Below are 57,671 nucleotides of genomic sequence, written 5' to 3'. Positions count from 1 at the left end.
CACGACCCCCTGCCGGTTCGTCTTCGACAGCGCGCGGCCCTCGCCGCCCACCGTGCTCTCCACCGACTTCGCCGACGCCGACGCGCTGGACAACGGCTTCGGCAGCGACGGCGAGGACTCGCTGTGGAGCAAGAAGAAGTTCGGCGAGTCGGGCACCTTCCAGTTCAAGGCCGCCCAGACCGACGTGGACTACTACGAGTACGGGTTCAACCAGGGCGCGTACCCCTTCAAGGCGGAGCGCACGGCCGGTGCCGCGACGACCACCCTGACGTCCGTGTCCAACGCGAAGCCGCCGCTGGCCGGCCCCAACGTGCTGTACGTACGGGCCGTCGACGACGCCGGGCACAAGTCGGAGCCGCGCAAGTACCTCTTCTACCTCTCCCCGCGGGACGAGGCGGACGCGCCGGGCGACTTCACCGGTGACAGGCTCCCCGACCTGATGGTCGTGGACGCCAACGGCAACCTGCGGCTGTACCCGTCCGAGCACCAGACGGACCTGGTCAAGGGCACCGGCGACCTCGGGTTCTCCATGGCGGGCGCGTACCGCAACAACCCGGCCAAGGACCCCAACGGCAACGACGGCCTGCCCGCCTTCTCGGGTGCCCCCTCGGGCTACTGGAAGGGCACGCTGATCACGCACCTCGGTGACGTGTACGGCGGCGACGGCCTGCAGGACCTGATCGCCCGCAAGGACGGCAGGCTGTGGGTCTACCCGGGCGACGGGTACGGCGCGGTGAACATCGACAAGCGGCAGCAGATCGTGCTGCCGTCGGACGCCCCGGACCCGGCCTCGTACCGGCAGATCGTCTCCGCGGGCGATGCGACCGGGGACGGCAAGACGGACCTGTTCGTCACCGCCGGATCCGAGATGTGGATGTTCATCGGCTACAACGGCGCCACCGTCGAGGACGCCCGCCGGCTCAGCTCCACGGCCTGGTCGGACCGCGACCTCGTGACCGCCCAGGACGTCGACGACGACGGCGTGACCGACCTGCTGTACCGCAGTGACACCCACGCCAAGATGTTCCTGCGGCTGGGCAAGCCGGCCGCAGGCGGCGGGGTGGACCCGTCCTCACTGGCCGCGGCGGCCGACTCCGCCTCCCCGGGCGGCGTGGACATCTCGTACACCGGCGGCGGCTGGTCCCGGGCGAGCATCCCGCTGCTGACGGGCACTCCGGACGCCAACGGCAACGGGGTGCCGGACGTGTGGACCCTGGCCAAGGACGGGGCGGTGCGGTTCTACGGCGGTGAGACGGGGGTCCTGCCCGGAGCCGGAACGGTGATCATCGCGAACAGCAACGGCGTGGGCTGGACGCAGAAGCTGGCCATCGGCTGACGAGGCCGTAGGGGACGGGGCGGGCCCCGGTGGAACCGAATCGGTTCCACCGGGGCCCGCCCCTTCCGTGTGCCTGCCGGGGTCCGGCCAGGCCTTCGGAGCCGTTCAGAGCCGCCCGATGTCCGTGCGGGGCATGCGGGGGGTGCGGCGGGGCGGGGTGCGGCCCGTGAGGAGGATCAGGCGGGCGGCGCGGTGGCGCTGGCCCGCGTACGGGGCGAGGAGGGAGAGCATCTCGGCGTCGTCGGCGTCGCGGTTGCCGGTGAGGGCGTAGCCGATGATGCCCGGGAGGTGGAGGTCGCCGGTGGTGACGGCGTCGGCGGCGGCCGTGCCGTTGCTGCGCTGGAGGGTTTCGGCGGAGGTCCAGGGGCCGATGCCGGGGATCAGCTCCAGGCGGGCGGTGGCCTCCGGGAGGGCCATGCGGGCGGCCTCTTCGAGGCGGGGGGCCACGCGGGCGGCGCGCACGATCGTGCCGGAGCGCTTCTGGTCGACGCCGGCCTTGTGCCAGTCCCAGGAGGGGATGCGGGTCCAGGTGCGGGGGTCGGGCATGACGTGCAGGGCGGGGAGGCCCGGGAGGGTGCCGGGCGGGCCAGGGGCCGGTTCCCCGTGCTGGAGGAGGAGGCGGCGCCAGGCGCGGTACGCCTCCTCGGTCGTGACCTTCTGCTCCAGGACCACCGGGATCAGGGTCTCGAGGACCAGGCCGGTCCGGGTCAGGCGCAGGCCGGGGCGGCTGCGGTGGCTCGCGTGCACCAGGCGGTGGCGGGGGACGAAGGCGGCGGGGTCGTCGTCCGCGCCGAGGAGGGCGGGGAGGGTGTCGAGGAGCCAGTCCGCTCCCGGGCCCCAGGACTCCGCCCCGATGGTGCCGGTCTGCGCGTCCGCGCGGATGCGGAGGGTGCCGGGGCCCTGCGGGGTGCGGGTGGCGCGCCAGACGGAGCCGTCGGGGGTGGTGGCGAAGGAGGGGTCGGCGGGGCCGCGGCGGAGGGGGCCGAGGGTGAGGCCGAGGTGGGTGGGGCCGGGTGGGGTCCAGGTGCGGGTCCTGGGGGCGGGGGTGGTCGTGGGGGTGGGGGGCCGCGTGGGGGTGGGCACGTCGGTGCGGCCGCCTCGGACGGCGGTACGGGTGAGGGGGGTGCGGGGGGTGAAGCGGGTGGCCACCCTTCGAGGGTAGCCCTGCGGGGCTTTCCCCTACCCGCCCCTTCCCGAACCGGGGCTCCGCCCCGGGCCCCGCGCCTCAAGCGCCGGCGGGGCTGGATTCGGCTGGGGGGCGCGTTCGGGTGGGGAGGCTACTGGTCGGGGGAGAAGCGGATGGTGGCTGGGGGGAGGACTGCTTCGCACCAGATTCGGGCGCCTGCGGTGAGTTCGTTGTCGGCGCCTATGACCGCCGCGTCGCCTACCACCGCGTCCGTCAGGGTGGTGCGGGCGCCGATGCGGGCGGCGGGGCCGATGTACGAGTCGGTGACAACCGCGCCGGGGCCGATGACCGCGCCCGGGAGGACCGCGCTGCCGTGGACGCGGGCGCCGGCGCCGATCTCGGCCTGCTCCGAGACGACCGTACCGCCGGACAGCGTGGCGTCGGCGGACACCCGGGCGCCCGGGAGGACCAGGGATTCGCCGCGGGGACCCGGGACCGCCGGGGAGGGGGCGCGGCCGAGGACCAGGTCGGCCGACCCGCGGACGAAGGACCGCGGGTGGCCCAGGTCCAGCCAGTACGTGGAGTCGACCATGCCCTGGAGGTGCGCGCCGGCGGCGAGCAGCTCGGGGAAGGTCTCGCGCTCCACGGAGACCGGGCGGCCGGCCGGGATGGTGTCGATGACCGAGCGGCGGAAGACGTACGCGCCCGCGTTGACCTGGTCGGTGACGATCTCCTCGGGGGTCTGCGGCTTCTCCAGGAAGGCCGTGACGCGGCCGGTGGCGTCCGTGGGGACCAGGCCGAAGGCCCGGGGGTCCTCGACCTTGGTGAGGTGGAGGGAGACGTCGGCCCCCGAGCTGCGGTGGGTGTCGAGGAGGGCCCTGATGTCCAGGCCGGTGAGGATGTCGCCGTTGAAGATCAGGACGGGGTCGTCGGGGCCGGAGCGCAGCCGGGCGGAGACGTTGCGGATGGCCCCGCCGGTGCCGAGGGGCTCCTCCTCGGTGACGTACTCCAGGTGCAGGCCGAGGGCGGAGCCGTCGCCGAAGTGCGGTTCGAAGACCTCCGCCAGGTAAGAGGTGGCGAGGACGATGTGCTCGACCCCCGCCGCCTTCGCCCGGGCCAGCTGGTGGGTGAGGAACGGCACCCCCGCGGCCGGGACCATCGGCTTGGGGGTGTTCACCGTCAGCGGGCGCAGCCGGGTGCCTCTGCCGCCTACCAGGAGGATCGCTTCGGTCGAACTCAAGGTGGTCTCTCTGCTTCCTGCCGCGCCACGGATGGGTGCGCCAGTGTAGGCAGAGCGTCACCGGCCCTGGAATCGGGCGGATGAGGTCCGGGCCGTACCGAGCTTTCCGTAGAGCTTGCGTCCGGGGCATTCGGTGGCGAATCCGTCGCGGTGCCCGGAGATCACGTTGAGCTTGACCGCCTTGCCCTTGGGGTAGCGGTTGCCGCCCCCGGAGGTGAGGCTGGTCTTGCCGAGGGGGTTGGCGCCGTACAGGCCGAGCTTCCAGGCGGTCAGCTGGGCGACGGACTTCACGGCGGCGGCCGGCGGGCTGGTGTCCGTGTACGAGCCGAGGACGGCCACGCCCATGCTGTTGCCGTTGAAGCCCATGGTGTGGGCGCCGAGCACGGCCTTGGCGACCCCGCCGGCGCGGCCCTCGTAGACGGTGCCGCACTTGTCGACGGCGAAGTTGTAGCCGAGGTCGCGCCAGCCGCTGCTGACCACGTGGTAGCGGTACAGGCTGCGCAGGACGGCGGGGGCCTCGCTGCACTTGTAGTTGTTCCCGGAGGCGCTGTGGTGGACGAAGGCCGCCTTGACGGTCTTCGTGTACGCGAAGCCGGGCTCGCGCAGCGATTCGTTGGCCCCCCAGCCCTTGCGGGTCACGATGCGGGGGCGGGGGCCGACGAAGGGGCGGGCGGGGGCGAGGACGGCCTGGCCCTCCAGGGCGACCATGGCGTCGGCGGTGGAGTCGGCCTTGGTCTGCTCGGCGATCTCGTCGGCGCCGAGGGGGGCGAGGGGCACATTGGCGGAGGAGGCCTCGGCGGCGGCCATGCCGAGGCCCTGCGGGGCGGCGGGCTGCTTCGGCTGGGATGCGGGCTGTTTCGGCTGGGATGCGGCGGGCTGCTGGGGCTGGGTCGCGGGGCGGTTCTGCTGCGGGGTCTTGTCCTCGTCGCCGCCCGGTTTGCCGTCGTCCGCGGCGGGGGCCTCGGCCGTGCCGGGGTCGACCAGTTCGATGCGCATCCCGGAGGGCAGGTGGCCGACCACCAGGCGGTCCGGGGAGTCCGGGGTCCGTGCGGTGCCCGTGGTGCCCGGTTCGGCCTGGACGCGGACCTCGATGCCGTCGGACTCGCCCACCCACAGCGGGGCGGTGCTGCCGCGGACCCGGCCGGAGGCGCGCTCCTCGGTGCCGTAGTCGGCGGCGTGCTCGGTGTTGTGGGTCTCCACGTCCTGCCAGTCGGACCACAGGGCGGTGGCGGCCGAGCGGGTGCGGACCTGGACCCGGCCGTGGAGCTCCGTGGCCGCGTCGTCCCAGACGACGCCGACCAGCGAGAAGGTCCTGACCTCGCGGGCGGCCAGGCCCTGCTCCTGCGGGCCGCGCGGGGCGGCCGACGCCATGCCGGGGACCCGGGTGGCCCGGGGGGCGGCCGGGCCGAGGGGGGCCAGCGGGAGGGACTGGGTGGTGCCGGCCGGGGCCTCGGGGGCCGACGGGACCACAGGGATCGCGGGGGCAGCAGGTGTGGCCGGGGCCACCGGGGCGGCCGCGGCCAGGGAAGAGGTGGGGAGCGCGAGCGGGAGGGCCAGTGCGGCCGCGGTCGCGACGCCGATCGAGGAAGCAAGGAATCCACGCATGGAAGAGATGCTGGGCACACTCCCGGCCGCCCGCCATCCGAAATCTGATGAACCGTCCGGTGACACGCCGTCAGCCGTCCCCCGTACGACGGACCGGTCCGGGGCCGTACGGGCGAGGGGGCCGGCCGGGGCCCGCGTACCCTGTGCCGGGTGAACGCCAACGACCGCACCCCTGCCGACCTGCTGCGATCCGCGCTCGCCGCGGACCCGGCCCGCCCGCTGGTCACCTTCTACGACGACGCCACCGGCGAACGCGTGGAATTGTCCGTGGCCACCTTCGCCAACTGGGTGGCCAAGACGGCCAACCTCCTCCAGGGCGACCTGTCCGCCGGACCCGGCGACCGCCTGGCCCTGCTGCTGCCCGCCCACTGGCAGAGCGCCGTGTGGCTGACCGCCTGCGCCTCGGTCGGGGTCGCGGTGGAGATCGGCGGGGACCCGGCGGACGCGGACCTGGTGGTGAGCGGGCCGGAGACCCTGGAGGAGGCGCGGGCCTGCTCCGGCGAGCGGATGGCGCTGGCCCTGCGCCCGCTGGGCGGCCGCTTCCCGCAGCCGCCGGCCGGTTTCGCGGACTACGCGGTCGAGGTGCCGGGGCAGGGCGACCGGTTCGCCCCCTTCGTCCCGGTGGACCCCGCGGGGGACGGGCTCGCCGTCGGCGGCCTGGAGCTCTCGTACGCGGAACTGGTCGACCGGGCCCGCCGGGACGCGGCCGCCCTGGGCCTGGAGCCCGGCTCCCGGGTGCTGACCGGGCGCGGGTACGGGGACTGGGAGGGCCTGTCGGCCGGGCTGTTCGCGCCGCTGGCGGCGGGCGCCTCGGTGGTGCTGTGCCGCAACCTCGACCAGCTGTCCGCGGAGGGCCTGGCCCAGCGGGTGGAGAGCGAGCGGGTCACCCACACGGTCTGACGGGCACCCCCGCCCGGGTCACCCACACGGTCTGACCGACGCCCCGCCCGGGTCACCCACACCGCCCAACAGCAGAGATATCCCTTTTGTCACTCACATGGCGGAATGGATAGGCTTGCCCCCGAGCCCCTCCCGTACCTCCGATGGATGATCGACGGAGGTCGCAGCGGTACCGGCGGCCCCGCCGACGCGTGAAGGGTGGACGTTTCCGTGACGCAGAGCGCAGGCAGGCCGGACCGGGACGCTCCGGCCGGGGGCATGTCCGGGCCCCCGGTCCGGCGGCGGCGCCGGCTGCTGCGCTGGATCGGGATCGGTACCGCCCTGCTGGTGCTGCTGGGGGCCGGGCTCGGCTGGTGGCTGTACCGCAAGCTCGACGGGAACATCACCGCCGACACCACGGCCGCCTCCGAACTGGAGCGCTACGAGAGCGAGCGCCCGGCGCTGACCGTCCGCGGGGCCCAGAACATCCTGTTGATCGGCTCGGACAGCCGCGCCGGCGCCGCGAACGCCCGCTACGGGCGCGACAAGGGAACCCAGCGCTCCGACACCACGATCCTGCTGCACCTGGCGGCCGACCGGAAGAGCGCGACGGCGGTCTCGATACCCCGGGACCTGATGGCACAGGTCCCGCCCTGCCTGAAGCCCGACGGCACCCGCAGCCCGGCGCAGTTCGCGCAGTTCAACTGGGCCTTCCAGTTCGGCGGCGCGGCCTGCACGATCCGTACGGTCGAGAAGATGACGGGGATCCGGATCGACCACCACATGGTGATCGACTTCGGCGGGTTCAAGAAGATGATCGACGCCATCGGCGGGGTCGAGGTGTGCCTCAAGCAGCCCGTGGACGACGCCGAGGCGAAGCTGAAGCTGCCCGCGGGCCGCCAGACGCTGCGCGGGGAGCAGGCCCTCGGCTTCGTCCGCGCCCGCTACAGCCTGGGCAACGGATCCGACACCGAGCGGATGGACCGCCAGCAGCAGTTCCTCGCCTCGATGGTCGAGAAGGTGCAGAGCAACGGGGTCCTGCTCAATCCCGCCCGCCTCTACCCGCTGCTCGACGCGGCCACCTCCTCGGTGACCACCGACCCCGACCTGGCCTCCCTGCGCGGGCTGTACGAGCTGGTGCGCAGCGTCCGGGACATCCCGACGGAGAAGGTGCAGTTCCTCACGGCGCCCAGGCAGCCGTACGCGGCCAACCCGAACCGGGACGAACTGCTCGAACCGGATGCCGAACGACTGTTCCGGCAGCTGCGGACGGACCAGCCGCTGGCCGTGGTCGAGGCGCCGGACGAACCCGCGCAGGCGGACGGCGGGAGCAGGCGGAGCAGCACGTCCGGGCCTGCGGAGCCCTCCCCCGAACCCTCCGGCCCGGCCCCCACGTTCACGGGGACGACGGCCGGCACCTCCCCCTGCCGGTAAAGCAATCCAAAAAGCCCGACGTCTCACGGAGCAGGATGGGCGGATTGCCCAGTTATAAGGCAAGTGGAGTTTGTCACCAGCATGGTTTGAAGCTCAACAGGGCGGATAGGGTGAGCGGTCCGGTGCCCCGGCCGCCACAGACCTGGCCGTGCACTGCCGGATCGCGATTACCGAAGCGCCTGGGGGGAGGCGCCTCGTGTGGCACCGACGGAGGACCGAACGACCGTGGATGCGCAAGGCCGTGGGCGGGCAGAGGAAATCGACCCCGCAGACCAGTGGGTCCTCAACCCCAGCACCGGCAACTACGAACTGCGACTGGACCGCTCCGGAGGGCAGCAGCCGGCCCCGCCGGCCGCCCCCCGCGCCCGTACCCGTACGCGTACGCAGCCGGCGCCGCCCGCACAGCCCGGCGTGCCCGGGCCGCGGCGCGGCGACGGACCGCCGCCCGGCGGCCGCCGCGGGGCCCGCAAGCGCAAGCAGGAGAAGCCGCGCGGCAGGAAGATACTGGCGATCACCGGGGGCTCCGTCGCGTTCGTGCTGGTCGCGGGCTCGGTCGGCGGGTACCTGTACTACCGGCACCTGAACGCGAACCTGAACACGACGGACATCGGGAACGCGGGCAGCGGCGGGTTCAAGAAGGACCAGCCGATCAACATCCTGGTCATCGGCACCGACAAGCGCACCGGCTCGGGCAACGAGGGCTACGGGGACAAGAACAGCAAAGGCCACGCGGACACCACGATCCTGTTCCACGTCTCCAAGGACCGGACGAACGCCACCGCGCTGTCCATCCCGCGCGACCTGATCACGGACATCCCGGACTGCCCGACCAAGCAGGAGGACGGGTCCACGAAGACGATCCCGGGCGAGACCGGGGTGCGCTTCAACACCAGCCTCGGCCAGTCGGGCCGGGACCCGGGCTGCACCATGCGCACGGTCTCGCAGCTCGCGGGCGTGGAGATCGACCACTTCATGATGGCCGACTTCAACGCGGTCAAGACGCTCAGCTCGGCCGTGGGCGGGGTGCCCGTCTGCGTGGCCAAGGACGTGGACGACAAGAAGTCGAAGCTGAAGCTGACCAAGGGCGAGCACCGGCTGGAGGGCGAGCAGGCCCTCGCCTTCGTGCGCACCCGGCACGCCTTCGGCAACGAGAGCGACCTGGACCGCATCAAGACCCAGCAGGCCTTCCTCGGGTCGATGATCCGGGAGATGAAGTCCGGGCAGACCCTGACGAACCCGAAGAAGCTCTTCTCCCTGGCGGAGGCGGCCACGTCGGCGCTCAGCGTGGACACCGGCATCGGCAGCATCGGCCGGCTCACGGAGCTCGCCAAGGAGCTGGCGGACGTCAACCCCAAGAACATCACCTTCACCACGCTGCCCGTGGACGACAACCCGGCCGAGAAGATCAAGGCCACCGTGGTGGTCAAGAAGGCCAAGGCCGAGCCGCTGTTCGCGATGATCCGCTCGGACACCTCGCTGACCGAGGTCAAGCGGCAGCAGAAGGAGGCCAAGGACGCCAAGGCGGCCGCCCAGGAGGCCCTGCTCGAAGGCGAGCGGGCCCCGGCCTCCGAGGTCCGGGTGGACGTCTACAACGGCGGCGGCCCGCAGGGCTCGGCCTCCACCACCCTGACCTGGCTCCAGACCTCCCAGGGCGTGCTGAAGTCCACCAACCTCGGCAACGCGCCCGAGAAGCGCAAGAAGACCCAGTTGGAGTTCGCCCCGAACCAGGCCGCCCAGGCCCGGGCGCTCGCCGACATGATGGGGCTGCCCGCCACCGCCCTGAAGCAGGGCACGGCCGAGGCCGGACCGCGCACGCCGATGGTCCTGACCCTCGGCGCGGACTTCACGGAGGCGGGCGTCCCGATCGCGCCGCCGGACAAGGCCCCCGAGGGCATCCAGCGGGTGGAGGCCGACAAGCAGGTCTGCGCCGAGTAGGCGCAGCAGTACGGCAGTACGGCCGTACCGCCGTCCCGCAGCGCCGCGGGGCGGCGGCGGTGCTGCGGGACGGTACGGCCCGGCGGACCAGGATGACCACAGGGGGAAACGCGTGAGGCAGAGCAGCGTGCGGGGGGAGGGTGCGCCCACCGGGGCGTCCGAAGGCATACCGGACTCCGACGGCGAGGGCACCCCCGGGTCGATACCGGGCCCCCGGGACCGGAGCGGCGGCGGCCGTCGCACCCGTAGAACCCAACAGGCCCGGAAGGCACAGAAGGCACAGAAGGCCCGGCCGCACCGCCGCCGCGGGGGGCGGCGCGTGCTCCGCCGGCTCGCGATGGGCCTGGCCCTGCTCATCCTGGTCACGGCCGGCGCCGGCTACCTGTACTACCGGGACCTCAACGGCAACATCCAGGCGGAGGCCCTCAACCTGGGCGACGCCAAGATGGGCGGCTCGAAGCCCAACGCCTTCGGGCAGGTCCCGCTGAACATCCTGCTCATCGGCTCCGACGCCCGGAACAACGAGGCGAACCAGGCCCTCGGCGGCGCGCGCGACACCTTCGACGGGCCCCCGCTGGCCGATGTGCAGATGCTGCTGCACCTGTCCGCGGACCGCAGCAACATGTCGGTGGTGAGCATGCCGCGCGACACCCTCCTCAAGATGCCGAAGTGCACCGCCACCGACGGCACGGTCTACGAGGCGAGCAAGGGGGTCGTGCCCACCAACGAGAGCCTCAGCCGGGGCGGACCGGGCTGCACGGTCGCCGCCTGGCACCAGCTCACCGGCATCCCCATCGACCACTTCATGATGATCGACTTCGCGGGCGTGGTCTCCATGGCCGACGCCATCGGGGGCGTGCCCGTCTGCGTCCAGGAGAACGTCCACTCGCGCACCCGCGACGGCAAGGGCTCCGGGCTGAAACTCCCCAAGGGCGAGAGCTACATCAAGGGCGAGACCGCCCTCCAGTGGCTGCGCACGCGGTACGGCTTCGGGGACGGCACCGACGTGGCGCGCACCCGCGCCCAGCACATGTACATGAACTCCCTGGCCCGCGAGTTCCGCAAGAACGCCAACCTGGGCAGCCCGCTCAAGCTCAACAGCCTGGCGCAGGCGGCCACGAAGGCCACCGTCGTGGACACCGGGCTCGACCGGATCGACAAGCTCTTCGACCTGGCGATGGAGCTCAAGAAGATCCCCACCAGCCGGATCACCATGACCACCATGCCGTGGGTGTACTCCCAGCGGCCGGGGCTGCGCGCGAAGGTGGAGCCCAAGGAGGGCGACGCGCAGGCGCTGTTCGCGATGGTCCGCGACGACGTGCCGCTGGACGGCAAGGGCTCGGCGAAGTCCGGCACCCCGTCGGCGGGGGCCTCCACGGGACCCGCCACGGGCCCCTCCCCGGGTGCCTCCGCCCCCTCGGCCGCGGCGACCACCGCGGTCACCGACCCCGCGGCCCCCGCCGCCGAGATCCCCGTGATGGTCCGCAACGCCACCGGCGGCAAGGACGGCAGTGCGGGCAAGGTGCAGGGCCGCGCGAGCGAGGTGGTCAAGCTGCTGCACGGCAAGGGCTTCACCCGGGCGGCGGCCGACGGCCAGACCGCGGGCGAGGACACCACCCTGATCCGGTACGCCGGTCTCGACCAGGCCGGCGACGCCATGGCCGTCGCCACCGCCCTCGGGCTGCCCGCGAGCGCCGTACAGCGCTCCACGGACGTCTCCGGGGTCACCCTGTTCGTCGGCGCCGACTGGCGCGAGGACGCGGGTACGGGCACCACCGCGCCGGCCGCCGTGCCGACCAAGGCGCCCGAGTCCGCCAACGCCCTCAACGGCGACGACGAATCGGCCTGCATGCCGGTCCAGCCGGGCTTCACCTGGTAGGGCGCACCCCGCCCGCCCCGCGGGCCGCTCGGACGTCTCCCCTCCCCCGTACAACCATTGGCCCCGCTGCGGCGTCAAACTCCCGATCGACATAGGGAGTTCAGTTCGAGCACCACGCTCGACGGGGGAAGGAATCCGATCCATGGGCAAGCGCGCCCGTTCGCACCGCAGCCTGGCCGCCGCCGTGGCCACCGCCGCGCTCTTCGTCTCCGGCGGCGCCGTCGTGCCGCTGCTCACCGCGGGGACGGCTGCCGCCGCCCCGCTGCCCCCGTGGGGGAAGACGGTCGACGTCGCCAAGACCGAGTCCGGTTTCCTGCGGGTGCTCACGGCGGCCGACGGCTCCGCCGTGGCCGCCTGGTGGGAGCAGGACGGCATGGGCAACTTCCTCCGGACGGCCGTCCGGCCCGCCGGGTCCGACTACTGGGGCACGCCGCACAAGCTGGCCTCCGTGGAGCTCAACAGCCGCGGCCACAGGGAGCTCCAGCTGGTCGAGGGCACCGACGGCAGGGTCACGGTCATCTGGGCCGACTACCCCGGGGACCAGGGCGAGGACACCCCGCCGATGCCCTCCCGCCTGCTGACCGCCGTCCTTTCGCAGGGCGCCTGGTCCCAGCCAACGGCCATCGTCGACACCGACGCCGACGCCTTCATCGGGCCCCTGGAGCTCGCCGCCGGGCCGAACGGCACCGCCACCGCCGTCTGGTCCTCGCGCCCCTCCGAGACCGACGAGTGGACGCTCAGCAGCGCCGACCGGGCCGTGGACGGCACCTGGTCCAAGCCGGTGACGGTGGCCTCCGGCGCCGTCGGCGGCGGCACCGTCAGCGGGGCCGACATCGCCGTGGACCCGCAGGGCGCGGCCGTGATCGCCTTCCGGCGCACCACCGTCCCGGGTCCGACCGGCCGCGAGTCCGACTCCGTGTCCGCGCCCGAGACCGTGACCCGGCCCGCCCCCGGCGCGGCCTGGGGCGCGCCGGTCGCGCACGCCCCCCAGACGGCCGGCATCCACACCCCGCGGATCGGCGCCGGTCCGACCGGGGAGCTGGCCCTGTCCTGGACCAGGGCCGACCCCGCCACGGGCGCCGCCGTGGACCTCAGCGTCGCGCGCCGCCCGAGCGCCGCGGCCGGCTGGGGCGCCCCGGCCGTGCTGGCGACCCCGGCAGCGGGCTCCATCGCCAGCCCCGAGCCGCTCGTGGCCCCCGACGGCGACGTCTCGATGGTCTGGTCGACGTACACCGGTGGGAACAGCGGCTACTCCAACACCTCCGGCACCCTCCTGTCCGGGGGCGGCTGGCAGACGGGCACCCTGTCGGGCGGCGGCACCTGGCCGGCCCCCGCCGAGGCGGCGATCGGCCCCGACGGGACCGTGCGCGTGGTGTGGACCGAGAGGCAGGCGGACAGGTCCCAGCAGCTGGTGCAGGCCGCCCGCACCACCTCCGACGACGCGTGGACCGCGCCCGCCGCGGTGCCCGGCAGCACGTGGACCCCGGGCCGCGCAGCGGTCTCGGCCGGTCCGGACGGCTCGGCCGACATCTTCGCGGACGCCGTGAACGGCTCCGTGGACAGGTACCTCCGCTCCACCCGGGCCACCGGCGCACCGCCCCTCGGCGTGGGCTCCGCCACCGTGCCCGCCACCGCCCCGCTCGCCGGGAGCAACGGCTCGACCACCGTCTGGGCCCCCGTCTGGAACCTCACCCGGCCCGTCGGCTCCTGGTCCCTGGCCCTCACCGACCCCGCGGGCAGGACCGTGGCCGTCCTCGCCGGCACCGGCCCCACCCAGAAGGCCGCGCCCGCCTGGAAGGGCCGCACCGACACCGGTGCGCTGCCCGTCAACGGCCCCCTGACCTGGACCCTCAAGGGCACCGCCGTCAACGCCCCGGCGCCGGTCGTCCTGGCATCCGGCACCGTGCGGATCACCGGCGGCGCCCCCGCCGCGCACGACCTCGGCAGCCGCGCGGGCGCCCCCGACGGCCTCGGCGACGTGTTCCAGCACAGCGCCACGTCCCTGCGCACCGCGTACGGGTCCACCGGTACGGGGAACTTCAGCGGCAGCGCCACCACCACGGGCTGGCCCAAGGGCTTCCGCCCGGTCCCGTTCGGCGACACCAACGGCGACCGCTGCAACGACACCCTGGTCCGCCTGGCCACCGGCGAGATGCGCCTCTACACGCCCGCGTGCGGCGAGGCCCTGAAGCCCACGTCGAAGCACAAGGTCCTGGGCAAGGGCTGGAACGCGTACGACGTCCTCACCTCCCCCGGCGACGTGACCAAGGACGGCCGCCCCGACCTCATCGCCCGCGACCCGAAGACCGGCGGGCTCTACCTCTACACCACCACCGCGTCCGGGATCCTCTCCCCGCGCATCGGCCTGAGCTACAACTTCAAGGCCTACAAGAAGATCACCGGCACCGGGGACATCAACGGCGACGGCATCGGGGACCTCCTGCTCCAGGACGACTCCGACGAGCTGTGGCGCAGCTACGGCCTGGGCAACGGCACGTTCGGCTCCCGGACCCTGCTCGCCACCAACTGGGGGAACTCGTACAACGCCCTCGTCGGTACGGGCGACCTGACCGGCGACGGCCGGGCCGACCTGATCGCCCGGGACACCGCGGGGGCCGTCTGGCGCTACGTGGGCACCGGCAAGGGCACCTTCTCCAAGCGGACGAGGATCGCCACGGGCTGGCAGGTGTACACGGGCGTCCAGTAGCCCGTACGCGCCCCCGCCGACCCGTACGCGTCTGCGCGCGGGACGGCGGGGGCGCGGCGCCCGGTGGCGCAGGGGCCCGGCGGATCCGGTCCGCCGGGCCCCTGCGACGGTTGCGGAGCACCCCGGGAACAGTTCCCCTGCCCGTGCAACCATCGGCCGCCCCCGAAGGTCAAACCCCCCGATACACCTGAGCACTTCAGTACGAGCACGATGCTCGACGGAGGAAGGAACGCACTCCATGGGCAAGCCCGCCCGCCCGCACCGCAGCCTGGCGGCCGCCGTGGCCACCGCGGCACTCGTCGTCTCCGGCGGCGCCGTCACCCCGCTCGTCGCCGCGGGCACGGCCGCAGCCGCCGCCCCGCTGCCCTCCTGGTCCGACCCGGTCAAGGTGGGCTCGACGGGCAGGACCGTCAACGTCGAGGCGGCCACGGCCTCGGACGGGACCGCGGTCGCCGCCTGGTGGCGGTCCCACGAAGGCGGCTACGAGCTCGTGGCGGCCGTCCGGCCGACCGGAACCCCGTACTGGGGCAAGCCGCGCATCCTCGGCAGCGCGCCGACGGTGCGCAGCACCTACTCCCTCCAGCTGGTCGCAGGGGCGGGCGGCAGGGTCACCGCACTCTGGCGGGAGCTGCCCGCCGACAAGCCCTCGGACCGGCCCTGGGAGCAGCCGCCCACGGCCACCCTGCTGAAGACCGCCACGGTCTCCGGCGGGACCTGGTCCGCGAGCAAGGTGCTCCTCGACCTCGCGGCGGACCGGTACGTCGACTCCGCGAACATCGCCGAGGGCCCCGACGGCACCGCCACCGCCGTCTGGTCCTCCCGCCCCGTCGGCAAGGCCGAGTGGACGCTCAGCGCCGCCGACCGGGCCGCCGACGGCACCTGGTCCGCGCCCGCCACCCTGGTCTCCGGGGCCGTCAAGGGCGCCGACGTGGCCGTGGACCACAAGGGCACGGCGGTCGTCGGCTACCTGGGCGTCACCGACCCGAAGGAGCCCCACGAGTGGGACGACGAGGCGGTGGTCCGAACGCTCACGCGCACCGCTCCCGGAGCGGCCTGGGGCGCGCCCCAGGACCACACCCCGCCGGCCCAGGACATCCGCGCGCCCAGGATCGGCGTGAGCAGCAGCACCGGGATCATGGCCCTGAGCTGGACGCACAGCAACGACGGCAACGACTCGAACCAGTCCGTCAACGTCTCCCTCCGCCCGTCGGCCGCAGCCGGCTGGGGCGCCCCGGCCAAGACCACCGCCTCCTCCGAGGGCGCGGTGAACTCGCCCGAGCCGCTCGTGGGCCCCGACGGGGACGTGACCGTGCTCTGGTCGGAGGTCAGCGACAGCGGCTTCGGACTCGTCTCGGCCGACTCGGCCGAGACCCTCAGCGCCGCCACCGGGACCTGGCAGCCCGCGACCCTGTGGAAGGGCGGCAGGGACGCCGGGTCCGCCACGGCCGCCATCGGGCCCGACGGCACCGTGCGCATCGTGTGGGCCGAGAAGGACGCGGGGGTCACCTCCCTGCTGCACGTCTCCCGGTCCCCCGCCGACGACGCCTGGACCGAGCCCGAGGAGGTCCCCGGCACCGCGAACCGCGACGGCCTCCCCGCGTACGCCGTGGCGGCCGGCGGGGGCGGCTCCGCCACGCTGCTGGCCGAGAAGGCCTACCGGCTCGGGGACGGCGCCCTCGTCTCCTCCAGGGCCACCGCCGAGGAGCCGCTCGGCGTCGCCTCGTCCAAGGTGCCCGCCACCGCCCCGCTCGCCGGGAGCACCGGGGCGAACACCGTCTGGGCCCCGTCCTGGAAGCTCACCCAGCCCGTCAGCTCCTGGTCGGTGACCCTCACCGACGGCGCCGGCAAGCCGGTGGCCACCATGACCGGCACCGGCTCGCCCACGACCAAGCAGGTCGCCGCCGCGTGGAAGGGCCGTACGAAGACCGGCGCGCTGCCCGTCAACGGCACCCTGACCTGGACCCTCAAGGGCACCGCAGTCAACGCCCCCGACGCCTCCGGCCTCGACACCGGCACCCTCACCGTCACCGGCGGCGCCCCCGCCCCCCGCGACCTCGGCAGCCGCGCCGGCCGCCCCGACGGCCTGGGCGACCTGCTCCAGACCAGGGGCACGAGCCTGCGCACCGCGTACGGGTACACCGGCGCGGGCCACTTCAGCGGGAGCGCGACCACCGACGGCTGGCCGAAGGGCTTCCGCCCGGTCCCGCTCGGCGACACCAACGGCGACCGCTGCAACGACACCCTCGTGCGCCTCGCCGACGGCGCGATGCGGCTGTACACCCCCGCGTGCGGCGAGGCCCTGAAGCCCGCGTCGAAGTACCAGGTGCTGGGCAAGGGCTGGAACGCGTACGACGTCCTCACCGGCGTCGGTGACGTCACCAAGGACGGCCGCCCGGACCTGATCGCCCGCGACCCCAAGACCGGCGGCCTGTACCTCTACACGGCCACCGCGTCCGGGAAGCTCGCCCCGCGCATCGGCCTCAGCTACGGATTCAAGGCCTACAAGAAGATCGTCGGCGCCGGGGACCTCAACGGCGACGGCATCGGCGACCTGCTCCTGCAGGACACCGGCAACGAGCTGTGGCGCATGTACGGCCTCGGCAACGGCAGGTTCGGCGCCCGCGCCCTCGTCGTCAAGGACTGGGGGGCCTCGTACAACGCCGTCGTGGGCCCCGGCGACCTCACCGGGGACGGCCGCGCCGACCTGATCGCCCGCGACACCTCCGGGAACACCTGGCACTGGACCGGCACCGGCAAGGGCACCTTCTCCGGCGGCAAGAGGATCGGCACCGGCTGGCAGGTGTACTCCGGCATCCACTAGGGCGGTCTGCGGCGCGACGCCGACAGGCGCGTTACCGCGTACGGGGGACACCGGTGCGCGCCGCGGCGGCGGGTCCCGGGGCGGCCGGTCGTATCGCCGTACTGTTCAGACGAATCTCCCTGCCAGCCTCCGGCCGTCCTGCCGCCGTCTCCTGCCGCCCGCGGAGGTGTCCCCGTGCCCCAGCCGCCCCGCTCCCCCCGTCGCCGGCCCGCGCGGCCCCCTGCGCGCACGGGCCGGGCCCGCCGCGGCGGGCCCGGCGGCGGGTACGGCGGGGGCCCCCGGCGGCCCCGCTGGGGGGTCCGGCTGGCGGGTGCGCTGGCCGTGCTCGTCCTGGGCTCGGGGGCGGTCGGGCACGCGGTGATGACCGGGCTGGACACCGGGATCGACCGGGTGGACCCGTTCAAGGACATGAAGAACCGGCCCCAGGCGGGGCACGGCCTGAACTTCCTGCTGGTCGGCACCGACGGCCGGGACAAGATCACGGGCGAGGACAAGCGGGAGTACCGGCTCGGCGGGGCGCCCTGCCGCTGTACGGACACGATCATGCTGGTCCACGTATCGGCGGACCGGGAGCGGGCCAGCGTCATCAGCCTGCCCCGGGACAGCTACGCCGAGGTGCCCGCGCACACCGACCAGTCCAGCGGCAAGCGGCACGGCCCGCACCCGGTGAAGCTGAACGCCGCCTACGCCGAGGGCGGGCCGAACCTGACCGTGCGGACCGTCGAGAACATGACCCGCGTCAAGATCGACCACTACCTGGAGGTCGACTTCACGAGCTTCATGAAGACGGTCGACGCGATGGGCGGGGTGGAGATCTGCACCGCCAAGCGGATGCGGGACTCCGCCACGGGCCTGGACCTGCTGCCGGGCACGCACCGGCTGGACGGCGGCCAGGCCCTCCAGTACGTGCGCTCGCGCCATGTGGACGGGGCCGCGGACCTGGGGCGGATGCAGCGCCAGCAGCGGTTCCTCGCGGCCCTGGTCAAGCGGGCCACCACGAGCGGGGTACTGCTGAACCCGGTCAAGTTCAAGCAGGTCAGCTCGACGCTGCTGGGCTCGGTGCGGGCGGACCGGGGCTTCGGTTCGCAGCAGATGCTGGCCCTGGGGCAGGCCATGCGGGACTTCACCCCGTCCTCTTCCGAGTTCGCGTCCGTGCCGATCTCGGAGGGCGGGTCCCCGGTGCGGGGGCTGGGCTCGGTGGTGCGCTGGGACGAGCCGAAGGCGGCCAAGCTGTTCCAGGCCCTGCGCGACGACAAGCCGCTGGCGCCGGCCCGGCCGAAGAAGCCGGAGACGGCGGCGCTGGTGGACGTGGCCCCGCAGGGGATCCGGGTGCACGTGGAGAACGGCACCCGCATCGACGGGCTCGGCGGCCGGGTGGACCGGGACCTGCGGGCCACCGGCTTCAACACCACCCAGGCCCCCAGCACCGGGGCCGGCCGCGACGTCCGGCGCACCGTGGTCTCGTACGACCCGCGCTGGGACCGCTCGGCGCGGACCCTGGCCACGGCCCTGCCGGGCAGCGAACTGCGGGCGGTGGCGGGGCTGGGGCCGACCCTGCGGGTCACGGCGGGCTCGGAGTACCGGCGGGTGACCCCGGTGCAGGGCGAGGACCCGTACCAGGGCGAGTTCGGGGTGGTCACGGGCGACCAGGTCTCCTGCCGCTGAGGCGTCGTACGGGCGCCCGGCCCCGCCCGGCCGTCAGTCGTCCAGGCCCTCGGCGGCGCGGCGCTCGCGCAGCTCCATGATCGCGCGGCGGCGGGAGAGCCGGTGCGTGCGCCGGATCATCGCCTCCTGGTAGCGCCGCTTGTCGCGGTCGCTCTCGGGGAGCACCGGCGGTACGTGGCGGGGCCTGCCCTCGGCGTCCACGGCGGCGAAGACGAGGTAGGCGCTGCCGACCTGGGTGGCGGGGGTGGACTCGTTCCACCGCTCGGCCAGGACCCGTACGCCGATCTCCATGGAGGATTTGCCGGTCCAGTTGACCTGCGCCTTCACATGGACGAGGTCGCCGACCTTGACCGGGGCCAGGAAGGCCATCTCGTCCATGGAGGCGGTGACCGCGGGCCCCCCGGAGTGCCGTCCGGCGACCGCGCCCGCCGCGTCGTCCACGAGCTTCATGATCACGCCGCCGTGCACCGTGCCGAGGAGGTTGGTGTCGTTGGCCGTCATGATGTGGCTCAGCGTGGTCCGGGAGGCCGAGGTCGGCTTGCCCTGGAGGTCACCGGGTATCGCGTTCATGCAGCCACTTTAGGCCGTGGCATCCGGTTCCGGCCGGTCAGGCCGGTACGGCCGGCCGCCCCGGCGGCACGGGCGCCTGGACCCGGCCCGGACCCCTGCCCGTACCCCCTGCCGGGCCCTGCCCGGACCCTGCGCGCCCCGCGCCCGGCCCCCGCCTCCCGGTGACAAGGCCGCAGGTGTGCAACAGCACGGGTACGAACCTCCCCCCGGCCTGTCGGCGGGCACCCCGCAGCGGGCATCCTTGTCCGCATGAATGACTGGCCCGATGGGCGGACCGAGAACCGCGGCAGCCGCGACGACCGATACGGACGCGGCGGCGGCAGCGGCAACGCCGGCGGCGGGCAGCCGGACGGCCCCCGGGTCATGCGCCACGTCCAGCGGCAGCAGCCCCCGCGGCCCGCGGCCCCGCCCTCGTACGGCGTTCCGCAGCAGCCCCAGGGACCGCCGCAGCGGCACGACACCTTCGCCGGCTACGACAGCGGGTACAACACCGGCCAGGTCTACGGGAACCCCTCCGGCGGCCCGGGCGGCCACGGCGGCGGCCCCGGCGGCCCGCCCGCGCCCCCGTCCCGCCCCGGGCGGCCCCCGCAGCCCGCGCCGGACTGGCGCAAGCGGATCAAGGTCGGTGCCATCGTGCTGGCCTCGGTGCTGGTCGTCACCACCATCGGCACGTACTTCTGGGCCGACTCCAAGATGCGGCGCGAGGTCGACCTCTCCAAGGTGATCGAGCGGCCGGAGGACGACGACTGCACGACGTACCTGATCGTCGGCTCGGACAGCCGCGAGGGCATGTCCTCCGAGGAGAAGAAGAAGCTGCACACCGGCTCCGCGGAGGGCAAGCGGACCGACTCGATGATGATCCTGGCCACCTGCTCCGGCGGCACCTCGATGATCTCCCTGCCGCGCGACTCGGACGTGGAGATCCCGTCCTTCGTCGGCTCCGAGTCCGGCAGGAAGTACCCGGCGAAGGGCCTGCGCACCAAGCTGAACGCGGCGTACGCGATGGACGGCCCCGAGCTGCTGGTCCGCACCGTCGAGTACAACACCGGCCTGCGCATCGACCACTACGCCGAGATCGGCTTCGCGGGCTTCGCGAACATCGTGGACGCGCTCGGCGGGGTCGAGATGGACATCCCGAAGGCGTTCAAGGACAAGAAGTCCGGCGCGGACTTCCAGGCCGGCAAGCAGACCCTCAACGGCGAGCAGGCCCTCGCCTTCGTCCGCACCCGGTACGCGTTCGCGGGCAGCGACCTGGACCGCACGAAGAACCAGCAGAAGTTCCTGGCGGCCCTGGCCCACGAGGCCGCGACCCCCGGCACCATCCTGAACCCGTTCTCCCTCTACCCGACCCTGGGCGCGGGCCTCGACACCCTGATCGTGGACGAGGACATGGGCCTGTTCGACCTGGCCGAGATGTTCTTCGCGATGAAGGGCATCACCGGCGGCGACGGCACCTCCATGAACATCCCGATCTCGGGCAGCCGCGGCGGCAACCTGGTCTGGGACAAGACGAAGGTCAAGGAACTGGTCAAGCAGATCCAGAACGACGAGAAGGTCACGGTCAAGGGCAACTGACGGGGCTGACGGCCCCGACCCCGCCTCCCGAGCCCCCGGCCCCGCCGGGGGCTCTCGGCGTACGGGCCGTCCGATTTCCCGTAACGGAAACCCGAACCCCTTGATCCGGGCTGTCCGTGCCGCCAGCATCGGGGCGGAAGGCCTACGACGAAAGGCTGGACGTGAAGCTGACACGCCTTGTCGGGCAGTGCGAGGACGGCGACTGCCCGACCGTCTACACGACCGACCGCGGAACCCTCGCCATCCAGGGCGACCACCTGACCGATCACGGCCTGGAACTCCCGGCTCACGAAACCCTGGTGGAAATCCCCATCGAGCTCATCCGGAAGGCAGTTCGTGACCACCTCGTCTAAGACGCTCGGCGACTGCTTCAGCGAGTTCGGCCGCGAGGCCTTCCGGCTGGAGACCCTGGACGACTACAGCCAGTCCGGCGGAGTGGCTGCCTACCGTGCCTTTCTGGCCGGCGAGCCGCAGCCGGAAGAGCACAAGGCGGCCGAATGGATGACGACGGTCGGATCGGCTGTACGGTCAGGAAAGCGGATGTACCGCGTGCACATCCTCGCCCGCCCCCTGACCGACTACCTCCGGTTCGAACTCTCCTGGGGCTACCGGCGCAATATGACAGCCGGGGAGGAATTCTTCATCCTGGACACCACCGACCGGGAGAACCCGATTCCGGATGCCCCGGACTTCTGGCTCTTCGACGAGTCGACCATCGCGGCGATGAGGTACGACGGCAACGGGAAATACCTGGGGTCCGACTTCCTCGGAGAAGACCAGCTGCCCACGTTCCTGTCGTACCGGGACACGGCCCTGTCCCACGCCGTGCCGTTCACCGATTGGTGGGCGAAGCACGGCGAGTGAACAAGTCAGAGCTCGGCGCAGCGCTGCGGGCACTGCGGCACGCCTCCGGAAGGGAGGCGAAAGCCGTGGCCCGCAGCGCACTCATGTCCACGGCCAAGCTGTCGAAGATCGAGAACGGCCATGCCGCACCGAGCGTCACGGACGTGGAGCGCATCCTCACCGCACTCCACGTGGCTGACGAGCTGAAGGCCAGGTACATGGCCGCCGCCCGCGCGCAGGCCACGGAGGCCGTTGCCTGGCGTCTCTACCGGCGGATGGGGCTCCATCGGAAACAGGAGCAGATCAGGGCCCTGGAAGAGTCCATGACCCTGCTGCGCCTCTTCCAGCCGTCCCTGGTTCCGGGCCTCTTGCAGACCCCTGAATACATACGGGCTGTGCTGGAGCGGAAGGGCCTGGGCGCAGAGCAGCTGGAGCGCACCATCGGGAGCCGCATCGACAGACAGCGGGTGCTCTACGACCCGTCGAAGGAAATGCAGTTCGTCATCACGGAGCCCGTCCTGCGCTGGCGCCTTCTGCCCGCTCCCATGCTGGCCGGACAACTCGACCGCATCGCCTCTGTCTCACGCCTGCCGAACGTGGACATCCGCGTCGTACCGCTAGCCCAGCCCCAGGCGGAAGCCCCCGGGCATTCGTTCGTCATTCGCGACGACCGCATGGTCACGGTGGAAACGACCCATGCCGAACTGGTTGTTTCCGACCCTCGGGACGTGGCCCTCTACGTGGCCAAGTTCAAGCGGTTCGCCGCATCGGCACTATCCGATGACGCCATGCGCGCCATGGTCGAGGACATCAGGAACGAGTTCTTGCGCGAACAGGAAAACGGCTAGAAGGTCCTCCCCCGCCCCGGCCACCATGACGGGCAATTCCTGTGGACCGCATCAAGGGGAGCACAATGACGACGCAGGCTGAGCAGGGACACGACCCCGACCGGGAGACCTTCGAGTACCTGACGTACACCGAGAAGGGGGAGAGCTGTCCCTCGTGCGGGATGCCGATTCCGTTGAGTCAGCTCGTGCGGCGGGGGGTGCGCGTGGAGGCCGGTGGGGGCGCGCGGGTCGCGTACTGGCATACCCGGTGCGTCCGGGCGGACGGGTCGCGGAGGTAGCCGGGCGGGGGAACGGGAGAACCCCCGGCCGGGGGCCGGGGGTTCTCCGTGCGTGCGGGCCGTGGGCCGTTACGGCAGGTTCCTCGCCATGACGATGCGCTGGACCTGGTTCGTGCCCTCGTAGATCTGCGTGATCTTCGCGTCGCGCATCATGCGCTCGACCGGGTAGTCGCGGGTGTAGCCGTAGCCGCCGAGGAGCTGGACGGCGTCGGTGGTGACCTCCATGGCGATGTCGGAGGCGAAGCACTTGGCCGCGGCGCCGAGGTACGTCAGGTCGGCATCGCCGCGCTCGGAGGCGGCGGCGGCCTGGTAGGTCAGGGCGCGGGCGGCCGAGATCTTCATGGCCATGTCGGCCAGCATGAACTGGATGCCCTGGAAGTCGGCGATCGGCTTGCCGAACTGCTTGCGCTCCTTGACGTAGCCCTTGGCGTAGTCGAGGGCGCCCTGCGCGATGCCGAGGGCCTGGGCCGCGATGGTGATGCGGGTGTGGTCCAGGGTCTTCATGGCGGTCGCGAAGCCCGTGCCCTCGTCGCCGATCATGCGGTCGGCGGGGATGCGGACGTTGTCGAGGTAGACCTCGCGGGTCGGGGAGCCCTTGATGCCGAGCTTCTTCTCGGGGGCTCCGAAGGAGACGCCCTCGTCGGACTTCTCGACGACGAAGGCCGAGATGCCCTTGGAGCGCTTCTCGGGGTCCGTGACGGCCATGACCGTGTAGTACTCGGAGACGCCCGCGTTGGTGATCCAGCGCTTGACGCCGTTGAGGACCCAGAAGTCGCCGTCGCGGACCGCGCGGGTCTTCATGCCGGCGGCGTCCGAGCCCGCGTCGGGCTCGGAGAGGCAGTACGAGAACATGCCCGCGCCCTGCGCCAGCGGCCCCAGGTACTTCTTCTTCAGCTCCTCCGAGCCGGAGAGGATCACCGGGAGTGAGCCGAGCTTGTTCACGGCGGGGATGAGGGAGGAGGAGGCGCAGACGCGGGCCACCTCCTCGATCACGATGACCGTGGCGAGCGCGTCGGCGCCGGCGCCGCCGTAGCTCTCCGGGACGTGGACGGCCTGGAGGTCGTTGGCGACCAGGGCGTCGAGGGCCTCCTGCGGGAAGCGGGCCTCCTCGTCGACCGCGGCGGCGAACGGCGCGATCTTGGCCTCGCACAGGGCGCGCACGGACTCGCGGAGCATGTCGTGCTCTTCGGCCGGGCGGTACAGGTCGAACTCCGACTTCGCAGAACCCGCCAAGATCTCTCACTCCCCAAGGTCTTGCTAACTACCGTTAAGTAACCACAGCTCTGCTGCCAGCTTAGAGGCCGCGGCCGGTGCAGGGATACGACCGCTCCACGTGAGCTGCACGACAGCGCGGCATCGGCCGGAAACCTCCCCCGAACGGGCCCGACTATGCTCGGGGGCCGTACTCGGCGGCGGCGCACCACCGCCCGCACCTCCCAGGAGCACGCATGGCCCCCAAGATCACCGTGATCGGCACCGGCTACCTCGGCGCCACGCACGCCGCAGCCATGGCCGAGCTCGGGTTCGAGGTGCTGGGCCTGGACATCGTGCCCGAGAAGATCGAGATGCTGGCCGCGGGCCGCGTCCCGATGTACGAACCGGGGCTGGAGGAGCTGCTCGCCGCGCACGTCGCGGGGATCGCGGGCTCGACCGGCCGGCTCCGCTTCACCACCTCGTACGAGGAGGCGGCCGCCTTCGGCGACGTCCACTTCGTCTGTGTGAACACCCCGCAGAAGCACGGCGAGTACGCCTGCGACATGTCGTACGTCGACGCGGCCGTGGAGTCCCTGGCCCCCCACCTGACCCGGCCCGCCCTGGTCGTGGGCAAGTCCACCGTCCCGGTGGGCTCGGCCGACCGGCTCGCCGCCCGGCTCGCGGAGCTGGCCCCGGCGGGCGCGGACGTGGAGCTGGCCTGGAACCCGGAGTTCCTGCGCGAGGGATTCGCCGTGCAGGACACCCTGCACCCCGACCGCATCGTGATCGGCGTCCGCAGCGGGCAGGCGGAGAAGGTGCTGCGCGAGGTGTACGCCACCCCGATCGCGGACGGCTCCCCCCTGGTCGTGACGGACTTCCCGACCTCCGAGCTGGTCAAGACGGCCGCGAACTCCTTCCTGGCCACCAAGATCTCCTTCATCAACGCCATGGCCGAGGTCTGCGAGGCGGCCGGCGGCGACGTGGCCAAGCTCGCCGAGGCCATCGGGCACGACGACCGCATCGGCGCCAAGTTCCTGCGGGCCGGCATCGGCTTCGGCGGCGGCTGCCTGCCCAAGGACATCCGCGCCTTCATGGCGCGCGCGGGCGAGCTGGGCGCGGACCAGGCGCTGACCTTCCTGCGCGAGGTCGACTCGATCAACATGCGGCGCCGCGGGCACATGGTGGAGCTGGCGCGCGAGGCCGTCGGCGGGGCGTTCCTGGGCAAGCGGGTGGCGGTGCTCGGCGCCACCTTCAAGCCGGACTCGGACGACGTGCGGGACTCGCCCGCGCTGAACGTGGCCGGGCAGATCCACCTCCAGGGCGGACAGGTCACCGTCTACGACCCCAAGGGCATCGCGAACGCCCGCCGGGTCTTCCCCACCCTCGGGTACGCGGACTCGGCGCTGGACGCGGTGCGCGGCGCGGACGTGGTGCTGCACCTGACGGAGTGGCGGGAGTTCCGCGAGCTGGACCCGGCGGAGCTGGCGCGCGAGGTCGCGCGGCCGCTGATCCTGGACGGGCGCAACGCGCTGGACGCACAGGCGTGGCGGGGGGCCGGATGGACGTACCGGGCGATGGGGCGGCCGCGGGCCTGACGCAGGCCGTCTTCCGGCTCCTGGCGGAGGGCGCGTACCGGTGTGATGACGCCGGTGCGCGCCTTTTGCGTGCGCCGGGCGGGGGCCGGGGCGGTCTGCGCTACGCGCCGCGGCGGGACGCGCGGTACGTGCGCATCTTGGCGCGGCTGCCGCAGACGGCCATGCTGCACCAGCGGCTGCGGCCGGCCGGGCTGCGGTCGTAGTACGCCCACTGGCAGTCCTCGGCCGCGCAGGCCTTGAGGCGGGTCCAGGTGCCGGCGGCGAGGGCCTCCGCGACGGCCGCGGCGACGCGGGCGGGGAGGGAGTCGTCGGCGGGGGCCAGGGCCGCGGCGGCGTCGGGGGCCGTGACGCGGACGGTCAGCGGGGCGGTCGCCAGCAGGGCGTTGAGGGTGTCGAGGGCGCCGGGGGCCGGGGGGTGACCGGCGTGGGCGAGGCAGGCGGCGCGCAGGGACTCGCGCAGGGCCGTCGCCTGGGCGAGGGCCTGGCCGGCCAGGCCGAAGCGGTCGGCGAGGCGGTCCTCGCCGGTGTCCACGCTGAGCGTGTTGACCAGGGTCTCCAGCAGGGCGAGGCCTCCGGGGGCGGGGGCTCTTTCCGTCATATCCGCGACGGTACCCCGTTGCGGGGCGGGTTACCTGCTTGTGCGGGGTTGGGGGTAACGCCTACGGTGGGGTTACCGGCATTAGCCTGCTGAAGGTAACGGACCTCACCAAGGAGAGATCATGGCCATCGCCAAGCTCGGCGCCGTCGTACTGGACTGTCCCGATCCGCTCGCGCTCGCCGGGTTCTACGCGGCGCTGCTGGGCGGGGAGCCGGCCGCGGCGTCGGAGGGCGGGGACGCGTGGGTGGAGCTGACGGGGCACGAGGGGACGGGGCTCGCCTTCCAGGCGGCGGGGGCGGGGTACGTGGCGCCGGAGTGGCCCTCGGCGTCAGCGTCGCAGCAGTTCCATCTCGACCTGGTCGTTGAGGACCTCGACGTGGCGGAGGCCGGTGTTCTGGCGCTGGGGGCCAAGGTTCTCGATCCCGGGTCGCCGGATCGGGGGTGGCGGGTCTACGCGGATCCCGCCGGGCACCCGTTCTGCCTCTGCCGCTGCTGACCCGGGTCCGCTGCGCGGGGCCTTTCCCCCACCCCGCCCCTTCCCGAAACCGGGGGCAAGCCCCCGGACCCCGTTCCGTGCGCTGCGCGCCCGGTGCGCTCAATCGCCGCGCGGGCTGGATTTTGCTGCGCAAAATCATCAGCCCTGCGCGGCGGCATCAGCCACATCCAGCCCCGCCGGCGTTTGAGGCGCGGGGTCTGGGGCGGAGCCCCAGGAACGGGAAGGGGCGGGGTGGGGAGCAGGCCCCGCGCAGCGGACGGGCGGGGTGGGGAGCAGGCCCCGCGCAGCGGACGGGCGGGGTGGGGAGCAGGCCCCGCGCAGCGGACGGGCGGGGGGGTGGTTAGCGCATCGTGCGCAAGTGGTGGGCTCTGGCGGTGAACTCCGTGGCGCGGAGGACGCGCTGGGTGTTGGACCAGGTCAGGAGGGCCAGGTCCGGTTCGGACCAGCCGCGGTCGAGGAGCTCCGCGATCAGGCGCGGGTAGCCGGACGGGTCGCGCAGGCCGTCGGGGCGGGGGGTCCGCGGATCGGCCCCGTACGCCCCGCCGAGGCCGACCGCGTGCGGGCCCGCGACGGCCCGGACGTGGTCCAGGTGGTCGGCGACCTGGGGGATGCCCGCGCCCGCGCGGTCGGACTGGAGGGTGACCATGCACAGGCCCCGCCCGGCCCGCAGGGCGAGGAGGACCTCGTCGGGGACGTTCGCCGGGTGCGGGACGAGCGCGGCCGCGGCCGTGTGCGAGAGCACGACGGGCGCCTTGGAGGCCCCGATGATCCGGCAGGCGGCGGGGGCGGGTACGCCCGTCAGGTCCAGGAGCACGGCCAGCCGGTTGGCCTCCCGTACGACCTCGTGCCCGAAGGGGGTGAGGCCGTCCTCGGCCCAGTCCGCCCCCGCCACGGCGAGGCTGCGCACGCCCAGGGCGTGGAAGACGCGCAGGGTGCCGAGGGAGTCGGTCAGGGCCCGCCCGGGGGCGGGGCCGAGGAAGGACGCGATCCGGCAGTGGTTGCGGGCCTGGCCCATCTCGTCGGCGCCGAGGGCGAGGCGCAGTGCCTCGGGGTGGCTGCGGATGAGCCCGCGGACGAGGTCGATCTGCTCCAGGGTGTCGGCGACGATCCGCTCGGCGGGCGGTGCGCCCTCGCCGCGGGTGTCGGAGCCGGGGACGAGCAGGGACCAGAACTGGGCCCCGACCCCGCCGGCCCGCAGCCGCGGCACGTCGGTGTCGATCCCGGCCTCGGGGGTGGCGATGTCGTGGTACGGGCGGCGCCGCACGGTCCAGGGCAGGGAGTTGTACCCGTCGGCGACGGGGTGGACGGACAGGAGGGCGGCGGCCCGTTCGGCACTGCTGAGGCGCTGGGCGGCGGGTTCGGGGCGCTGGACGCCGGACTCGGGGCGTTGGACGCCGGACTCGGGGACGGCGTCTGCGCCGGGTGGGGCAGCGGGGACGGAGGGGCTGTCCGCTCCGGCGGCCCCGGGCTGTGCGCCCGTGCGGATGACGTCGTCCTGCAGGTCGGCCATGACACTCACTCACTCCGTATCGGTGTAGCAGGGAGTAGTGCCACCGTGACACGAATGGAGTGCGCCCGCCCGTGGGACGTGGCGTTCGGGTGCCCCGCCTCCGGAGCGGTCCGGAGGCGGGGCACCCTAGGCCGTCTGGCGCCGTACGGCTACTGCTGCGCGCCGGGCTGCGCCGCGGATCCCGCCGCGGCCGCCGCGTCGAACCGCAGGTTCGAGGGCGGCAGGTGTGCCTGCGCGGCGGCGACCGCCTCCGCGTCGCGCAGGACGCGGACGGCGTTCGACCAGGTCAGCTTGGCCAGGTCGGTCCGGGACCAGCCGCGGTGGAGGAGCTCCGCGATCAGGTTCGGGTAGCCGGACACGTCGTCCAGCCCGGCCGGGGTGAAGGCCGTGCCGTCGTAGTCCCCGCCGATGCCGATGTGGTCGACGCCCGCGACCTCGCGCATGTGGTCGAGGTGGTCGGCCACGGTGGCCGCGGTCGCGACGGGGCGCGGGTTCGCGGCCTCGAAGGCCCGGTGCAGGGCCATCGCGGGGGCGGTGGTGTCCAGGTGGTGGAAGCCGTGCGCCCGCAGGTTCTCGTCGGCGGCGGCCGTCCAGGCGACCGCCGCGGGGAGGATGAACTTGGGCACGAAGGTGGCCATGGCCACGCCGCCGTTGGCGGGCAGCCGCTCCAGGACCGCGTCCGGGATGTTCCTGGGGTGGTCGCAGACCGCCCGCGAGGAGGAGTGGGAGAAGACCACCGGCGCGGTGCTGGTGTCGAGGGCGTCGCTCATGGTGGTGGCCGCCACGTGCGACAGGTCCACCAGCATGCCGATGCGGTTCATCTCCCGTACGACCTCGCGGCCGAACTCCGTGAGGCCGCCGTGCCGGGGCTCGTCGGTCGCGGAGTCCGCCCAGTCGATGGTGTCGTTGTGGGTGAGCGTCATGTAGCGCACGCCCAGCCGGTGCAGGGACCGCAGGGTGGCGAGGGAGTTGTGGATGGAGTGTCCGCCCTCGGCGCCCATCAGGGAGGCGATGCGGCCCTCGGCGCGGGCCTTCTCCATGTCGTCGGCCGTGAGGGCCCGTACGAGCTCCCCGGGGTGGCGGTCGACGAGCTGGCCGACGATGTCGATCTGCTCCAGGGTGGCGCTGACGGCCTGGTCCCCGGCGTAGTCGGAGCGCACGTACACCGACCAGAACTGGGCCCCGACCCCGCCGGCCCGCATCCGGGGCAGGTCGGTGTGGAGGAGCCCGGCCAGGTCGGCCGAGATGTCGCGCTGCGCGAGGTCGTAGGCGACCTGCTCGCGCAGGGCCCAGGGGAGGTCGTTGTGGCCGTCGACGACGGGGTGCTCGGCCAGCAGGGCGCGGGCCTCGGCGAGCCGGCCGGCCGCGGCACCGCCGGCGGCGGTGTCCGCGGAGCCGTTCCCGGGCGCGGTCATTTGCCGAAGCCGAAGGAGTCGGCTCCGGTCGCCTTCGCGCGCAGCCTCCTGCCCTTCTCGGTGGCCTGGTCGTTGAGCTCCTGCTGGAACTCGCGCATCCGGGCCAGCAGCTCGGGGTCCTGGGTGGCGAGGATGCGGGCGGCGAGCAGTCCGGCGTTGCGGGCGCCTCCGACGGAGACGGTGGCGACGGGGACCCCGGCGGGCATCTGGACGATCGACAGGAGGGAGTCCATGCCGTCGAGGTACTTCAGCGGGACGGGTACGCCGATCACGGGCAGCGGGGTGACCGAGGCGAGCATGCCCGGGAGGTGGGCGGCCCCGCCGGCGCCGGCGATGACGGCCTTGAGGCCGCGGTCGGCGGCCTGCTCGCCGTACGCGATCATCTCGCGCGGCATCCGGTGGGCGGAGACGACGTCGACCTCGTACGGGATCTCGAACTCGTCCAGTGCCTGGGCGGCGGCCTCCATCACGGGCCAGTCGGAGTCCGAGCCCATGACGATGCCGATGAGGGGGGAGGTGCTCATTCGGTGATTGTTCCTCGCAGGTAGCCGGCTGCGTGACGGGCGCGCTCCAGCACGTCGTCCAGGTCTTCGCCGTAGGTGTTCACGTGTCCGACCTTGCGGCCGGGCTTCACGTCCTTGCCGTACATGTGGATCTTGAGCTGGGGGTCCCGGGCCATGCAGTGCAGGTAGGCCTGGTACATGTCGGGGTAGTCCCCGCCGAGCACGTTCGCCATCACGGTCCAGGGGGCCCGCGGGCGCGGGTCGCCCAGGGGGAGGTCGAGCACGGCCCGGAGGTGGTTGGCGAACTGGGAGGTGACCGCGCCGTCCTGGGTCCAGTGCCCGGAGTTGTGCGGGCGCATCGCGAGCTCGTTGACGAGGATCCGCCCGTCGGTGGTCTCGAAGAGCTCCACGGCCAGGTGGCCGACGACGCCGAGCTCCTTGGCGATGTTGAGGGCGAGGGCCTGGGCCTGGCCGGCGAGCTCGTCGGACAGGTTCGGGGCCGGGGCGATCACGGTGTCGCAGACGCCGTCCACCTGGACGGACTCCACGACGGGGTAGGCCACGGCCTGGCCGTGGGGGGAGCGGACGATGTTCGCCGCGAGTTCGCGGACGTAGTCCACCTTCTCCTCGGCGAGTACGGGGACACCCGCGCGGAAGGGGGCTTCCGCGTCTTCGGGGGTACGCACGAACCACACGCCCTTGCCGTCGTAGCCGCCGCGCACGGTCTTGAGGATGACGGGGAACCCGCCCACCTCGTCCGCGAACGCGGCCGCGTCCGCCGGATCGGCCACGATCCGGTGGCGGGGGCTGGGCGCGCCGATCTCGTCGAGCCGGGCGCGCATCACCCCCTTGTCCTGGGCGTGCACCAGCGCGTCGGGCCCCGGGCGGACGGGGATGCCGTCCGCTTCCAGGGCCCGCAGGTGCTCGGTGGGTACGTGCTCGTGATCGAAGGTGATCACGTCGCAGCCGCGCGCGAAGGCGCGGAGGGTGTCCAGGTCGCGATAGTCGCCGATGACGACCTCGCTCACCACCTGGGCCGCCGAGTCCTGTGGGGTGTCACTGAGGAGCTTGAACTTGATACCGAGGGGGATACCCGCCTCGTGGGTCATGCGGGCGAGCTGACCGCCGCCGACCATGCCGACTACCGGGAACGTCACTCCTCCAGGGTATCCGCCGCGGGAACCGCCCCCGGGGCCGCCCGGTCCCCCGCCGTTCACCACGGGTTTCCCGGGCGCCACGGCACACCCCGGGCGCCACGGATGGGGGCCGTCTACGATGGCTGGGTTGACGCAATCGACTGACAGGGGCTGAACGATCACCATGAGTGCGTCGAGGGCGGCCCTCGTCCAGAGGGCCCGCGGCCTCGCCCGGGAGATCGCCAAATTCGGTGCCGTCGGCGGTCTCGGCCTGCTGGTCAACCTGGGCGTCTTCAACCTGCTCCGGCACACCACCGACCTCCAGGTGGTGCGGGCGAGCGTGATCGCGACGGTCGTGGCCATCGCCTTCAACTACGCGGGCTTCCGCTACTTCACCTACCGCGACCGCGACAAGAGCGGCCGCACCCGCGAGATGACCCTGTTCCTGCTGTTCAGCGCGGCCGGCCTGGTGATCGAGAACGGTCTGCTGTACGCGGCGACGTACGGGATGGGCTGGGACACCCCGCTGCAGAGCAACGTGTTCAAGTTCCTGGGCATCGGGGTGGCCACGGCCTTCCGGTTCTTCTCGTACCGCACCTGGGTCTTCCGCTCCCTGCCCGAGGCGGGACCCGCCGCCGTCAGCGGACCGTCTTCACCGGCTCCGCGGGCTCCGGCGCGGTCCGGCTGAGGAAGATCGCGAACACCGGCGGCTGGGCCTGGAGCAGCTCCAGCCGGCCGCCGTCCGCCTCGGCGAGGTCCCGGGCCACGGCCAGGCCGATGCCGGTGGAGTTCCGGCCGCTGATGGCCCGCTCGAAGATCCGGCTGCCGAGGTCCGGGGGGACGCCCGGGCCCTCGTCGGTGACCTCGATCACGGCCTGGTTGCCGGTGACGCGGGTGCGCAGGGCCACGGTGCCGCCGCCGTGCATGAGGGAGTTCTCGACCAGTGCGGCCAGCACCTGGGCCACCGCGCCCGGGGTGCCCACGGCCCGCAGGCCCTCCTTCCCGGAGCGGACGATGGCGCGGCCCGCGCTGCGGTAGGCGGGGCGCCACTCGGCCACCTGCTGCTTGACCACCTCGTCCAGGTCGAAGGGCACGGCGGAGCCGGTCCGCGGGTCCCGCGAGTTGGTCAGCAGCCGCTGCACCACGTCGGTGAGCCGCTCCACCTGGGTCAGGGCGATCGTCGCCTCCTCCCGTACGGTCTCCAGGTCCTCGGCGACCGTGATCTCCTCCAGCCGCATCGACAGCGCCGTCAGCGGGGTCCGCAGCTGGTGGGAGGCGTCGGCGGCGAGGCGCCGCTCGGCGGTGAGCATCCGGCCGATCCGCTCGGCACTGGAGTCGAGCACGTCCGCGACCCGGTCCAGCTCGGGCACCCCGTACCGCTTGTGCCGCGGCCTCGGGTCCCCGGAGCCGAGCCGCTCGGCGGTCTCGGCCAGGTCGGTCAGCGGGGAGGCGAGCTTGTTGGCCTGCCGTACGGCGAGCAGCACGGCCGCGACCACGGCGAGCAGGGCGACCGCCCCGACCACGGCCAGGGTGCGGCCCACCTCGCGGGTCACGGCGTCGCGGGACTCCTCGACCACGACGGTCTCGCCCTGCTCCCCCTCGGCGTCGGCCCGGATCACGCTGCCGACGGGCTGCCGGCCGATCTCGGTGTCGGGGCGGCCGGGGACGGAGATACGCGCGTAGCGCCCCGTACCGAGCTGCTCGGCCAGGGCGTCGACGTCGAGGGGTTTGCGCTCCAGGACGTCGGCCTCGACGCTGCCGACGAGGCCGACGGCGTCGGAGGCGACGCTCTCCTGGGCGCTGTTCGTGATGGTCCGGGTCTCGACGATGACGAGCGAGACCCCGAAGACGGCGATCACGACGAGCACCACGGCGAGCGTGGAACTGATCAGGCGGCGGCGCATGGCGGTGGCGTGGCTCCGGTCAGCTCTTCTCGAAGCGGAAGCCGACCCCGCGCACGGTGGCGATGTAGCGGGGGTTCGCCGCGTCGTCCCCGAGCTTCTTGCGCAGCCAGGAGATGTGCATGTCGAGGGTCTTGGTCGAGGACCACCAGGTGGTGTCCCAGACCTCGCGCATCAGCTGGTCGCGGGTGACGACCCGGCCGGCGTCGCGGACCAGCACCCGCAGCAGGTCGAACTCCTTCGCGGTGAGCTGGAGCTCCTCCTCCCCCATCCAGGCCCGGTGCGACTCCACGTCGATGCGGACGCCGTGGGTGGCGGGGGGCTGGGCGGGCTCGGTGGCGCCGCGCCGCAGCAGGGCCCGGACCCGGGCCAGCAGCTCGGCGAGGCGGAAGGGCTTGGTGACGTAGTCGTCGGCCCCGGCGTCCAGCCCGACGACCGTGTCGACCTCGTCGGCGCGCGCGGTCAGCACGAGGATCGGGAAGCCGTGCCCCTCGGCCCGCAGCCGGCGGGCCACCTCCAGGCCGTCCATGCCGGGCAGCCCGAGGTCCAGGACCACGAGGTCGACGCCGCCCTGCATCCCGGCGTCGAGCGCCGTGGGGCCGTCCTCGCGGACCTCGACCTCGTACCCCTCCCTGCGCAGCGCGCGGGCCAGGGGCTCCGAGATGGATGCGTCGTCCTCGGCGAGCAGTACACGCGTCATGTGGGTGATGGTAGTCCGCGGGCGGCGGGGCCGGTCCCGCGCTCACCAAGAGATCAAGAGGCCCTGCGAATCCGCACTCCCGGCCCGGAGTTGGCCTTGGAAACCGCGGAATGGTTCCCGCCGACACCTGTGATCCATATCTCAAGTCCTTCCATATCCGGCACTGTCGTGTCGTATGGTGGCGAGACGCCTGATGCACTACCAGGGGACCTTTGTGCCGTCATCTCGGACGAAGGTCTCCCTTTCTGCCCGCGCCCGACCTCCCGGCCCTTCACCGAAGGCCCCCGACGGCGGGGGCAGTGAACGACCTATGGGCCGGGCTCCGCGCGCAATGACGCGTGCGGGGCGTGGATCCCGGCGAGGAACGGACCTCCGCCCCCCACGACGGGGCGGGACCCCCGGGGCGTGGGGTGCGGAGCGTTTCCCGCCGGTGCCGGCCGCCCCCCACCGGGCGCCGACGAGCTCACGAGGCGCGGCGTCCCGTAGAAGCAAGGAACGACCATGGCTTCCAGCCTGACGAAGGACTCTCCGGGCGCCGCCCACGAGCGGACCTTCTTCGGCCACCCTCGTGGCCTGGCTACTCTCTTCATGACCGAGATGTGGGAGCGCTTCTCCTACTACGGCATGCGCGCGCTGCTCGTCGTCTACATCCTGTCGGACGGCCCCGACGCCGCGGCCGGCAGCCAGGGCGGCGGCCTGGCCATGAAGGCGGCCACCGCGACGGCGATCTACTCCGTGTACGTGGCGATGGTCTACCTGATGGCCCTGCCCGGCGGATGGTTCGGCGACCGCGTGTGGGGCGCCCGCAAGACGGTGACCGTCGCGGGCGTCGTGATCATGTCGGGCCACTTCGTGCTGGCCCTGCCGGGCGAGGCCGCGTTCTTCGCGGGCCTGGCCCTGGTCGCCGTGGGCTCCGGCCTGCTGAAGGCCAACATCTCGACGATGGTCGGCCACCTCTACGACGGCCCTCAGGACCCGCGCCGCGACAGCGGCTTCACTCTCTTCTACGTCGGCATCAACCTCGGCGCCTTCGTGGCCCCGCTGGTCATCGGCACCGTCGGCCAGAAGGTCAACTGGCACCTGGGCTTCGCCATCGCCGGTCTGGGCATGGCCCTGGGTCTGGCCCAGTTCCTGCTCGGCACCAGGCACCTGAGCAGCAAGAGCGACCTGGTCCCCAACCCGCTCACCGCACCCGAGCGCAACGCGATCCTGGTCAAGACCGCCGCGGCCGTCGGCATCATCGCCCTGTTCTACGGGGTCGTGGGCTTCGCCGGCCTGTTCACCCTGAACTGGGCCATGGTCCCGCTGACCGTCGCGGGCCTGCTCATCCCGATCGGCGTCCTGGCCCGCATCAAGCGGGACAAGGACCTGTCGACCGCCGAGCAGTCGAAGATGAACGGCTACATCTGGTTCTTCGTGGCCGCGGCCATCTTCTGGATGATCTACGACCAGGGCGGCTCCACGCTGGCCGCGTTCGCCGAGACCAAGTCCGCGAACACCCTCTTCGGCTTCGACTTCCCGTCGACCTGGTTCCAGTCGCTGAACCCGCTCTTCGTGATGTCCCTGGCACCGATCTTCGCCTGGCTGTGGATCTGGCTCTCCCGCAGGAACCAGGAGCCGTCGACCATCGTGAAGTTCGCGATGGCCCTGGTCCTGGTCGGCGGTTCGTTCTTCGTCTTCGTCGTCCCGATGGGCATGGCGAGCGGCGGCGACAAGGTCAGCCCGATGTGGCTGGTCTCGATCTACATGATCCAGACCATCGCGGAGCTGTGCCTCTCCCCGGTCGGCCTCTCCGTCACCACGAAGATGGCCCCGCAGAAGTACGCCAGCCAGATGATGGGCATCTGGTTCCTCGCGGTCACCGCGGGCGACTGCACCACCGGTCTGCTCTCCACCGCGGGCGTGGACCTCAACGGCACCGGAGTCATCGCACTCCAGGCGGCTCTCGCCGTCGCCGCCGGCTTCTCGATCTTCATGTACCGCAAGAAGGTCCAGGCGCTCATGGGCAACGTCCACTGACGTCACCCGACGCTCACGGCGGCCCGGCACACCTCGTGTGTGCCGGGCCGCCGCGCGTCCGGGGTACGGGCTCCCGTCCTACCTCGTCCCGCGCAGCCTGCGCCACGGGGTGAAGGTGAAGACCGCGCCGCCGAGCAGGATCACCGTGCCGGCGACCAGGCCCAGGGCCTTGAGCCCGCCGTCGTCGCCCGCGCCGGTCTCGGCGAGGCCCTCGGTGGTGCTGCCGGAGTCGGCGCCGGCGCTGCCGCCGCCGGGGCTGCCGCCCGGCTGGGCCGCGGTGTCCAGCTCCACGGAGACCCCGCTGCTGACGGCCTTGCAGGGCACCTTGATGCTGCCCGACACGGTGATCAGCAGCTCACCGGGGCTCAGCGTGGCCTTGCCGCTCCCGCCCGGCTTGTAGGTGCCGGTCATATCGGCGAGGTCGACCGGGTCGCCCGCCTTGAGGGCGGCTGCGTTGGCCGGGCCGGTGACCACGACCGATCCGCTGTCCGCCCCGCCGACCTTGATCGTCATCGAGGGCTTGAGGGCGCCCGCGGCCAGATCGGCGGGGCTCTTCATGATCCCCTTGCCGGTCTTGACGGTGAGGTCCCAGCTGCCGCCGTTCTTCTTCGCGTTGACCGTCGCCGGGGCCTTGATCGGCTCCTGGACGAAGGGCTTGCAGTCGTAGGTGACGGTGACCGCCTTGCCGGCCACCTCGCTGGGGCCTCCGGTACCGCCGGTGGAGGTGCCGGAGGTGGTACCGGCCGTGGTCCCGGACGTCGTGCCCGCGGTGGTCCCGGAGGTCGTGCCCGCGGTGGTGCCCGACGTGGTGCCGGAGGTCGTACCCGACGTGGTCCCGGACGTCGTACCCGACGTGGTCCCGGACGTCGTACCCGACGTGGTGCCGGAGGTGGTGCCGCCGCTGGAGCCCGCCGAGACCTCGATGGTGTGGGCCGCGGCCACGGCGGCGGTCGGGGCGCACTTGGTGACCCAGTCGCTGCCGAAGAGGGTCACCGCCACGTCGTAGCGGGCCGGGGTCAGGGTGATCTTCCCGGCCTTGGTGAGCTTCAGCTTCGCCTTCATGTCCGACATCTGCATCGGCGCTTCCTTGGGGATCGGGTCGTTCTTCTTCTCCCCGACCACCTTCAGCTCGGCCATGCCCGAGACCTTCAGCCAGCCCGTGGGCAGGACCGAGTCCTTCGGGATGTCGGCGACCTTGGTGTTGTTGGACGCCGGTTTGACCGTCTTCCACACCACCTCGACCTCGTCGCCGACCTTGGCCTTCGCCGGCGCCGTGATGCTCGCGGTGGTGGTGCCCTCCACGGGGCCGCCGCCGCCCGCGGGCGGGATGCACTTCACCTTGAACGAGATCTCGGCGGCCTGGGCGGGTCCGGCCGCCATCACGGTGCCCGCGCCTCCGAGCAGCAGCGCGACGGCCGCCGCGCTCACCCTCCGTTGGGTCTTCACGAATGTCCCTTCGTCGTCGATCGGTTCTCAGACGGTGCGGACGTCTGCGGGTCTGGGTCGGGGCCGGGGCCCGGCTCCGGGTCCGCGGCTGCGGCCGGGGCCCGGTCCGGGGCGAACCACGGGAGGGCCGCCGTACCGCTCGCGGGGGCGGCCCGGCGGGGGGCCGCGGCCGGCCGGGACGGGGCGCGCGGCAGTCTCGCGGTGACCGCCGCGCGCCCCGCGCCCGGCGCCGCTGCCGGCTCGGGTCCCGGCGGCCGGGCCGGGCCGCGGTCGCGGTGCCGGCCGCCGGGGCGCGGGCGGACGCGGTCCACGACCGCCATGCCGGTGCGGAAGACGGCCGCCGGGACCACCACGCAGAGCAGCAGCCAGAACAGGCTCACCCCGTACGGCCGGTCCACCCCCCAGGGCTGGACGACCAGCACCTTGCCCCCGTACGTGAGGGAGACGGTGTGGTCCCCGTGGGCGCCTGCCGAGAGGGTGGCGTCGAGGGTGATCCGGGCCTTGGCGCCGGGGGCGATCGTGCCCCGCCACTGGCGCTCCTCCCAGACCGGGGCGAACACCCCGCGGGCGGTGCCGAGCTGGAAGACGGGGTCCTTGACCGGGGCGGTGCCGAGATTGCCGACGGTCACCGCGAGGGTCCGGGAGGGCGGGGCACCGAACCAGGTGAGGATCCCGTCCTCCCCCTCCAGCCGGGCCGCCGCGAGCACGGCGAGCCGGGCGGTGCCCGTCTGCGAGGGCAGGGCCGCCAGGGGGTGGTCGGTGATCTTCAGCGGTACCTGGACCTGGGCCTGGTCCCCGGTGACGGTGGCCACGGCCACCACGCACGGGCAGGGCTTGGGCGGGGCGACCACCGGCAGCTGCTTGCCGAAGCGGCCGAGGGCGTCGGTGGTGGCGGCCCGGCCGTCGGCGTTGGCGCAGCTGTTGGTGCCGCCGATCATGTTCTGCCCGCAGACCAGCAGGGTGAGGAGGGTACGGGGGCGCCAGCCGGTGCCGGCCACCGTGATCTCCGTACCCTTCGCCACCTCCTGGAGCGAGAGCTCGAGGGTGGGGCGGGGCTCCGCGGCGGCTGCGGCGGCGGCTGGTGTGGCTGCGGGTGCGGCGGGCGACACGAGGGCGAGCGCGGCGCCGAGGACGGCCGCCGGGACCGCCCGCGCCCACCGCGGCCACCGCGCGCCGCGCTCCCGGATCCGGACCTCGCCGCTCACCCGACCGCCCCCGTCAGCTCGTCCTGCCGTCCCTGCTGTTCCAGGTGCCGCTTCTGTTCCTGCTGTTCCTGCTGTTTTTGGTGTGTCTGCTGTTTCTGGTGTGCCTGCTGTTCCCCGGGCTCCTCCTGCCGGGGGCGCGGCTCACCGCGGCGGCGGGCCCGTACGAGCAGCGCCGCGCCCGCGACGGCCGCGCAGAGCCCCGCGGCGGCCCCGGCCACGGCGGGCCAGGGCAGGAAGCGGGCCGTCACGGCGCCCGACGCCCGCGCTCCCCCGCCCGCCGTGACGGTGAGCGCCACCTCCGCGGAGCCGAGGGCCGGGGCCCCGGGCCAGGGTTCGGACAGCTCGATGCGCTCGCCGGGCAGCAGCTCCACCGCCAGCGGGCGGGCCGGGCACTGCTCCGGGTCCCCGAAGAGGCCCTCGGTCCGGACGGCGAGCTCGGGGTGCAGGACCGTGTTGCCCCGGTTGACCAGGGCGTAGTGGATGAGCGCGGACCGGCCCCGGCCGCCGACCGCCACGTCCTCGACGGTGAGCGCCGACAGGGTCGGGCCGCCGACCCGCAGGTGGACCCGTACCCCCGCCTCCCGGGTGCCCTCGGCGGCGACCACGGCGGCCGGGTGGTCTCCGGGGACCGCCTCGGGCGGCACGGTGACGGTGAAGGGGACCACGGCCCGGGTGCGGGCCGGGACCAGGACGCGGTTCTGCGCGAAGCCGATCCAGGTGCCGGCGCCGGTGGAGCGGCCCACCGGGCGCAGGGCCAGGGCCCCGGCGGCGGTGTTCCCGGCGTCGGCGCCGCGCAGCGTGAGGGTGCGGGGCCGGCCGGAGGGGTTGGTCAGGACGATCCGGTCCTCCAGCACGGTGCCGGGCAGGCCGTCGAAGTAGAAGTGGGGGCGGGCCTCGGGCCCGCCGGGGCGGGTGGCCGCCCCGGTGGCGGGCGCGGCGCTCCAGCCGGGTTCCGCGCGGGCCGGGCCCGGCGCGCCCAGCAGCAGGGCAGCGGCGGCGGCGAGCAGGGCCGCGGCCCGCCGGCCCACGTCAGGCCCGGGCGCCGCGGCCGCGGCGGGTGAGCCACAGGACCCCGGCGGCGCCGGTGAGCAGGACGGTCCCGCCGAGGGTGCCGAGCGCGAGGGCGGAGTCCAGCGGGCCGGTCTCGGGGAGGGTCTGCGGGGCCGCGGCGGGGGGTGCGGCGGCCGGGCCGCCCCCGGCGGCGGTGACGTCGAGCTCCAGGGCGGGGCCGGGGCTGTTGCCCGGGGTGCAGGTGGTGACCGTCATCATCGCCTTGATGGTCAGCACGCCCGCGGTGAAGGTGACCCTGCCGGACTTCTTCGGGGTGTACGTGCCGGACAGGTCGCCGATCCTGATGGGGGTGTTGGCGGGCGCGGCCTCGGCGTTGGGCGGGCCGGACACCGCGACCGTCGCCGTCTCGGCGCCGCCCACCTGGATGACGGCGCTGGGGTTCATGGCCCCCTTGCCCAGCTCGATCGGGCTGGAGGAGACGCCCTTCTGGAAGGACATCGTCAGCTTGTAGCCGCTGCCGGACTTGACGGCGGTGATGTCGATCGGGGACACGGCCGACTTGGGGCCGATGGGGGTCTTGCAGTCGTACGCGACGTCCACGACCCGGGCTTGGGCGGCGGGGGCGGCCGCGAGGACCGCCGTACCGGCCAGCGCCGCGGTGAGCGCCAGCGCGGCGGAGCGCTGCTGTATGGACACCTCTGGGATCCCCTCGGGCCGCGGACCTAGGTTACTGACGGCAAGTCAGATTGGCCGCCAAGGTACGCCGGGGACCCTGCCGAGGGAAGACACGCGACGGCCCGGATCGGTACGGGACCGGTCCGGGCCGTCCGCCGCACCCCGCAAGGGGTTTGACGATGCGTCAGAACACCCGCTCGCCCCGCTGCCACACCGCGGACACCAGCGGTACGCCGGGCCGGTAGGCGAGGTGGACGTGGCTCGGGGCGTCCAGCAGGGCCAGGTCCGCGCGGGAGCCGGGGGCCAGCCGCCCGATGTCCGTGCGCAGCAGGGCGCGGGCGCCGCCGGCGGTGGCGGACCACAGGGCCTCGTCCGGGGTCATCCCCATGTCCCGTACGGCCAGGGCGATGCAGAAGGGCATCGAACTGGTGTAGGAGGAGCCGGGGTTGCAGTCCGTGGACAGGGCCACGGTCGCCCCCGCGTCCAGCAGGCGGCGGGCGTCGGGCCACTGGGCGCGGGTGGAGAACTCGGCGCCCGGCAGCAGGGTGGCCACGGTGGCGGAGTTCGCGAGGGCGTCCACGTCGGCGTCGGTGAGGTGCGTGCAGTGGTCGGCGGAGGCCGCGCCGAGCTCCACGCCGAGCTGCACGCCGGGGCCGTGGGTGAGCTGGTTGGCGTGGATCCGCGGGATCAGCCCCTTGGCCTTGCCCGCGGTGAGGATCGCGCGTGCCTGGTCCCCGTCGAAGGCGCCCTTCTCGCAGAACACGTCCACCCAGCGGGCGTACGGGGCGCAGGCGTCCAGCATCTCGCCGGTGACGAGCTCGACGTAGGCCGCGGGGTCCTCGGCGTAGTCCGGGGAGACGATGTGCGCGCCGAGGTAGGTGACCTCGTCGGTGTGCGCGGCGGCGATGCGCAGGGCGCGGGCCTCGTCCTCGACGGTGAGCCCGTAGCCGGACTTGGTCTCGAAGGTGGTGGTGCCCTGGCGGCGGGCCTCGTGGAGGTGGCGCAGCAGGTTCGCCTCCAGCTGCGCGTCGGAGGCGGCGCGGGTGGCGGCGACGGTGGTGCGGATGCCGCCGGCGGTGTAGCTGCGGCCCGACATGCGGGCGTTGAACTCCTGGGTGCGGTCGCCGGCGAAGACGAGGTGGCTGTGGGAGTCGACGAAGCCGGGGATCACGGCGCGGCCGTCCGCGTCGACGGCGCGGTCGGCGGCCGGAGCGGCTGCGGCGGGGCCGGCCCAGGCGATGCGGTCGCCTTCGATGACGAGGGCTGCGCCTTCGACCAGGCCGAGGGGGCTTTCGTCGGCGCCCGGGAGGGTGGGGTCGTTGGTGACGAGGCTGCCGATGTTGTGGATCAGGGTGGTGGTGGTCACGGGGTCCTCTCCGAGGGTGTGTCTCCCCGCCCCGCCCCTTCCCGAACTGGGGCTCCGCCCCAGACCCCGCGCCTCAAACGCCGGCGGGGCTGGGATTTGCTGCGCAAATCCAGCCCGCGCGGCGATTGAGCGCACCGGGCGCGGAGCGCACGGTCCGGGGGTCCGGGGGCCTGCCCCCGGTTTCGGGAAGGGGCGGGGTGGGGAACAGGCCCCGCGCAGCGGAGCCGGGGGCGGGTCAGCCGCGGACGGCTGCGATGGCGGTGGACAGGGCGGACGGGACGTCCGGGACGAGGGTGTGGGCGCCGTCGCGGACCACGTGCCGGCCCCCGACGACGACGTGCCGGACATCGGCGGCGGTGGCCGCGAACACGGCCGTCTCGGCCCCGAGCCGCGGCACCGGCCCGGCCGTCCGCACGGAGTCCAGCGCGACGGTGGCGAAGTCGGCGAGCATCCCCGCCTCCAGCGCCCCCGCATCCGCCCAGCCCAGCGCGGCGTGCCCGTCCGCGGAGGCCGCCCGCAGCAGCGCGGCCGCCGTCCAGTGGCCCCGCGTCCGGCTCGCCAGCCGCTCGTTCAGCTCCATCGCCCGCGCCTCCTCCAGGAGGTCGATGACGGCGTGGCTGTCGCTGCCCAGGGACAGCGGGCTGCCGGCCCGCTGGAGGCGGACGGCGGGCCCGATCCCGTCGGCGAGGTCCCGCTCGGTGGTGGGGCACATGCAGGTGCCGGTGGAGCTGTTGCCGAGCAGGGCGATGTCCCCGTCGGTGAGGTGGGTGTTGTGGACCCCGGTCGTCCGGGGCCCGAGGACCCCGTGGTCGGCGAGCAGCCGGGTCGGGGTGACCCCGTGCGCGGCCAGGCAGGCCTCGTTCTCCGCGGTCTGCTCGGAGAGGTGCACGTGCAGCGGGGCCCGCCGCTCCTGTGCCCACCCGGCCACCGCGGCCAGCTGCTCCGCGGGGACGGCGCGGACGGAGTGGATCGCGGCGCCGATCCTGGCGTGCCCGCGCTCCTTGAGGGCGGAGACCCGCTCGGCCCAGGCCTGCGCGGTGCCGTCGGAGAAGCGCAGCTGGTGCGCGTTCGGGGGCTCCCCGAACCCGGCCGCCAGGTAGGCCGTGTCGAGCAGCGTGATCCGGATCCCGGCGTCGGCGGCGGCCGCGATCAGGGCCTCGCCCATGGCGTTGGGGTCCTGGTACGGCGTACCGCCCGGCGCGTGGTGGACGTAGTGGAACTCGCCCACGCTCGTGATCCCGGCCAGCGCCATCTCCGCGTACACGGCCCGCGCGAGCGCGAAGTACGTGTCGGGGGTGAGGTTCTGGGCGACGGAGTACATGATCTCGCGCCAGGTCCAGAAGGTGCCGGAGCCGACCTGCACGGTCCCGCGCAGCGCCCGGTGGAAGGCGTGGGAGTGGGCGTTGGCCAGGCCGGGGAGGGTCAGTCCGCGGAGGACTTCGGCGCCGGGGGACGGGGTGTCCGCCCCCGTGCGGACGGCCGCGATCCGGCCGTCCGCCGCGGACACGTCAAGGGCGACGCCCGGCTCGACGTGGGTGCCGAGCCAGGCGTGCTCCAGCCAGTACGTCTTCACCTGCACGTCGTCACCTGCACCAGCTGCGTCACCTGCATGCGAGGCCTTCCAGTACGTCGGCGAGGGCGAGGACACCGGCCGTGCAGTCGTCCTCCCCGGCGGATTCCGCCGGGGAGTGCGAGACGCCGGTGGGGTTGCGCACGAACAGCATGGCGGTGGGGACGGACGCGGAGAGGATTCCGGCGTCGTGTCCCGCGCCCGTGCCCAGGACGGGGGTCTTCTCCCCGAGGATCCGGGCGAGCTCGTCGCGCAGGGCGTGCTGGAACTCGACGACGGGGGTGAAGGACTCCCGGGTGACGTCGAGTTCGACGCCGTGCCGCTCGGCGTGCTCGCGGGCGGCCTTGCGGACCCCGTCGAGCACCTCGTCCAGGGCCTTGCCGTCGGCGGCGCGGGCGTCGAGCCAGCCGCGGACCAGGGACGGGATGGCGTTGACCCCGTTCGGCTCCACCGCGATCTTTCCGAAGGTGGCGACGGCGCCGGCGAACTCGGCCTCGCGGCGGGCGGACAGGACCGTCTCCGCGTACGGCAGCATCGGGTCGCGCCGGTCCGCGAGGCGGGTGGTCCCGGCGTGGTTGGCCTCGCCGCGGAAGTCGAACCGCCAGCGGCCGTGGGGCCAGATCGCGGAGGCGATGCCGACGCGGTCGCCGGAGAGGTCCAGGGCGCGGCCCTGCTCCACGTGCAGTTCGACGAAGGCGCCGATGCGGGCGAGGCGTTCGGGGTCGGGGCCGATGGCGTCGGGGTCGTAGCCGGCGGCGGCCATGGCCTGCGGGAGGGAGATCCCGTCGCCGTCGCGCAGCTCGAAGGCCTTCTCCTTGGTCAGCTGCCCTGCGGCGAGCCGGGAGCCGACGCAGGCCAGCCCGAAGCGGGCGCCCTCCTCGTCGCCGAAGTTGGTGATGGCCAGCGGCCTGGCGAACTCCGCACCCCTGTCGCGGAGTTCGTCCAGGGCCGCGAAGGAGGACACGACCCCGAGGGGGCCGTCGAAGGCGCCCCCGTCGGGTACGGAGTCCAGGTGGGACCCGGTGACCACGGCGTCCCCCGCGAGGGGGTCGCCCAGCCAGGCCCACTGGTTGCCGTTGCGGTCCACCTCGTACGCCAGCCCGCGTGCCTCCGCCTGGGCGCGGAACCAGGCCCGGCAGTCCGCATCGGCGCCGGTCCACGCGAACCGGCGGTAGCCGCCGGTGTCCGCGTGGCGGCCGATGGGCGCCAGGTCGGCCCACATCTCGTGGAAGGTCACGCCGGGTCGCCCTCGCGCATGGGGACGCGGACGCCGCGCTCGTCGGCGACGGTCTCGGCGATGTCGTAGCCGGCGTCCACGTGCCGGATGACGCCCATGCCGGGGTCGTTGGTGAGCACGCGGCGGATCTTCTCGCCCGCGAGCGGGGTGCCGTCCGCGACGGTGACCTGCCCGGCGTGGATGGAGCGGCCCATGCCGACCCCGCCGCCGTGGTGCAGGGAGACCCAGGAGGCGCCGGAGGCGACGTTGACCATGGCGTTGAGCAGCGGCCAGTCGGCGATGGCGTCGGAGCCGTCGAGCATGGCCTCGGTCTCGCGGTACGGGGAGGCGACGGAGCCGCAGTCGAGGTGGTCGCGGCCGATGGCCAGCGGGGCGGCGAGGGTGCCGTCGGCGACCATCTCGTTGAAGCGCTCGCCGGCCTTGTCGCGCTCGCCGTAGCCGAGCCAGCAGATGCGGGCGGGCAGGCCCTGGAAGTGGACGCGCTCGCCGGCCATCTTGATCCAGCGGTGCAGGGACTCGTTCTCCGGGAAGAGTTCGAGCATCGCCTTGTCGGTCTTGTGGATGTCCGAGGCCTCGCCGGACAGCGCCGCCCAGCGGAAGGGGCCCTTGCCCTCGCAGAAGAGCGGGCGGATGTAGGCGGGGACGAAGCCGGGGAAGGCGAAGGCGCGGTCGTAGCCGGCCAGCTGGGCCTCGCCGCGGATGGAGTTGCCGTAGTCGAAGACCTCGGCGCCGGCGTCCATGAAGCCGACCATGGCCTCGACGTGCTTGGCCATGGACTCGCGGGCGCGGGTGGTGAACCCGGCCGGGTCCTTGGCGGCGGCGTCGGCCATGTCCTCGAAGGCGATGCCGACGGGCAGGTACGCGAGCGGGTCGTGGGCGGAGGTCTGGTCCGTCACGATGTCGATCGGGGCGCCCTCGGCCAGCATCTGCGGGAGCAGTTCGGCGGCGTTGCCGAGCAGGCCGACGGAGAGCGGGCGGCGGGCGTCGCGGGCCTCGGTGGCGAGCTGGAGCGCGTGCGCGAGGCTGTCGGCCTTCACGTCGAGGTAGCGGTGCTCGATGCGGCGCTCGATGGCGCGCGGGTCCACGTCGATACAGATCGCGACGCCGTCGTTCATGGTGACCGCGAGGGGCTGGGCGCCGCCCATGCCGCCGAGGCCGGCGGTGAGGGTGATCGTCCCGGCGAGGGTGCCGCCGAACTTCTTCGCGGCGACGGCGGCGAAGGTCTCGTACGTGCCCTGGAGGATGCCCTGGGTGCCGATGTAGATCCAGGACCCGGCGGTCATCTGGCCGTACATGGTCAGGCCGAGGTGCTCCAGGCGGCGGAACTCCTCCCAGTTGGCCCAGTCGCCGACCAGGTTGGAGTTGGCGAGCAGGACGCGGGGGGCCCACTCGTGGGTCTGCATCACGCCGACCGGGCGGCCGGACTGGACCAGCATGGTCTCGTCCTGCTTCAGGGTCTGGAGGGTGCGGACCATGGCGTCGTACGAGCGCCAGTCGCGCGCGGCCTTGCCGGTGCCGCCGTAGACGACCAGCTTGTCGGGGTGCTCGGCGACCTCGGGGTCCAGGTTGTTCTGGAGCATCCGCAGGGCGGCCTCCTGCTGCCATCCCAGGGTGCTGAGTGCGGTACCGCGGCCGGCCCGTACGGGGCGGGGTCCTGACATGGCTGTGCCTCCTCGGTGTTGGTCAATCCATTCACATACTTACCTGCTGAATAGAAGTAGTCAACGGCTGCGGCGCGGCCCCGGGGGTGATTGGCTTGCGGACATGGCCGATGACCTGCTGACCGCCGGCGCCGCACGGCGCCGTGACCTGGCCGTCCGGGCCGCCGTCGAGCAGGGGGTCGTGGGCGGGGCCGAGGGCGCGGACCCCCTGGTGTGCCTGCTCGACACGGCGGGCATCGAGGCCTCCGCGGCCGCGCTGCGGGCCGCCTTCGCCACCGCGCTGCCGCCCGGCACCCCCGTGCTGCACGCCTTCGCGGTCAAGGCCGCCCCGCTGGTGCCCGTCCTGCGGCTGCTGGCCCGGGCCGGGCTCGGCTGCGAGGTCGCCAGCCCCGGCGAGCTGGCACTCGCCCGCGCCGCCGGGGTCGCCCCCGCCCGCACCGTCCTCGACTCCCCCGCCAAGACCCCCGCCGAACTGCGCGAGGCCCTCGCCCTGGGCATCGCCGTCAACGCCGACAACCTCCAGGAGCTGGCCCGCCTCGACGCCCTGATGGCCTCCGCGCCCAGCGGCTCCCCGGTCGGCCTGCGCGTCAACCCGCAGACCGGGGCCGGCACCATCGGCTCCACCTCCACGGCCACCGCCACGTCCAAGTTCGGGGTCGCCCTGCGCGACGAGGGGGCCCGCGCCGCCGTGGTCCGCGCCTGCCTCGACCGGCCCTGGCTCACCCGGCTGCACACCCACTCCGGCTCCCAGGGCCTGGCCCTCGACCAGCTCGCCCGCGGGGTCCGCGAGCTGTACGACCTGGCCGAAGAGGTCAACGCCGCCGCCGGCCGCCCGCAGATCGACACCCTCGACATCGGCGGCGGCCTGCCCGTGGACTCCACCTCCGACGCCCGGACCCCCACGTACGCCCAGTACGCCGCGGCCCTGCGCGAGGCCGTCCCCGGGCTGTTCGAGGGCCGGTACGGGCTCGTCACCGAGTTCGGCCGCTCCCTGCTCGCCAGGCACGGCCTGCTGCTGGCCCGCGTCGAGTACACCAAGACCAGCGGCGGCCGCCCCATCGCCCTGACCCACGCCGGGGTGCAGGTCGCCACCCGCACCGTCTACGCCCCGGCCTCCTGGCCGCTGCGGATCCTCGGCTACGACGCCAAGGGCCGGCCGCTCGGCGGGGAGCCGGTGGTCCAGGACGTGGCGGGCCCCGCCTGCTTCGCCGGGGACCTGCTCGCCGAGGCCCGCCCGCTGCCCCTGCTGTCCCCCGGCGACCTGGTCGCGGCCCCGGACACCGGCGCGTACTTCTTCTCCGCGCACTACGGCTACAACAGCCTGCCGCGCCCGGCCGTCCACGGCTTCCGCACGGACCCGGGCGGGGCGGGCGCCCCGGACACGGTCCGCTTCAGCCTCGTACGGCCCGCGCAGCGGCTGTCCGACCTGGTGGCGGAGGCCGGCGGCGGCCACGCCGACGCCCTCCTGGAGCCCTGAGGGGCGGCCCGCCGAGATCCGACGGCCTAGGCCGTCTCTTCCGGATCTTGGCGGGTCCGCGACGCCCGGCACTGCGCCTCGCCGCACTGCACTCGCTGCGCTCGCTCCGTCTCGGCTCCTCTTCGAGGGCCTTGGAGGCCGAGCTGTCGGGAAGCCCGGGTACGCCCAGTACCCGGGCTCCCCTCCGCCTTGCGAGGCACAGCACCAGACGGCGGCCTGATCCGCCAAGATCCGAAAGAGACGGCCTAGTCGACGAACAGGCCGCGGGCCGTGGCCGCCGCGTCGAAGGCCTCCAGCCGGGCCTGCGCGTCGGGCAGCGCGTCCGCCATCGCCTCCAGCAGCACCCGGCCCAGCAGCATCGGGGCGCAGGCGGTGTCGAAGGCCAGCCCGGTGCCGACGGCGGCCGGGATCAGCAGGTCGCTGTGGCGGGCCACGGGCGCGAAGGCCGAGTCCGCGACGGTGACCACCGTGAGGCCCGCCGAGCGGGCGTACTCCAGGGCCTCCACGACCTCGCGCGGGTGCCGGGGCAGCGCGAAGCAGAGCAGGGCGGTGGCCCCGGCGGTGCGGGCCGCGTCGATGCGGTCGGTGAGCATCGAGCCGCCCTCGTCGAGCAGCCGGACGTCGGGGTGGACCTTGGCCGCGAAGTAGGCGAAGCCGCGGGCCTGCGAGGAGGCCGCGCGCAGCCCGAGCACCGGCAGCGGCCGCGAGGCGGCCAGCACCCGGCCCGCCTCGGTCACCGGCGCGGGGTCCGCGAGCAGGGCGGAGAGGTGGCGGAGGTTGTCGATCTCCGCCTGTACGGCCTGCTGGTACGAGTTGTACGCCGTGGAGTCCGGGCGGGGCGGGGGGCCCGCGGGGGCCACCTCGCGCAGGTGGCGGCGCAGGGCCGGGTAGCCGTCGAAGCCGAGGGCCACGGCGAAGCGGGTCACGGAGGGCTGGCTGACCCCGGCCAGCTCGGCCAGCTCCACGCTGGACAGGAAGGGCACGTCGGCGGCGGAGCGGACCATGCAGTGCGCGATCCGGCGCTGGGTGGGCGTCAGCCGGTGCCCCTCGAACAGCTTCTGCAGCCGCGCGGCCGGGCTGTCGCCGGCAGCGGCCCTGGCACCGTCGATCATCGGAGACCCCCTCATTCACTCACGCAGCAGAGTGCATCGATCCATGCAGGACGGCAAGCGGCGGGGGCTGCGGGACGGGTCGGGAACGGGTCCGGGCCCGCCTCCCCGGGGGCAGCCCTCCGGGGCGTTCGGGGGGTTGTCCCTACTGCCCCCGGGCCCGTACGTCCCTACGGTGGCGGACATGAACGCTCACGCAGACGACGCCGCACTCGCCGGGGACCCGGAGCTCCGCAAGGAGCTGGACGCCGCCCTCGCCGCCCGGCGGGAGCTGGGGCCCGAGTACGAGCCGGCGCTCGTGGAGTCCTTCCTCGCGAAGGTGGACGCCCGGCTGGACGCCTCGGTGGACACCCGGGTCCGGCGCCGGCTGGCGGAACGGCGTACGGCGGCCGCGCGCGGCGAACGGGAGGACGGCTCCGCGGGCGCGGACTTCGCCTCCCGCCACGGTTTCGCGGTGGCCGGCCTGGTCCTGGCGGTCCCGCTGTCGGCCATCGCCGCCGCCCACGCCGGCGTCACGGGCCTCCTGATCGCCTGGACCGGCATCCTGGGCGTCAACTTCGCCGACGCGGCCAAGGCCCGCGGGGGGCGCTGGGGGCGGTCCGGGGACTGAGCGGCGGGGCCGGGCCCGTCCGGGAGGGGTTGCGCGGGGACCGCCGCACCCCCGGTCGCCCGGGGGGCGGGACGACGGCGGTCCCCGCGGAGGACACGGGCCGGGTCAGGGCCGGTGGTCCGCGTCCGCGGCGCCTGCGGGGTCCGGGAGCCGCTCCGGATGTCCGTGACGCCGTTTCTTGACCGGCGCCGAGCCCCTCGCTCCTGCCGGTGCACACCACTGTGCCGGGGTCGTGTTAACCGGGTGCTGCCACGGCGTGACGTCCCCGTACCGATTACGCGAAGCGCGACCGGGTCCGCTGCGCGGGCCTGTTCCCGAAACCGGGGGCAGGCCCCCGGACCCCCGAACCGTGCGCTCCGCGCCCGGTGCGCTCAATCGCCGCGCGGGCTGGATACCTCCAGCCCCGCCAGGGGGTCCCCCCGGACGAAGTCTGGGGGAGTTTGAGGCGCGGGGGTGTGGGGGCGGAGCCCCCGCTTCGGGAAGGGGCGGGGTGGGGAAGCGGCCCCGCGCAGCGGACCGGAGTCCGGGCGGGGCCGGCGGGCTACTTCGCGCCGCGTGCCAGGAAGGCCAGCAGGTCCTGCCGGCTCACGACACCGGTCGGCTTGCCCTCCACCAGCACGATCGCCGCATCCGCCTGCCCCAGCGCAGCCATCAGGTCGGACACCGGCTCGCCGGACCCCACCTGCGGCAGCGGCGCGCTCATGTGCTTCTCCAGCGGGTCCGTGAGCGACGCCCGCTGCGCGAACAGGGCCGCCAGCAGCTCCTTCTCCACCACCGACCCGATGACCTCGGCGGCCATCACGTCGGGGTGCCCCGCCCCCGGCTTCACGACCGGCATCTGCGACACGCCGTACTCGCGCAGGACCTCGATGGCCTCGCCGACGGTCTCCTCGGGGTGCATGTGGACGAGCGAGGGGATCGCGCCGCCCGCCTTGTCCGCCTTGTCCGCGAGGACCGCGCCGATGCGGGCGGCCGGTCCGGCCTCCTCCAGGAAGCCGTGGCCGGCCATCCACTCGTCGGAGAAGATCTTGCTGAGGTAGCCGCGGCCGCTGTCCGGGAGGAGGACGACGACCACGTCGTCCGGGCCCAGGTCCTGTGCGGCGCGCAGCGCGGCGACGACCGCCATGCCGCAGGAGCCGCCGACGAGGAGGCCCTCCTCCTTGGCGAGGCGGCGGGTCATCTGGAAGGAGTCCTTGTCGGACACCGCGATGATCTCGTCGGTGACGTTCTGGTCGTAGGCGGTGGGCCAGAAGTCCTCACCGACGCCCTCGACCAGGTACGGGCGGCCCGAGCCGCCGGAGTACACGGAGCCCTCGGGGTCGGCGCCGATGACCTTGACCGCGCCGCCGGAGACCTCCTTGAGGTACCGGCCGGTGCCGGAGATCGTGCCGCCGGTGCCCACGCCCGCGACGAAGTGGGTGATCTTCCCCTCCGTCTGCTCCCACAGCTCGGGACCGGTGGTCTCGTAGTGGGAGCGCGGGTTGTTGGGGTTGCTGTACTGGTCGGGCTTCCAGGCGCCGGGCTCGCGCGCGAGGCGGTCGGAGACGTTGTAGTACGAGTCCGGGTGCTCGGGGTCGACGGCGGTCGGGCAGACGACGACCTCGGCGCCGTACGCGCGCATCACGTTGATCTTGTCCGTGGACACCTTGTCCGGGCAGACGAAGATGCACTTGTAGCCCTTCTGCTGGGCCACGATGGCGAGTCCGACGCCCGTGTTGCCGCTCGTGGGCTCCACGATCGTGCCGCCGGGCTTGAGCGCTCCGCTCTGCTCGGCCGCCTCGATCATGCGTACGGCGATGCGGTCCTTCACGGAGCCGCCCGGGTTGAAGTACTCGACCTTGGCCAGGACGGTCGCCTGGATGCCTTCGGTCACGTGGTTGAGCTTCACCAGCGGGGTGTTGCCGACGAGGCTGATCATCGAGTCGTGGAAATGCACCATGTTCTCCAAGGAGGGGACTCCACGGGTTCTCCGGGAGGCACCGCCAGACTATGCGCAAAGCGATTGGCCGACCGTACGTACGGGGCAGGTAGAGGACACCTGACGTGACGGACGGCCGGGTCGCGACGAGGAGGTGGCCGGAAGGGTGTCCAGGGCGAGGACGGCGCGCCGGATCGCGGCGGGCGCGGCATACGGCGGGGGCGGCATCGGCCTGCTCGGCGCGGCGGCGGTGGGGCTGGTCCTCGCCGAGGTGCAGCTGGCCAAGCGGACGGTCGGCACCCTGCAGGCGGAGCCGCCGCGGGCCGACGGGCGGTACGGCGCGGAGTTCGGCGGGCCGGGGGCCGAACCGCTGCGGCTGGCGATGCTGGGCGACTCCACGGCGGCGGGGCTGGGCGTGCACCGGGCCCGGCAGACCCCGGCGGCGCTGCTGGCCTCGGGCCTGGCGGCGGTGGCCGAGCGGCCGGTGGAACTGCGCAACGTGGCCCTTTCGGGTGCGATGTCGGACGACCTCGACCGGCAGGTCCGGCTGGTCCTGGACGACACGGGCTTCCTGCCGGACGTGACCGTGATCATCATCGGGGCGAACGACGTCACCCGCCGGATGCCGCCCACCCAGTCCGTACGGCTGCTCACGGCGGCCGTGCGGAGGCTGCGCGGGGCGGGCTCGGAGGTGGTCGTGGGCACCTGCCCGGACCTGGGCACGATCGAGCCGGTGTACCAGCCGCTGCGGTGGGTGGCCCGGCGGGTCTCGCGGCAGCTGGCCGCGGCGCAGACGATCGGGGTGGTCGAGCAGGGCGGCCGTACGGTCTCCATGGGCGACCTGCTGGGCCCCGAGTTCGCGGCGAACCCGCGGGAGATGTTCGGGCCCGACGCCTACCACCCCTCGGCGGAGGGGTACGCGACGGCCGCGATGGCCGTCCTGCCGACGGTGGCGGCGGCGCTGGGGCTGTGGCCGGAGGCGGACCGGCTGGACGCGGCGCGGAACGAGGACATGCTGCCGGTCGCGAAGGCGGCGTCCGCGGCGGCGGGCCAGGCCGGTACGGAGGTCACGGCGGCCCGCGCCCCCTGGGCCCTCCTCAAATACCGCCGCCGCCGCCGAGTCCCGGCCACGGACCCCCAACAGTCCCCCCTGTGACCCGGCTGCACGGAGACCGTGCGCTCCGCGCCCGGTGCGCTCGAACGCCGCGGCACCATCCGGCCCCGCCGGCGTCTGAGGCGCGGGGTCCGGGGCGGAGCCCCAGTTCGGGAAGGGGCGGGGTGGGGAACAGGCCCCGCAGGGGGATGCGTCAGGGGTCACACCCCCGGCACCGTGACCTTGACCGTACGGGCCGGTAACTTCACATGGTCCGCAATCCACCGCACGCCCCCTTGGAGCCGTGATGCCCGAAGCCGTCATCGTTTCCACCGCCCGCTCCCCGATCGGCCGCGCCTTCAAGGGCTCCCTCAAGGACATCCGCCCCGACGACCTGACGGCCACGATCGTCCAGGCCGCCCTGGCCAAGGTCCCCGCCCTGGACCCGCGCCAGATCGACGACCTGATGCTCGGCTGCGGCCTCCCCGGCGGCGAGCAGGGCCACAACCTGGGCCGGATCGTCGCCGTGCAGATGGGCATGGACCACCTCCCCGGCTGCACGATCACCCGCTACTGCTCCTCCTCCCTCCAGACCTCCCGCATGGCCCTGCACGCCATCAAGGCCGGCGAGGGCGACGTGTTCATCTCGGCGGGCGTCGAGATGGTCTCCCGCTCCGTGAAGGGCACGAGCGACGGCCTCCCGGACACCCACAACCCGTTCTTCGCGGATGCGGAGGCCCGTACGGCCGCCGTGGCCCAGAGCGAGGGCTCCGGCTGGCACGACCCGCGCGAGGACGGCCTGGTCCCCGACGCGTACATCTCGATGGGGCAGACCGCAGAGAACCTGGCCCGCCTCAAGGGCGTGACCCGCCGCGACATGGACGAGTTCGGCGTCCGCTCGCAGAACCTCGCCGAGGCCGCCATCAAGAACGGCTTCTGGGAGCGGGAGATCACCCCGGTCACCACCCCCGACGGCACCGTCGTCAGCAAGGACGACGGCCCGCGCGCCGGGGTCACCCTGGAGGGCGTCGAGGGCCTGAAGCCGGTCTTCCGCCCCGACGGCCTGGTCACCGCCGGCAACTGCTGCCCGCTGAACGACGGCGCCGCGGCGCTGGTCATCATGAGCGACACCAAGGCCCGCGAGCTGGGCCTGACCCCGCTGGCGCGGATCGTCTCCACCGGCGTGTCCGGCCTGTCCCCCGAGATCATGGGCCTGGGCCCGGTCGAGGCCAGCAAGCAGGCCCTCCAGCGGGCCGGGCTGACCATCGGCGACATCGACCTGGTCGAGATCAACGAGGCCTTCGCGGCCCAGGTGATCCCCTCGTACCGGGACCTCGGGATCGACATCGACAAGCTGAACGTCAACGGCGGGGCCATCGCCGTGGGTCACCCCTTCGGGATGACCGGCGCCCGCCTCACCGGCACCCTGATCAACAGCCTCCAGTTCCACGACAAGCAGTTCGGCCTGGAGACCATGTGCGTGGGCGGCGGCCAGGGCATGGCCATGGTCATCGAGCGCCTGAGCTGAACCGCAGCTCAGCGCGACCGGGGGCGCGAGCGCCCGGGCTGAACCGCAGCGGGGCGGGCCGCCGTTCCTAACCCTCCGCGGCCGAGCCGTGACCGAATCTCCCCCAGGATGTGACATATATCCTGGGGGATTGGTCTTTTCCCAGGTCAGCCTAGGTATGGACCAAACGGCCGGGTAGAAAGACCTGTCCATTTCATGACGTAATGCACTGCACGCCATTCCCAGCTCGGGACAAGCTGAGGTAGGAAGTCGGGGGATCGAAACAATCAGGAGTTAGTCAGTGAGCGCCATGTCTCTTGCCCTGCTGCTGACCACGGCCGCTGCCACGGCCGTGGGCGCTGCTGCGCTGCACGCCGTCCACGCCCTGCGCAAGCAGGTCACGGCCCTGCGCGGCGAGCTGCTCGCCTCGGCCGCCCACCGCGGCCCGGTGGTGCCGCACGCGCGCAGCACCGTCGAATCCCCCGCCGCGGAAATACGGGCCGCCGTGGCCGAGGCCCTCGCCGAGGAGCGCGAGCGCGAGCTCGCCGAGGCGCGCGCCTTCTGGGCCGCCCAGGAGGCCCGCGACGCCGCGGACGCCCCCTCGCTGCTGGGCGGTCTGCCCGGGCTCGGCGAGGACGGCCCGCTCTTCATGCCGCGCCAGGCCGACATGGTGGGCCTGGAGCCCCTCCTCGAGGACGAGCCGGCCGCTCCCGAGTTCCCGGAGGACTCCCCCGAGCTGGCCGCGGCCCGCCGCCGCCACCCCTCGCACCCCGACTTCGTGCCCGTGCAGCCCTCGCCGCACGCGGACCACGAGCGGACCGTGAACCGCCTGGAGGAGCTCGCGGAGGCCCGTACGGCCCTCGCGGACGTCCGCCCCGGCCCGCTGGGCACGCTGGACGTGTACGTCTTCACGGACGGCACCACGCTGTGCATGACCCCGGGGCACCGGGAGACCGCCGAGCGGCTCGCGGAGGCCCTGCGCTCCGGCAGCGCGCCGGTGCTGCTGGGCGGCTCGGGGATCTCGGGCGCGTACGCCCTGACGTTCTCCTGCGGGGGCGCGGGCGACCCGGAGGACCCGGCGGACAACGTCTACATCCTCGCGGACAGGGTCATCGCATCGCTCTGACCTCTGCCTGCTCCACCAGCGCCACGGCCTCGTCCAGCTCCGCGGACGGGGCCGTTCCCGTACCCGCTGCCGCTCCCGCCGCGGCCCCGCGCAGGGCCTCGGCGAGGTCGCGGCCCGCCACGGCCACCTGGTCCCCCACCACGAAGACCCCGGCGTCCGGCATCTCCCGTACGGGACCGGCCCCGGGGCCCTCCTCCAGGGCCTGGGCGCGCCGTGCGAGCTCCCGGGCCAGTGCCAGGGCCTCGGCGGCGGCGCCGCGCTGGAGGCGGCTCTGCGGGGCGGCCCGGAGCCGGTCGGCGAAGCGGTCGGCGGCGGCGGTCAGCGGTGAGGTATCGAGCACGCCCGCGACCCTACGCGTCCCCCCGGCACTGTTGCCAACGGGCGAACGGTCGGGCACGGTGACGTGAAGAGTACGAAGAGTGACCCGGTTCGTCGTACCGCATGAGTACGGAGGCGCCCATGTCCGTCGAGTTCTCCGAGCAAACCCACCGGAACATGATCTCCAGGATCCCCCAGACCACCGGTCGTGAGATGTCCGACTGGCTCCGCACCGTCGAGGACGGTCCCTCCCTCTGCCGCTTCGAGGAGAAGGTCAGCTGGCTGCGCGGGGCGCACGAGCTGTCCTACGGCCAGGCCAAGGCGATCATCCACGAGTACGACCTCCGCCGCGCCGCCCGCAGACTGGGCTGAGCCGCACTCCCCTCACGCTCCCCCTCCCCCTCCCCTTTGCCCCACAACGGGGGAAGGCCCCGCGGGCACTGCCCGCGGGGCCTTCCTGTGGGTCTGCCGACCGGTCCGGCTAGTCGTCGCCGGAGAGGATCGAGAAGAGCCGCAGCATCTCCAGGTAGATCCACACCAGGGTCATGGTGAGGCCGAAGGCCGCCAGCCAGGACTCCTCGCGCGGGGCGCCGTACGTCACGCCGTCCTCGACCTGCTTGAAGTCGAGGGCGAGGAAGCACGCGCCGAGGATGATGCCGATGACACCGAACAGGATGCCGAGGCCGCCGCTGCGGAAGCCGAGGCCGTCACCGCCGCCGAAGACGCTGAAGAGCAGGTTGGCGACCATGAGGAGCATGAAGCCCACCGCGGCGGCCATGACGAAGCCGTAGAAGCGGCGCGTCACGCGGATCCAGCGCATCTTGTACGCGAAGAGCACGCCGGCGAAGACGCACATCGTGCCGAGCACGGCCTGGATGACCACACCGGGGCTGACGTACGTGCTCACGGCCGAGCTGATCACACCGAGGAAGACACCCTCGAAGGCCGCGTAGGCCAGGATCACCGCGGGCGCGGGCTTGCTCTTGAAGGACTGCACCATGGCCAGGACGAACGCGACGAGCGCGGCGCCGATGGCGATGCCGTACGACTTGTTGATGTTGGCCGGGTCGACCGGGAGGAGGACCCAGGACAGGACCGCCGTCAGCACGACCGTGCCGAGCGTCATGGCCGTGCGGCTCACGACGTCGTCGATGGTCATCACGCTGCCGCGCGGCGGCGCGGCCGGCATGCCGGTCTGCGCGTCTACGGCGTACGGGTTGGTCGCGTACGGGTTGGTCGCGGTCCCGGCCTGCACCTGCTGCGCGTCAAAGCCCGCGTAGCCGTTGTCGCGGCTGAACCCCCGTCGCGAGAAGACCGGGTTGCTGCTCCTCATCTCACTCCTCCGTGGCCACCGTGCGCGGCCTTGACTCAAGGGTAATGCGTTAGCAAAGAAACCACCCTACTGCTGAGGGAGGATCTTTTCACCGGCGATTCCTCCCGCCGGACCAGACCCGCGCCCCGCTCACCCCGCCCGCGGGTTCAGCCCCCGGGCTGCTCGACGGCGAACTCGTACGCGATCTCCCAGCGGATGTCGGCGACGACGATGTCCGCCGTCTCGACCGGCCGCCCGTCGCCGTCGTAGTACGTCCTCTCGATCACGGTGACGAGGTCGCCGACGCTGATGCCGAGCAGGTTCGCCTGCTCCTGGGTGGCCCGAGCGGGCCGGGGGACCTCCACGGCCGTCTCGATCCTGACACCGATGGACCGCATCCGCTCGACTACACCTGCGCCCGCGAAAGGCCCCATCTCAGGCAGGACGACGGGCGTGCCGTTGGTGACAGCCATCGGCTCCCAGGACTCCGACAGCTGCACCGGCAGCCCGTCGGCGAGGAACTCGTACCGCGTCACGACGCAGGGGTCGCCCGGCTCCAGCGCGAGGCGCTCGGCGATGTGCTCCGGCGCCGGGGTCCGCGCCTCGGAGCGCGACTCCCAGGTGCCGGCGCGGCCCGCCTCCCGCATGTCCGCACGGAACGGGCTGCCGCCGCGACGCTCCCGGTGCCGGGACCTCACCATCCGCAACCGCTCCCGCGGCCGCCGGACGTACGTGCCCGAACCCGCGCGGCCTTCGAGGAGCCCCTCGATGATGAGCCGCTCCATGGCGCGCTGCGCCACGGACTGACCGACGCCGTACTCGGCGGCGAACCGGGCACGCGACGGCAGCTTGTCGCCGACCGCCCACTCGCCCGCCTGGATACGGGCACGCAGGGCATCGGCCACCTGCAGGTAGGGCGTTTCGCGGGGCATGGCGCATCTCCGGGTGCTGCGATCGACGTTGACAAGCTAACCCATCAGGTTGAAGCTGAATACTCAACCTCACGAAAAGTGACGGCTTGAACACCAAGGGGAGAGCTGTGTCCCGTGTGCCTCCGCGCGCCTTGGCCCTCGCGGCCCTGATCACTGCCGCAACGGGCCTCGCCCCGCACATGAGCGAGACCCCGGAGACCATCCGCTTCGAGGTCGACTGCCGGCCGCGCTCACCCCGGAAACCCGCACCGACCTTCTCACCGCCCTGCGGACCGCCGACCGGTACGGCC

At 73.4% G+C, this 57,671-nt stretch carries 47 protein-coding genes (1 of these 47 cut by a window edge); 22 read left to right on the top strand and 25 right to left on the bottom strand.

Translation table 11 applies throughout. The features are described 5' to 3' along the window. On the top strand, positions 1–1,336 hold the 3' end of the coding sequence (locus ACZ7JZ_RS07265; protein WP_470934126.1) for a DNRLRE domain-containing protein. Its footprint begins 2,198 nt before the window's first position; the window shows 1,336 of its 3,534 coding nt (coding positions 2,199–3,534); the start codon falls outside the window, past its left edge; it ends in the stop codon at positions 1,334–1,336. A gap of 105 nt (positions 1,337–1,441) precedes the next feature. Here ACZ7JZ_RS07265 and ACZ7JZ_RS07260 read toward each other — a convergent pair whose 3' ends face one another. The 3 genes from ACZ7JZ_RS07260 to ACZ7JZ_RS07250 form a co-directional block, all read right to left on the bottom strand. After that, positions 1,442–2,485 carry a DNA-3-methyladenine glycosylase family protein gene (locus ACZ7JZ_RS07260; RefSeq protein ID WP_470934124.1) on the bottom strand — a complete coding sequence of 348 codons (1,044 nt, stop codon included), beginning with the start codon at positions 2,483–2,485 and terminating at the stop codon, positions 1,442–1,444. A gap of 128 nt (positions 2,486–2,613) precedes the next feature. Beyond that, positions 2,614–3,702: a mannose-1-phosphate guanylyltransferase gene (gene manB, locus ACZ7JZ_RS07255; RefSeq protein ID WP_470934122.1), complete on the bottom strand. Its 1,089-nt coding sequence runs from the start codon at positions 3,700–3,702 to the stop codon at positions 2,614–2,616. A gap of 57 nt (positions 3,703–3,759) precedes the next feature. Then, on the bottom strand, positions 3,760–5,307 hold the full coding sequence (locus tag ACZ7JZ_RS07250) for a peptidoglycan recognition protein family protein (protein WP_470934120.1): 1,548 nt from the start codon (positions 5,305–5,307) through the stop codon (positions 3,760–3,762). Between the two features lie 150 nt (positions 5,308–5,457). Here ACZ7JZ_RS07250 and ACZ7JZ_RS07245 point away from each other — a divergent pair, with 150 nt between their 5' ends. The 7 genes from ACZ7JZ_RS07245 (at position 5,458) to ACZ7JZ_RS07215 (ending at position 18,627) form a co-directional block, all read left to right on the top strand. Further along, complete coding sequence (locus ACZ7JZ_RS07245) at positions 5,458–6,207, top strand: TIGR03089 family protein (RefSeq protein WP_470934118.1); 750 nt, start codon at positions 5,458–5,460, stop codon at positions 6,205–6,207. A 210-nt stretch (positions 6,208–6,417) separates the two neighbouring features. Further along, positions 6,418–7,620: an LCP family protein gene (locus tag ACZ7JZ_RS07240; protein WP_470934116.1), complete on the top strand. Its 1,203-nt coding sequence runs from the start codon at positions 6,418–6,420 to the stop codon at positions 7,618–7,620. Positions 7,621–7,845: 225 nt separating this feature from the next. Next, a complete protein-coding gene (locus ACZ7JZ_RS07235) occupies positions 7,846–9,555 on the top strand; it encodes an LCP family protein (RefSeq protein ID WP_470934114.1) in 1,710 nt (569 codons plus the stop codon). Between the two features lie 319 nt (positions 9,556–9,874). Beyond that, a complete protein-coding gene (locus tag ACZ7JZ_RS07230; RefSeq protein WP_470934112.1) occupies positions 9,875–11,434 on the top strand; it encodes an LCP family protein in 1,560 nt (519 codons plus the stop codon). A gap of 142 nt (positions 11,435–11,576) precedes the next feature. Beyond that, positions 11,577–14,141, top strand: coding sequence for an FG-GAP-like repeat-containing protein (locus ACZ7JZ_RS07225; RefSeq protein WP_470934110.1), 2,565 nt, complete (start codon positions 11,577–11,579; stop codon positions 14,139–14,141). Positions 14,142–14,379: 238 nt separating this feature from the next. Then, entirely contained in the window at positions 14,380–16,962 is a 2,583-nt protein-coding gene (locus ACZ7JZ_RS07220) for an FG-GAP repeat domain-containing protein (protein ID WP_470934108.1), read from the top strand. Between the two features lie 174 nt (positions 16,963–17,136). After that, the gene (locus ACZ7JZ_RS07215) at positions 17,137–18,627 is read left to right on the top strand and encodes an LCP family protein (protein WP_470934106.1); all 1,491 of its coding nucleotides are present in this window, start codon (positions 17,137–17,139) and stop codon (positions 18,625–18,627) included. Positions 18,628–18,660: 33 nt separating this feature from the next. On the opposite strand, the gene ACZ7JZ_RS07210 is transcribed toward ACZ7JZ_RS07215, so the two are convergent. Further along, on the bottom strand, positions 18,661–19,197 hold the full coding sequence (locus ACZ7JZ_RS07210) for an acyl-CoA thioesterase (protein WP_470934104.1): 537 nt from the start codon (positions 19,195–19,197) through the stop codon (positions 18,661–18,663). Positions 19,198–19,446: 249 nt separating this feature from the next. Between ACZ7JZ_RS07210 and ACZ7JZ_RS07205 the strand changes: the two genes are divergently transcribed. The 4 genes from ACZ7JZ_RS07205 to ACZ7JZ_RS07190 all read left to right on the top strand — a co-directional run bounded on the left by ACZ7JZ_RS07205 (position 19,447) and on the right by ACZ7JZ_RS07190 (position 22,463). Then, entirely contained in the window at positions 19,447–20,772 is a 1,326-nt protein-coding gene (locus tag ACZ7JZ_RS07205) for an LCP family protein (RefSeq protein WP_470934102.1), read from the top strand. Between the two features lie 161 nt (positions 20,773–20,933). Beyond that, positions 20,934–21,125: a hypothetical protein gene (locus ACZ7JZ_RS07200; RefSeq protein WP_470934100.1), complete on the top strand. Its 192-nt coding sequence runs from the start codon at positions 20,934–20,936 to the stop codon at positions 21,123–21,125. Beyond that, positions 21,109–21,636 carry a DUF6879 family protein gene (locus ACZ7JZ_RS07195; protein WP_470934098.1) on the top strand — a complete coding sequence of 176 codons (528 nt, stop codon included), beginning with the start codon at positions 21,109–21,111 and terminating at the stop codon, positions 21,634–21,636. Before ACZ7JZ_RS07200 ends, ACZ7JZ_RS07195 begins: the two co-directional genes overlap by 17 nt. Next, positions 21,633–22,463, top strand: coding sequence for a helix-turn-helix domain-containing protein (locus ACZ7JZ_RS07190; RefSeq protein ID WP_470934096.1), 831 nt, complete (start codon positions 21,633–21,635; stop codon positions 22,461–22,463). The genes ACZ7JZ_RS07195 and ACZ7JZ_RS07190 overlap by 4 nt, the downstream gene beginning before the upstream one ends. Positions 22,464–22,810: 347 nt before the next feature. On the opposite strand, the gene ACZ7JZ_RS07185 is transcribed toward ACZ7JZ_RS07190, so the two are convergent. Further along, a complete protein-coding gene (locus tag ACZ7JZ_RS07185) occupies positions 22,811–23,917 on the bottom strand; it encodes an acyl-CoA dehydrogenase family protein (RefSeq protein WP_470934214.1) in 1,107 nt (368 codons plus the stop codon). A 272-nt stretch (positions 23,918–24,189) separates the two neighbouring features. Between ACZ7JZ_RS07185 and ACZ7JZ_RS07180 the strand changes: the two genes are divergently transcribed. After that, positions 24,190–25,530 carry a UDP-glucose dehydrogenase family protein gene (locus ACZ7JZ_RS07180; RefSeq protein ID WP_470934094.1) on the top strand — a complete coding sequence of 447 codons (1,341 nt, stop codon included), beginning with the start codon at positions 24,190–24,192 and terminating at the stop codon, positions 25,528–25,530. Between the two features lie 100 nt (positions 25,531–25,630). Here ACZ7JZ_RS07180 and ACZ7JZ_RS07175 read toward each other — a convergent pair whose 3' ends face one another. Then, positions 25,631–26,128 carry a CGNR zinc finger domain-containing protein gene (locus ACZ7JZ_RS07175; RefSeq protein WP_470934092.1) on the bottom strand — a complete coding sequence of 166 codons (498 nt, stop codon included), beginning with the start codon at positions 26,126–26,128 and terminating at the stop codon, positions 25,631–25,633. Positions 26,129–26,249: 121 nt separating this feature from the next. On the opposite strand from ACZ7JZ_RS07175, the gene ACZ7JZ_RS07170 reads away from it, so the two are divergent. Next, positions 26,250–26,624: a VOC family protein gene (locus ACZ7JZ_RS07170; protein ID WP_470934090.1), complete on the top strand. Its 375-nt coding sequence runs from the start codon at positions 26,250–26,252 to the stop codon at positions 26,622–26,624. A gap of 340 nt (positions 26,625–26,964) precedes the next feature. Here ACZ7JZ_RS07170 and ACZ7JZ_RS07165 read toward each other — a convergent pair whose 3' ends face one another. The 4 genes from ACZ7JZ_RS07165 to ACZ7JZ_RS07150 all read right to left on the bottom strand — a co-directional run bounded on the left by ACZ7JZ_RS07165 (position 26,965) and on the right by ACZ7JZ_RS07150 (position 31,209). Beyond that, positions 26,965–28,134 (bottom strand): membrane dipeptidase, encoded by a 1,170-nt coding sequence (locus tag ACZ7JZ_RS07165; RefSeq protein ID WP_470934088.1) that lies wholly within the window; start codon positions 28,132–28,134, stop codon positions 26,965–26,967. Between the two features lie 149 nt (positions 28,135–28,283). Continuing rightward, positions 28,284–29,549 (bottom strand): dipeptidase, encoded by a 1,266-nt coding sequence (locus tag ACZ7JZ_RS07160; protein ID WP_470934086.1) that lies wholly within the window; start codon positions 29,547–29,549, stop codon positions 28,284–28,286. Beyond that, positions 29,546–30,073: a 5-(carboxyamino)imidazole ribonucleotide mutase gene (gene purE / locus ACZ7JZ_RS07155; RefSeq protein WP_470934084.1), complete on the bottom strand. Its 528-nt coding sequence runs from the start codon at positions 30,071–30,073 to the stop codon at positions 29,546–29,548. Before purE ends, ACZ7JZ_RS07160 begins: the two co-directional genes overlap by 4 nt. Then, entirely contained in the window at positions 30,070–31,209 is a 1,140-nt protein-coding gene (locus ACZ7JZ_RS07150; protein ID WP_470934082.1) for a 5-(carboxyamino)imidazole ribonucleotide synthase, read from the bottom strand. The genes purE and ACZ7JZ_RS07150 overlap by 4 nt, the downstream gene beginning before the upstream one ends. Positions 31,210–31,372: 163 nt before the next feature. Here ACZ7JZ_RS07150 and ACZ7JZ_RS07145 point away from each other — a divergent pair, with 163 nt between their 5' ends. After that, complete coding sequence (locus tag ACZ7JZ_RS07145; protein ID WP_470934080.1) at positions 31,373–31,876, top strand: GtrA family protein; 504 nt, start codon at positions 31,373–31,375, stop codon at positions 31,874–31,876. Here the strand turns inward: ACZ7JZ_RS07145 and ACZ7JZ_RS07140 are convergent. Together ACZ7JZ_RS07140 and ACZ7JZ_RS07135 are read right to left on the bottom strand one after the other, a co-directional pair. Beyond that, positions 31,827–33,092 (bottom strand): ATP-binding protein, encoded by a 1,266-nt coding sequence (locus ACZ7JZ_RS07140; protein WP_470934078.1) that lies wholly within the window; start codon positions 33,090–33,092, stop codon positions 31,827–31,829. The two genes, ACZ7JZ_RS07145 and ACZ7JZ_RS07140, sit on opposite strands and share 50 nt — an antisense overlap. Before the next feature lie 19 nt (positions 33,093–33,111). Then, the gene (locus tag ACZ7JZ_RS07135; protein ID WP_470934076.1) at positions 33,112–33,789 is read right to left on the bottom strand and encodes a response regulator transcription factor; all 678 of its coding nucleotides are present in this window, start codon (positions 33,787–33,789) and stop codon (positions 33,112–33,114) included. Between the two features lie 501 nt (positions 33,790–34,290). On the opposite strand from ACZ7JZ_RS07135, the gene ACZ7JZ_RS07130 reads away from it, so the two are divergent. Continuing rightward, positions 34,291–35,808, top strand: a complete 1,518-nt coding sequence (locus ACZ7JZ_RS07130; RefSeq protein ID WP_470934074.1) for a peptide MFS transporter — start codon at positions 34,291–34,293, stop codon at positions 35,806–35,808. 78 nt (positions 35,809–35,886) lie between these two features. Here the strand turns inward: ACZ7JZ_RS07130 and ACZ7JZ_RS07125 are convergent, their stop codons facing one another. The 8 genes from ACZ7JZ_RS07125 to hutU form a co-directional block, all read right to left on the bottom strand. After that, positions 35,887–37,254 carry a hypothetical protein gene (locus tag ACZ7JZ_RS07125; protein ID WP_470934072.1) on the bottom strand — a complete coding sequence of 456 codons (1,368 nt, stop codon included), beginning with the start codon at positions 37,252–37,254 and terminating at the stop codon, positions 35,887–35,889. Then, a complete protein-coding gene (locus tag ACZ7JZ_RS07120) occupies positions 37,251–38,459 on the bottom strand; it encodes a hypothetical protein (RefSeq protein ID WP_470934070.1) in 1,209 nt (402 codons plus the stop codon). The genes ACZ7JZ_RS07125 and ACZ7JZ_RS07120 overlap by 4 nt, the downstream gene beginning before the upstream one ends. Beyond that, on the bottom strand, positions 38,456–39,487 hold the full coding sequence (locus ACZ7JZ_RS07115) for a COG1470 family protein (RefSeq protein ID WP_470934068.1): 1,032 nt from the start codon (positions 39,485–39,487) through the stop codon (positions 38,456–38,458). The genes ACZ7JZ_RS07120 and ACZ7JZ_RS07115 overlap by 4 nt, the downstream gene beginning before the upstream one ends. Position 39,488: 1 nt before the next feature. Beyond that, positions 39,489–40,166: a peptidase gene (locus ACZ7JZ_RS07110; protein WP_470934066.1), complete on the bottom strand. Its 678-nt coding sequence runs from the start codon at positions 40,164–40,166 to the stop codon at positions 39,489–39,491. A 163-nt stretch (positions 40,167–40,329) separates the two neighbouring features. After that, positions 40,330–41,511 (bottom strand): imidazolonepropionase, encoded by a 1,182-nt coding sequence (gene hutI, locus ACZ7JZ_RS07105; protein WP_470934064.1) that lies wholly within the window; start codon positions 41,509–41,511, stop codon positions 40,330–40,332. A 235-nt stretch (positions 41,512–41,746) separates the two neighbouring features. Next, complete coding sequence (locus ACZ7JZ_RS07100; RefSeq protein WP_470934062.1) at positions 41,747–43,090, bottom strand: formimidoylglutamate deiminase; 1,344 nt, start codon at positions 43,088–43,090, stop codon at positions 41,747–41,749. Between the two features lie 22 nt (positions 43,091–43,112). Beyond that, positions 43,113–44,303 carry an allantoate amidohydrolase gene (locus tag ACZ7JZ_RS07095; protein ID WP_470934212.1) on the bottom strand — a complete coding sequence of 397 codons (1,191 nt, stop codon included), beginning with the start codon at positions 44,301–44,303 and terminating at the stop codon, positions 43,113–43,115. 11 nt (positions 44,304–44,314) lie between these two features. Continuing rightward, positions 44,315–45,979, bottom strand: a complete 1,665-nt coding sequence (hutU, locus tag ACZ7JZ_RS07090; RefSeq protein WP_470934060.1) for a urocanate hydratase — start codon at positions 45,977–45,979, stop codon at positions 44,315–44,317. 103 nt (positions 45,980–46,082) lie between these two features. Here hutU and ACZ7JZ_RS07085 point away from each other — a divergent pair, with 103 nt between their 5' ends. Then, positions 46,083–47,456, top strand: a complete 1,374-nt coding sequence (locus ACZ7JZ_RS07085; protein WP_470934058.1) for a type III PLP-dependent enzyme domain-containing protein — start codon at positions 46,083–46,085, stop codon at positions 47,454–47,456. 245 nt (positions 47,457–47,701) lie between these two features. On the opposite strand, the gene ACZ7JZ_RS07080 is transcribed toward ACZ7JZ_RS07085, so the two are convergent. Continuing rightward, positions 47,702–48,568: a MurR/RpiR family transcriptional regulator gene (locus ACZ7JZ_RS07080; RefSeq protein ID WP_470934056.1), complete on the bottom strand. Its 867-nt coding sequence runs from the start codon at positions 48,566–48,568 to the stop codon at positions 47,702–47,704. Positions 48,569–48,749: 181 nt separating this feature from the next. Here ACZ7JZ_RS07080 and ACZ7JZ_RS07075 point away from each other — a divergent pair, with 181 nt between their 5' ends. Beyond that, positions 48,750–49,175, top strand: coding sequence for a hypothetical protein (locus ACZ7JZ_RS07075; RefSeq protein WP_470934054.1), 426 nt, complete (start codon positions 48,750–48,752; stop codon positions 49,173–49,175). Between the two features lie 541 nt (positions 49,176–49,716). Here ACZ7JZ_RS07075 and ACZ7JZ_RS07070 read toward each other — a convergent pair. After that, positions 49,717–51,111: a cystathionine beta-synthase gene (locus tag ACZ7JZ_RS07070; RefSeq protein WP_470934210.1), complete on the bottom strand. Its 1,395-nt coding sequence runs from the start codon at positions 51,109–51,111 to the stop codon at positions 49,717–49,719. 148 nt (positions 51,112–51,259) lie between these two features. On the opposite strand from ACZ7JZ_RS07070, the gene ACZ7JZ_RS07065 reads away from it, so the two are divergent. The 3 genes from ACZ7JZ_RS07065 (at position 51,260) to ACZ7JZ_RS07055 (ending at position 54,819) form a co-directional block, all read left to right on the top strand. Beyond that, positions 51,260–52,249, top strand: coding sequence for an SGNH/GDSL hydrolase family protein (locus tag ACZ7JZ_RS07065; protein ID WP_470934052.1), 990 nt, complete (start codon positions 51,260–51,262; stop codon positions 52,247–52,249). A 244-nt stretch (positions 52,250–52,493) separates the two neighbouring features. Continuing rightward, positions 52,494–53,714 (top strand): acetyl-CoA C-acetyltransferase, encoded by a 1,221-nt coding sequence (locus ACZ7JZ_RS07060; RefSeq protein WP_470934050.1) that lies wholly within the window; start codon positions 52,494–52,496, stop codon positions 53,712–53,714. A gap of 289 nt (positions 53,715–54,003) precedes the next feature. Continuing rightward, positions 54,004–54,819 carry a hypothetical protein gene (locus tag ACZ7JZ_RS07055; RefSeq protein ID WP_470934208.1) on the top strand — a complete coding sequence of 272 codons (816 nt, stop codon included), beginning with the start codon at positions 54,004–54,006 and terminating at the stop codon, positions 54,817–54,819. Here ACZ7JZ_RS07055 and ACZ7JZ_RS07050 read toward each other — a convergent pair. Next, the gene (locus ACZ7JZ_RS07050; RefSeq protein WP_470934048.1) at positions 54,803–55,159 is read right to left on the bottom strand and encodes a hypothetical protein; all 357 of its coding nucleotides are present in this window, start codon (positions 55,157–55,159) and stop codon (positions 54,803–54,805) included. The genes ACZ7JZ_RS07055 and ACZ7JZ_RS07050 overlap by 17 nt on opposite strands. Positions 55,160–55,278: 119 nt before the next feature. Between ACZ7JZ_RS07050 and ACZ7JZ_RS07045 the strand changes: the two genes are divergently transcribed. After that, entirely contained in the window at positions 55,279–55,509 is a 231-nt protein-coding gene (locus ACZ7JZ_RS07045; RefSeq protein WP_470934046.1) for a DUF4287 domain-containing protein, read from the top strand. A 109-nt stretch (positions 55,510–55,618) separates the two neighbouring features. On the opposite strand, the gene ACZ7JZ_RS07040 is transcribed toward ACZ7JZ_RS07045, so the two are convergent. Both ACZ7JZ_RS07040 and ACZ7JZ_RS07035 read right to left on the bottom strand, forming a co-directional pair. Further along, positions 55,619–56,470, bottom strand: coding sequence for a Bax inhibitor-1/YccA family protein (locus tag ACZ7JZ_RS07040; RefSeq protein ID WP_470934044.1), 852 nt, complete (start codon positions 56,468–56,470; stop codon positions 55,619–55,621). Between the two features lie 146 nt (positions 56,471–56,616). Then, on the bottom strand, positions 56,617–57,381 hold the full coding sequence (locus ACZ7JZ_RS07035; RefSeq protein WP_470934042.1) for a GntR family transcriptional regulator: 765 nt from the start codon (positions 57,379–57,381) through the stop codon (positions 56,617–56,619). Between the last annotated feature and the right edge of the window lie 290 nt (positions 57,382–57,671).

It is taken from the genome of Streptomyces sp. NPDC038213, from assembly GCF_055600495.1.
Note: the sequence above shows the minus strand (reverse complement) of the source record. Positions and strands in the feature narration are given on the sequence as shown.

Bases quoted from the DNA above. Each gene is read 5' to 3' on its own strand.
- ACZ7JZ_RS07250 (WP_470934120.1), bottom strand. From the start codon at position 5,307: ATGCGTGGATTCCTTGCTTCCTCGATCGGCGTCGCGACCGCGGCCGCA.
- ACZ7JZ_RS07225 (WP_470934110.1), top strand. From the start codon at position 11,577: ATGGGCAAGCGCGCCCGTTCGCACCGCAGCCTGGCCGCCGCCGTGGCC.
- ACZ7JZ_RS07220 (WP_470934108.1), top strand. From the start codon at position 14,380: ATGGGCAAGCCCGCCCGCCCGCACCGCAGCCTGGCGGCCGCCGTGGCC.
- ACZ7JZ_RS07210 (WP_470934104.1), bottom strand. From the start codon at position 19,197: ATGAACGCGATACCCGGTGACCTCCAGGGCAAGCCGACCTCGGCCTCC.
- ACZ7JZ_RS07205 (WP_470934102.1), top strand. From the start codon at position 19,447: ATGAATGACTGGCCCGATGGGCGGACCGAGAACCGCGGCAGCCGCGAC.
- ACZ7JZ_RS07185 (WP_470934214.1), bottom strand. From the start codon at position 23,917: ATGCTCCGCGAGTCCGTGCGCGCCCTGTGCGAGGCCAAGATCGCGCCG.
- ACZ7JZ_RS07180 (WP_470934094.1), top strand. From the start codon at position 24,190: ATGGCCCCCAAGATCACCGTGATCGGCACCGGCTACCTCGGCGCCACG.
- ACZ7JZ_RS07175 (WP_470934092.1), bottom strand. From the start codon at position 26,128: ATGACGGAAAGAGCCCCCGCCCCCGGAGGCCTCGCCCTGCTGGAGACC.
- ACZ7JZ_RS07170 (WP_470934090.1), top strand. From the start codon at position 26,250: ATGGCCATCGCCAAGCTCGGCGCCGTCGTACTGGACTGTCCCGATCCG.
- ACZ7JZ_RS07165 (WP_470934088.1), bottom strand. From the start codon at position 28,134: ATGGCCGACCTGCAGGACGACGTCATCCGCACGGGCGCACAGCCCGGG.
- ACZ7JZ_RS07160 (WP_470934086.1), bottom strand. From the start codon at position 29,549: ATGACCGCGCCCGGGAACGGCTCCGCGGACACCGCCGCCGGCGGTGCC.
- purE (WP_470934084.1), bottom strand. From the start codon at position 30,073: ATGAGCACCTCCCCCCTCATCGGCATCGTCATGGGCTCGGACTCCGAC.
- ACZ7JZ_RS07145 (WP_470934080.1), top strand. From the start codon at position 31,373: ATGAGTGCGTCGAGGGCGGCCCTCGTCCAGAGGGCCCGCGGCCTCGCC.
- ACZ7JZ_RS07140 (WP_470934078.1), bottom strand. From the start codon at position 33,092: ATGCGCCGCCGCCTGATCAGTTCCACGCTCGCCGTGGTGCTCGTCGTG.
- ACZ7JZ_RS07135 (WP_470934076.1), bottom strand. From the start codon at position 33,789: ATGACGCGTGTACTGCTCGCCGAGGACGACGCATCCATCTCGGAGCCC.
- ACZ7JZ_RS07130 (WP_470934074.1), top strand. From the start codon at position 34,291: ATGGCTTCCAGCCTGACGAAGGACTCTCCGGGCGCCGCCCACGAGCGG.
- ACZ7JZ_RS07095 (WP_470934212.1), bottom strand. From the start codon at position 44,303: ATGTGGGCCGACCTGGCGCCCATCGGCCGCCACGCGGACACCGGCGGC.
- hutU (WP_470934060.1), bottom strand. From the start codon at position 45,979: ATGTCAGGACCCCGCCCCGTACGGGCCGGCCGCGGTACCGCACTCAGC.
- ACZ7JZ_RS07085 (WP_470934058.1), top strand. From the start codon at position 46,083: ATGGCCGATGACCTGCTGACCGCCGGCGCCGCACGGCGCCGTGACCTG.
- ACZ7JZ_RS07080 (WP_470934056.1), bottom strand. From the start codon at position 48,568: ATGATCGACGGTGCCAGGGCCGCTGCCGGCGACAGCCCGGCCGCGCGG.
- ACZ7JZ_RS07075 (WP_470934054.1), top strand. From the start codon at position 48,750: ATGAACGCTCACGCAGACGACGCCGCACTCGCCGGGGACCCGGAGCTC.
- ACZ7JZ_RS07060 (WP_470934050.1), top strand. From the start codon at position 52,494: ATGCCCGAAGCCGTCATCGTTTCCACCGCCCGCTCCCCGATCGGCCGC.
- ACZ7JZ_RS07055 (WP_470934208.1), top strand. From the start codon at position 54,004: ATGTCTCTTGCCCTGCTGCTGACCACGGCCGCTGCCACGGCCGTGGGC.
- ACZ7JZ_RS07045 (WP_470934046.1), top strand. From the start codon at position 55,279: ATGTCCGTCGAGTTCTCCGAGCAAACCCACCGGAACATGATCTCCAGG.
- ACZ7JZ_RS07040 (WP_470934044.1), bottom strand. From the start codon at position 56,470: ATGAGGAGCAGCAACCCGGTCTTCTCGCGACGGGGGTTCAGCCGCGAC.
- ACZ7JZ_RS07035 (WP_470934042.1), bottom strand. From the start codon at position 57,381: ATGCCCCGCGAAACGCCCTACCTGCAGGTGGCCGATGCCCTGCGTGCC.